50 protein-coding genes and 1 pseudogene are annotated in these 40,653 nt (G+C 53.2%); 13 read left to right on the top strand and 38 right to left on the bottom strand.

Annotated features, from left to right (window positions below; genetic code table 11):
* Positions 1 to 367 (top strand): DMT family transporter (locus IQ241_RS18205; RefSeq protein ID WP_193909926.1); only part of this gene is annotated, 367 nt, incomplete at its 5' end.
* Here the strand turns inward: IQ241_RS18205 and IQ241_RS18200 are convergent.
* The 4 genes from IQ241_RS18200 to IQ241_RS18185 all read right to left on the bottom strand — a co-directional run bounded on the left by IQ241_RS18200 (position 348) and on the right by IQ241_RS18185 (position 3,322).
* A complete protein-coding gene (locus IQ241_RS18200; protein ID WP_193909925.1) occupies positions 348 to 1,031 on the bottom strand; it encodes a TIGR04282 family arsenosugar biosynthesis glycosyltransferase in 684 nt (227 codons plus the stop codon). The two genes, IQ241_RS18205 and IQ241_RS18200, sit on opposite strands and share 20 nt — an antisense overlap.
* Before the next feature lie 98 nt (positions 1,032 to 1,129).
* Positions 1,130 to 1,873, bottom strand: a complete 744-nt coding sequence (locus tag IQ241_RS18195) for a hypothetical protein (protein WP_193909923.1) — start codon at positions 1,871 to 1,873, stop codon at positions 1,130 to 1,132.
* A 28-nt stretch (positions 1,874 to 1,901) separates the two neighbouring features.
* Positions 1,902 to 3,023: a tRNA (guanine-N1)-methyltransferase gene (locus tag IQ241_RS18190; RefSeq protein WP_193909921.1), complete on the bottom strand. Its 1,122-nt coding sequence runs from the start codon at positions 3,021 to 3,023 to the stop codon at positions 1,902 to 1,904.
* The gene (locus IQ241_RS18185) at positions 3,020 to 3,322 is read right to left on the bottom strand and encodes a DUF2103 domain-containing protein (protein ID WP_193909919.1); all 303 of its coding nucleotides are present in this window, start codon (positions 3,320 to 3,322) and stop codon (positions 3,020 to 3,022) included. Before IQ241_RS18185 ends, IQ241_RS18190 begins: the two co-directional genes overlap by 4 nt.
* 216 nt (positions 3,323 to 3,538) lie before the next feature.
* On the opposite strand from IQ241_RS18185, the gene IQ241_RS18180 reads away from it, so the two are divergent.
* From IQ241_RS18180 to IQ241_RS18170, 3 genes are all read left to right on the top strand, one after another.
* Positions 3,539 to 3,796 (top strand): hypothetical protein, encoded by a 258-nt coding sequence (locus IQ241_RS18180; RefSeq protein ID WP_193909917.1) that lies wholly within the window; start codon positions 3,539 to 3,541, stop codon positions 3,794 to 3,796.
* Positions 3,797 to 4,092: 296 nt separating this feature from the next.
* Entirely contained in the window at positions 4,093 to 4,725 is a 633-nt protein-coding gene (locus tag IQ241_RS18175) for a Uma2 family endonuclease (RefSeq protein WP_193909915.1), read from the top strand.
* Positions 4,726 to 5,058: 333 nt separating this feature from the next.
* A complete protein-coding gene (locus tag IQ241_RS18170; protein WP_193909913.1) occupies positions 5,059 to 5,595 on the top strand; it encodes a Uma2 family endonuclease in 537 nt (178 codons plus the stop codon).
* A gap of 55 nt (positions 5,596 to 5,650) precedes the next feature.
* Here IQ241_RS18170 and IQ241_RS18165 read toward each other — a convergent pair whose 3' ends face one another.
* From IQ241_RS18165 to IQ241_RS25665, 5 genes are all read right to left on the bottom strand, one after another.
* Positions 5,651 to 5,935 carry a type I phosphoribosyltransferase gene (locus tag IQ241_RS18165; RefSeq protein WP_193909911.1) on the bottom strand — a complete coding sequence of 95 codons (285 nt, stop codon included), beginning with the start codon at positions 5,933 to 5,935 and terminating at the stop codon, positions 5,651 to 5,653.
* A 448-nt stretch (positions 5,936 to 6,383) separates the two neighbouring features.
* On the bottom strand, positions 6,384 to 7,424 hold the full coding sequence (locus tag IQ241_RS18160; RefSeq protein WP_193909909.1) for a DEAD/DEAH box helicase: 1,041 nt from the start codon (positions 7,422 to 7,424) through the stop codon (positions 6,384 to 6,386).
* A gap of 165 nt (positions 7,425 to 7,589) precedes the next feature.
* Positions 7,590 to 8,786 (bottom strand): AAA domain-containing protein, encoded by a 1,197-nt coding sequence (locus IQ241_RS18155; RefSeq protein ID WP_193909907.1) that lies wholly within the window; start codon positions 8,784 to 8,786, stop codon positions 7,590 to 7,592.
* Positions 8,787 to 8,793: 7 nt separating this feature from the next.
* Positions 8,794 to 9,219, bottom strand: a complete 426-nt coding sequence (locus tag IQ241_RS18150; RefSeq protein WP_193909905.1) for a hypothetical protein — start codon at positions 9,217 to 9,219, stop codon at positions 8,794 to 8,796.
* A 24-nt stretch (positions 9,220 to 9,243) separates the two neighbouring features.
* The gene (locus IQ241_RS25665; protein WP_228021824.1) at positions 9,244 to 9,585 is read right to left on the bottom strand and encodes a hypothetical protein; all 342 of its coding nucleotides are present in this window, start codon (positions 9,583 to 9,585) and stop codon (positions 9,244 to 9,246) included.
* A 114-nt stretch (positions 9,586 to 9,699) separates the two neighbouring features.
* Between IQ241_RS25665 and IQ241_RS18140 the strand changes: the two genes are divergently transcribed.
* Positions 9,700 to 10,218, top strand: coding sequence for a DUF2203 family protein (locus IQ241_RS18140; RefSeq protein ID WP_193909903.1), 519 nt, complete (start codon positions 9,700 to 9,702; stop codon positions 10,216 to 10,218).
* On the opposite strand, the gene codB is transcribed toward IQ241_RS18140, so the two are convergent.
* Positions 10,189 to 11,478 (bottom strand): cytosine permease, encoded by a 1,290-nt coding sequence (gene codB, locus IQ241_RS18135; RefSeq protein WP_193909901.1) that lies wholly within the window; start codon positions 11,476 to 11,478, stop codon positions 10,189 to 10,191. The genes IQ241_RS18140 and codB overlap by 30 nt on opposite strands.
* Positions 11,479 to 11,731: 253 nt before the next feature.
* Here codB and IQ241_RS18130 point away from each other — a divergent pair, with 253 nt between their 5' ends.
* Positions 11,732 to 12,379, top strand: a complete 648-nt coding sequence (locus IQ241_RS18130) for a flavin reductase family protein (RefSeq protein ID WP_193909899.1) — start codon at positions 11,732 to 11,734, stop codon at positions 12,377 to 12,379.
* 293 nt (positions 12,380 to 12,672) lie between these two features.
* Here IQ241_RS18130 and IQ241_RS18125 read toward each other — a convergent pair whose 3' ends face one another.
* The 17 genes from IQ241_RS18125 to IQ241_RS18045 form a co-directional block, all read right to left on the bottom strand.
* Positions 12,673 to 14,022 carry an amidohydrolase family protein gene (locus tag IQ241_RS18125; protein WP_193909896.1) on the bottom strand — a complete coding sequence of 450 codons (1,350 nt, stop codon included), beginning with the start codon at positions 14,020 to 14,022 and terminating at the stop codon, positions 12,673 to 12,675.
* A gap of 280 nt (positions 14,023 to 14,302) precedes the next feature.
* Positions 14,303 to 15,106, bottom strand: a complete 804-nt coding sequence (locus IQ241_RS18120) for an amino acid ABC transporter ATP-binding protein (protein ID WP_193909894.1) — start codon at positions 15,104 to 15,106, stop codon at positions 14,303 to 14,305.
* 1 nt (position 15,107) lies between these two features.
* On the bottom strand, positions 15,108 to 15,767 hold the full coding sequence (locus IQ241_RS18115; protein WP_228021823.1) for an amino acid ABC transporter permease: 660 nt from the start codon (positions 15,765 to 15,767) through the stop codon (positions 15,108 to 15,110).
* Positions 15,760 to 16,698, bottom strand: a complete 939-nt coding sequence (locus IQ241_RS18110) for a transporter substrate-binding domain-containing protein (protein WP_193909892.1) — start codon at positions 16,696 to 16,698, stop codon at positions 15,760 to 15,762. Before IQ241_RS18110 ends, IQ241_RS18115 begins: the two co-directional genes overlap by 8 nt.
* A 54-nt stretch (positions 16,699 to 16,752) precedes the next feature.
* Entirely contained in the window at positions 16,753 to 17,238 is a 486-nt protein-coding gene (locus tag IQ241_RS18105) for a TIGR03943 family putative permease subunit (RefSeq protein WP_193909890.1), read from the bottom strand.
* A 5-nt stretch (positions 17,239 to 17,243) separates the two neighbouring features.
* Entirely contained in the window at positions 17,244 to 18,047 is an 804-nt protein-coding gene (locus IQ241_RS18100; RefSeq protein WP_193909888.1) for an ABC transporter ATP-binding protein, read from the bottom strand.
* 2 nt (positions 18,048 to 18,049) lie between these two features.
* Complete coding sequence (locus tag IQ241_RS18095; protein ID WP_193909886.1) at positions 18,050 to 18,949, bottom strand: ABC transporter permease; 900 nt, start codon at positions 18,947 to 18,949, stop codon at positions 18,050 to 18,052.
* 49 nt (positions 18,950 to 18,998) lie between these two features.
* A complete protein-coding gene (locus tag IQ241_RS18090) occupies positions 18,999 to 20,039 on the bottom strand; it encodes an ABC transporter substrate-binding protein (RefSeq protein ID WP_193909884.1) in 1,041 nt (346 codons plus the stop codon).
* Positions 20,040 to 20,116: 77 nt separating this feature from the next.
* On the bottom strand, positions 20,117 to 21,661 hold the full coding sequence (locus tag IQ241_RS18085; protein WP_193909882.1) for an amidohydrolase family protein: 1,545 nt from the start codon (positions 21,659 to 21,661) through the stop codon (positions 20,117 to 20,119).
* Between the two features lie 332 nt (positions 21,662 to 21,993).
* Positions 21,994 to 22,851 (bottom strand): ABC transporter permease, encoded by an 858-nt coding sequence (locus tag IQ241_RS18080; RefSeq protein WP_193909880.1) that lies wholly within the window; start codon positions 22,849 to 22,851, stop codon positions 21,994 to 21,996.
* 9 nt (positions 22,852 to 22,860) lie between these two features.
* On the bottom strand, positions 22,861 to 23,730 hold the full coding sequence (locus tag IQ241_RS18075; RefSeq protein WP_193909878.1) for an ABC transporter permease: 870 nt from the start codon (positions 23,728 to 23,730) through the stop codon (positions 22,861 to 22,863).
* Between the two features lie 18 nt (positions 23,731 to 23,748).
* A complete protein-coding gene (locus IQ241_RS18070; protein WP_193909875.1) occupies positions 23,749 to 24,837 on the bottom strand; it encodes an extracellular solute-binding protein in 1,089 nt (362 codons plus the stop codon).
* Between the two features lie 12 nt (positions 24,838 to 24,849).
* Positions 24,850 to 25,956, bottom strand: coding sequence for an ABC transporter substrate-binding protein (locus IQ241_RS18065; RefSeq protein ID WP_193909873.1), 1,107 nt, complete (start codon positions 25,954 to 25,956; stop codon positions 24,850 to 24,852).
* 32 nt (positions 25,957 to 25,988) lie between these two features.
* On the bottom strand, positions 25,989 to 27,083 hold the full coding sequence (locus IQ241_RS18060; protein ID WP_193909871.1) for an extracellular solute-binding protein: 1,095 nt from the start codon (positions 27,081 to 27,083) through the stop codon (positions 25,989 to 25,991).
* A 30-nt stretch (positions 27,084 to 27,113) separates the two neighbouring features.
* Positions 27,114 to 28,253, bottom strand: coding sequence for an ABC transporter ATP-binding protein (locus IQ241_RS18055; RefSeq protein ID WP_193909868.1), 1,140 nt, complete (start codon positions 28,251 to 28,253; stop codon positions 27,114 to 27,116).
* 275 nt (positions 28,254 to 28,528) lie between these two features.
* Positions 28,529 to 29,365: a GntR family transcriptional regulator gene (locus IQ241_RS18050; RefSeq protein ID WP_193909866.1), complete on the bottom strand. Its 837-nt coding sequence runs from the start codon at positions 29,363 to 29,365 to the stop codon at positions 28,529 to 28,531.
* A 219-nt stretch (positions 29,366 to 29,584) separates the two neighbouring features.
* On the bottom strand, positions 29,585 to 31,681 hold the full coding sequence (locus tag IQ241_RS18045; protein WP_193909864.1) for a DNA phosphorothioation-associated putative methyltransferase: 2,097 nt from the start codon (positions 31,679 to 31,681) through the stop codon (positions 29,585 to 29,587).
* A gap of 200 nt (positions 31,682 to 31,881) precedes the next feature.
* Here IQ241_RS18045 and IQ241_RS25655 point away from each other — a divergent pair, with 200 nt between their 5' ends.
* From IQ241_RS25655 to IQ241_RS18025, 5 genes are all read left to right on the top strand, one after another.
* Positions 31,882 to 32,610: a phosphoadenosine phosphosulfate reductase domain-containing protein gene (locus tag IQ241_RS25655; protein WP_228021822.1), complete on the top strand. Its 729-nt coding sequence runs from the start codon at positions 31,882 to 31,884 to the stop codon at positions 32,608 to 32,610.
* Complete coding sequence (locus IQ241_RS25650; protein ID WP_228021821.1) at positions 32,561 to 33,115, top strand: hypothetical protein; 555 nt, start codon at positions 32,561 to 32,563, stop codon at positions 33,113 to 33,115. The genes IQ241_RS25655 and IQ241_RS25650 overlap by 50 nt, the downstream gene beginning before the upstream one ends.
* 174 nt (positions 33,116 to 33,289) lie before the next feature.
* Positions 33,290 to 33,580, top strand: coding sequence for a hypothetical protein (locus IQ241_RS25645; RefSeq protein ID WP_228021820.1), 291 nt, complete (start codon positions 33,290 to 33,292; stop codon positions 33,578 to 33,580).
* A 2-nt stretch (positions 33,581 to 33,582) separates the two neighbouring features.
* Complete coding sequence (locus IQ241_RS18030) at positions 33,583 to 33,792, top strand: hypothetical protein (RefSeq protein ID WP_193909860.1); 210 nt, start codon at positions 33,583 to 33,585, stop codon at positions 33,790 to 33,792.
* A gap of 16 nt (positions 33,793 to 33,808) precedes the next feature.
* The gene (locus IQ241_RS18025) at positions 33,809 to 34,057 is read left to right on the top strand and encodes a winged helix-turn-helix domain-containing protein (RefSeq protein ID WP_193909858.1); all 249 of its coding nucleotides are present in this window, start codon (positions 33,809 to 33,811) and stop codon (positions 34,055 to 34,057) included.
* Here the strand turns inward: IQ241_RS18025 and IQ241_RS18020 are convergent.
* The 4 genes from IQ241_RS18020 to dndE form a co-directional block, all read right to left on the bottom strand.
* The gene (locus IQ241_RS18020; RefSeq protein ID WP_193909856.1) at positions 34,049 to 34,594 is read right to left on the bottom strand and encodes a Uma2 family endonuclease; all 546 of its coding nucleotides are present in this window, start codon (positions 34,592 to 34,594) and stop codon (positions 34,049 to 34,051) included. The genes IQ241_RS18025 and IQ241_RS18020 overlap by 9 nt on opposite strands.
* Positions 34,595 to 34,700: 106 nt before the next feature.
* Positions 34,701 to 35,216, bottom strand: coding sequence for a hypothetical protein (locus tag IQ241_RS18015; protein WP_193909854.1), 516 nt, complete (start codon positions 35,214 to 35,216; stop codon positions 34,701 to 34,703).
* 123 nt (positions 35,217 to 35,339) lie between these two features.
* Positions 35,340 to 35,567, bottom strand: coding sequence for a KTSC domain-containing protein (locus IQ241_RS18010; RefSeq protein WP_193909852.1), 228 nt, complete (start codon positions 35,565 to 35,567; stop codon positions 35,340 to 35,342).
* A 300-nt stretch (positions 35,568 to 35,867) separates the two neighbouring features.
* Positions 35,868 to 36,272 (bottom strand): DNA sulfur modification protein DndE, encoded by a 405-nt coding sequence (dndE, locus tag IQ241_RS18005; protein WP_193909849.1) that lies wholly within the window; start codon positions 36,270 to 36,272, stop codon positions 35,868 to 35,870.
* 108 nt (positions 36,273 to 36,380) lie between these two features.
* Here dndE and IQ241_RS18000 point away from each other — a divergent pair, with 108 nt between their 5' ends.
* The gene (locus tag IQ241_RS18000; protein ID WP_193909847.1) at positions 36,381 to 36,623 is read left to right on the top strand and encodes a type II toxin-antitoxin system Phd/YefM family antitoxin; all 243 of its coding nucleotides are present in this window, start codon (positions 36,381 to 36,383) and stop codon (positions 36,621 to 36,623) included.
* 16 nt (positions 36,624 to 36,639) lie between these two features.
* On the opposite strand, the pseudogene IQ241_RS17995 reads toward IQ241_RS18000, so the two are convergent.
* The 5 genes and pseudogenes from IQ241_RS17995 to IQ241_RS17975 all read right to left on the bottom strand — a co-directional run.
* Positions 36,640 to 36,852: pseudogene (locus tag IQ241_RS17995) on the bottom strand (AAA family ATPase); the annotation flags it as partial.
* Between the two features lie 200 nt (positions 36,853 to 37,052).
* Positions 37,053 to 37,466, bottom strand: a complete 414-nt coding sequence (locus tag IQ241_RS17990) for a nucleotidyltransferase domain-containing protein (RefSeq protein ID WP_193909843.1) — start codon at positions 37,464 to 37,466, stop codon at positions 37,053 to 37,055.
* A gap of 12 nt (positions 37,467 to 37,478) precedes the next feature.
* Positions 37,479 to 37,844: a nucleotidyltransferase family protein gene (locus IQ241_RS17985; protein ID WP_228021819.1), complete on the bottom strand. Its 366-nt coding sequence runs from the start codon at positions 37,842 to 37,844 to the stop codon at positions 37,479 to 37,481.
* Positions 37,841 to 38,161, bottom strand: a complete 321-nt coding sequence (locus IQ241_RS17980) for a nucleotidyltransferase domain-containing protein (protein WP_193909841.1) — start codon at positions 38,159 to 38,161, stop codon at positions 37,841 to 37,843. The genes IQ241_RS17985 and IQ241_RS17980 overlap by 4 nt, the downstream gene beginning before the upstream one ends.
* Positions 38,151 to 38,372 carry a hypothetical protein gene (locus IQ241_RS17975; RefSeq protein WP_193909839.1) on the bottom strand — a complete coding sequence of 74 codons (222 nt, stop codon included), beginning with the start codon at positions 38,370 to 38,372 and terminating at the stop codon, positions 38,151 to 38,153. Before IQ241_RS17975 ends, IQ241_RS17980 begins: the two co-directional genes overlap by 11 nt.
* Before the next feature lie 36 nt (positions 38,373 to 38,408).
* On the opposite strand from IQ241_RS17975, the gene IQ241_RS17970 reads away from it, so the two are divergent.
* Positions 38,409 to 38,666 carry a hypothetical protein gene (locus tag IQ241_RS17970; RefSeq protein WP_193909837.1) on the top strand — a complete coding sequence of 86 codons (258 nt, stop codon included), beginning with the start codon at positions 38,409 to 38,411 and terminating at the stop codon, positions 38,664 to 38,666.
* On the opposite strand, the gene IQ241_RS17965 is transcribed toward IQ241_RS17970, so the two are convergent.
* Positions 38,657 to 39,244 (bottom strand): hypothetical protein, encoded by a 588-nt coding sequence (locus IQ241_RS17965; protein WP_193909835.1) that lies wholly within the window; start codon positions 39,242 to 39,244, stop codon positions 38,657 to 38,659. The genes IQ241_RS17970 and IQ241_RS17965 overlap by 10 nt on opposite strands.
* Positions 39,245 to 39,346: 102 nt before the next feature.
* Positions 39,347 to 40,306, bottom strand: coding sequence for an HNH endonuclease (locus tag IQ241_RS17960; RefSeq protein WP_193909833.1), 960 nt, complete (start codon positions 40,304 to 40,306; stop codon positions 39,347 to 39,349).
* Positions 40,307 to 40,653 lie beyond the last annotated feature (347 nt).

Genomic DNA, 40,653 nt, shown 5'->3' with positions numbered 1-40,653 from the left:
GCGCTATCCCGCCCGCCCCGCCCTGCATCCCATCCCATTTTCACTGATTACCTTTATCACCGTAGTCTGCTTCTCAACCGCGCTGCTGCTGTTTACTGGCCCAGTGGACATTTCCGCAGCGGCCTGGCCGATGGTGATTCTGATCAGCGTCCTCTCGGTCTTTCTAACCTTGGGTGCCTATTTGTTGAACAACTACGGTCTGAGGCTAATCGGCGCTACCCTCACGGCGTTGGTCAGTTCGGGAACGCCAATTCTCACGGCGCTGTTTGCCTGGCTCGCTTTGCAGGAGATGCTACAGCTTCCCCAAATGGCTGGCGTCGTCCTCACTGCCTTGGGTATCGCTGCTCTCAGCCTGAAGTCCCGCTAGTCGCTTGGGACTTGCTTTCAGACGATATTTTGATCCTGTTTTGCCAAATTGCCAGGTCTTCGGGGCGGTCAATGTCACTGAGGGGCGCGAGGGTAGCCAGGGTTAGGGCTTGGCGATGCGCGATCGCGACCGTTTGATCGAATACCTGCGCAGTCCCCCAGTCGATTCCTTGAAATAGCGCTGCGTGAGCTGCGTCGCAGGTCTTGCTTAGGCCAATCAGATAGTAGCCGCCATCTAGGGCGGGGCCGAGCACCAGATCGTGATTGCGCAGCCTTTGAAACGCCTGGGTTAGAAGGTGGACAGTGATCTGAGGACAGTCGGCGCCAATCGCAACAACCCGGTCCATGCCGTCGCGGAACCCCTGGCAGAACGCCTGCGAAAGCCGCGTGCCTAAGCCTCCCGACGGCTGGGGTCGATACCTCAGGTGATTGCCCAGCCAGGTGGCCATCTGAGCCCGGCTGCTGCCGGCAAAGTGAACTTCTAGTGAGGCCGCGTAGCAGCTTTGGAACTGCTGGATCTCAGCCACAATATGCTCGGTCATCTGCTGCTGTAGGCGAGCGGCTGGCTCTGCTCCCAGATGGGGAATTAGCCGAGTCTTGGTCTTTCCGGCCTCAGGATAGCGCGTCAGCAAAATTAGCCGACTGCGGGCATAAAAATCCTGCAAAACAAGGCGCTCCGATCGCTACTTTCTCTCAGGGTCACTGTCGATTCAGCGACCAATCATAGTCAAGATAGCTCACCTGACGACCTATCGACGGCGGCTTACTGGGCTGGAACTGTGCCGCTAATCACCAGCTGGCCATCGACAATCTGTACTCGCTCGGGGGTTAGCCCCTGCTGAGTGAGCAGCGCCGACAGCTGACGCTCTAGCTCGGCCTGAGAAATCCCCAGCTGATAGGCTATGTCATCCACCGCTAGGGACATCCGGCCAATCCGAATGACGGCATCATCGCCCAGCGACAGCCGGTCTCCCTTGAGCTGCGGGCTACCCTCAATGCCCACGTAGATATCTCGGTTAGACAGTCGAGGAAAGCGCTCGGTCAGCTGCGTCAGCGCCTGCTGACCCTCGCGCGGCAGAGCGCTGGCAGGAATTTCCGATAGGTTCATCACCGCGCCGCTCTGGATACGATCGCCCTCAATCGTCGTCTGCACGCCTTTAGCCGATGCCAGTAGGCGGCCCGCCTGGGGCTCCTGCGCGATCGCGGTGGCCATCACCTGATTTAGATCGGCTTCACTCAGGGTGACTTCTAAGGGAACTCTGCCTTCGGCAACCGGGTCCGCCGTCAGATTTTGGTTCAGAATGCTTTCTACCGTCACCGTTTCATCAATCTGCTCAGTCTGACTGGTCTCAGTCGGCACCTGAGCCAGGGGAGCCAGGGCAAAGCGGGTCTCACCCGGCGCTTCCGTATACCAGTCCGGCAGGGCCGTAGCCCGATTCCAGTAGTAGGCGACGCTGCCGCCGATCGCAGCAGAAACGATTGCTAAGCCAACCAATATGCGCTTCACGGCGATCTCCAAACTCAGACTGGCGCTTTTATTTTGCCTCAAAGTTGGCCTTTCTAGCCACTTCCAGGCAGATCGCCATCGGCGCGTCGGTCTTAATCGCCTGGGCGTCGAGGTGGGTGCGGCAGGCCCGGAAGTCGCGAACGCGCAGCCCCGCCAGCAGCCGGTCGCGTTGGGGAATATCCATCTGTCCCCGCCGCCCGATTTCGCCTAGCGGATAGCAGTAGGGCGGCATCTCGGCTTCATGGCCCATTAGGGTGAGCAGGCTAGCGCACTGGGGCCAGTCCCACTCCAGCGCCAGCTGCCGCATTGTCCGCAGCATCTCGATATTGTGCAGCGGCCCCAGCCACAGCGGTCCGCTCAGCACCGGTGTCTGACCGCAGCGACAATCGACCCGGCCTAGCTGCCGCCAGCTCGCCGTCTGGTACTGGCCGCAGTCATGGCAGTAGGCCAAAAAGCCGTACTGGTCAGAATCCCAGTCTAGCTGGCTGACCAGCCGCACCATCACCCGATGAATTTCGCCATTAAACAAAGAGAATATAGGCTGAATCTGCAAGCCCCGCGCCGCCGCCTGCTGCACAATCACGCCAATCAGCAGCCGCAGCCCCTGCTCATGTACGGCGGGGTGAGCCCGGGCATAGGCTCCGTAAACCTGGAGGCTTTTGTCCGGTGCGTGGCCGCCGGTGGTGCGGCCGTCGGTGCTGGTGAAGTAGAGCAGGCCGCCCAGCTTAGCCGCCCACAGGGCCGTGTTGACAAACGGCATGGGGCTGCCAAAGCTATCGACGTCGATTAAATCGTAGAAATCGCGCTGCTGGTAGCAGCTAAAGAATAGCGGGTTAGCGTCCTGGTGGGTAATGCGGTAGGTGCGCGATCGCATCCCCGCCGCCAGGTTAGCCGTAATCACCGGGTTCAGTTCGGCATTGGCCTCATTCACCCAGACCCACTCGGCCCCGGCCTCCAGCTGGTAGCGCAGCGCCCGCACGCCGCAGCCGGTCATTGCATCCAGCACCCGCAGCTGGCCTCGCTGCTGCCGGTAGACCGCCGCCGCCAGCACCGCCAGGTCGCGCCCGACTTTGCTCTTGGGGCGGTAGAAGGCTGAGCCGGGGTCAAAGGTCGCCTTGCCTTCCCACAGCCAGTCTGCTGGCGGGCTCATCGTCGGCTCGATTTCAACAATGTCGCAATCTCAGCCTTGAGCTGGTCCTGACTCAGCCCGGTAATCGCAAAAACTTCCTGTGCCGTCTTGCCTTTGCGGGCAATCAGCTTGAAGCCGCCCTGAATGGGGACGGAAACCCGCAGCTGGAGTTTGGGAGAATGCGATCGCACCGGCCCGATTACCGCTGGCGTCAGCGTCTTCACCTGGGGATGCAGCGCCAGCTTTTCTAAAATCGGAATCAGCCCCGGAATATGGGTCGAATGGGTCAGTACGACCCGCCCCGCCTGTGAATCATCCATCGTTTTCCCTTCGCGATCACCCTTCTAGACTGCCCAGCTTAAGGATGCCATGTATCGCGAACTCCATGCAGCATTCATAGTAGGGGATTGATTGCGAGTAGGGGGCTGATTGCGATGTTATCCTAGCCCTGAAGACTGTATTTGCCCAGATACCTCGCGTCTGCACTCAGCCAATCGCTGAAGGCTAAAATAGGCGTAACTCTACTCTGCTATCTAATGCTGCAAACACATCGGGCCATTCTCAGAGGTACTCAAGTTATCTGGCTAGACAGCCCTCCTCAGCTATCCGAAGATGCAGAAGTTCATATCACGGTACTCAAACCCGTCTCGGTCTCTGCGCTATCTCATCAGGGAAGCGAGATGGCCACTAGCTTGCGCAAACTCGCTCAGCTAAGCCCCTTTCATGGCCTCGATCCGGTCGAATGGCAGAAAAAAAATCGTCAAGATCGCTCATTACCGGGTCGAGAAGCCTAGTGCTTCTGGACAGCAACATAATTATCTATGCGGCTCAACCCGAACACGAGCCTTTCTGGAACGGCCCTAATCAGGGAGCTATCCCTTGTCACCCATAATACTGCCGACTTCGAATGGATTGCCAACATAGAATTGGTTGATCCCCTGACTGGTTAGTTTGTAAGTTTTCCAGCCTTTAAGCCAAAAGGACGTTTAGCAAGTCCAGGGATTTAAGCGGCAAACTCGACCCACTGAGTTAATCTGCCTCAGTGCAATAGTCTGCCAGAATAAGAAAGAAGCTATTCTGGTTGCCGTCGATGTACGCCGTAATTTCCCGTGAGAAAATTCAGCTTCCTGCCGGAACGGTCGTGCGGATGCCCGGCACTTGGGAAGATTACTGCGCCCTGCGCGATAGTCGAGGTGATGGCTCTATTCCCCGCATTAAGTTTCGCGATGGTGAAATTCTACTCATGAGTCCTATGCCCCGCCACGGTCGGGAAGCTCATGTACTGGCTAGAGTTGTAGAAATTCTGCTGGATAGCGATGACCGCAACTATGAAGCCTTTACGCCTATTACCATGGACATTCCTGAAGCGAGAGGGATTGAGCCAGACTACTGCTTCTATATCAATAACTGGCAGTCAGCGGTCGGCAAAGACCGGATTGACTGGCAAACCGATCCGCCACCCGATTTGGTAATCGAAATCGACGTCACGACCTATACGGCGGCTGAGGACTACGCGCCTTATCGGGTGCCGGAAGTTTGGCTATTCAAGAAAAGCGGGCTGAAGATTTACAGTTTGCAAGGAGAAGCCTACCAGCCGCAGCCGTCCAGCCGCTTTTTCCCCGAGACGGATCTGCCCGCTTTAGTTGCCCAGATCTTCCAAAGCGCGCCGGAACAGGGAAGCGGGGCGGCCCTGCGATCGCTCCGTCAGCAGCTAACGAAATGATTGATAGCGAAACCAAAAATTAACCCCGACATTTCTGCCGGGGCGGTTAAGTATAGGTCTTTCGGTATAGGGGTGTTGCGGAAACACAATGAAACGATAGTTCAACCTTCATCGAAAAATCTATAAAGCTTAGATAAATCAAGGCAAAGAAATGATTAAACTTACGGACAGGGAGCTGGCATCAACACGACCGGCGCGATTCGAACGTGCGCGTCAGTTTTGGAAACCCGTTTTGCAGCTGGAATCATCATCCGCGTCTTTAACTGCGATCCCTGGAATAGGTTTTATGATAGGGACATCAGTATGTTCTGCCTTTGGTGCTCGTAGGCCACTATGCCATCTCCTATGACTACTAGCCCCTTAGACGCTTTTCTCCAGCGACCCAACATTGAAGCTTCGCCGGCCTGGGAGTTGATCAACGGTCGGGCTCAGCAAAAGCCAATGCCAACGCTGTTTCATTCGCGCCTCCAGCGCAATCTGGTCAATACTATTGACCGTCAAAGCGAGGCATACGAAGCTATTCAAGAACTGCGGTGCATTGTGCCCCCGTTTTCGCCGGTGTCGGACATTGCCGTGGTCAAAACAGATCGACTCCCAGACGCTGATGAGCCATTGCAGGGACCTCCCGACTGGTTGGTTGAAATTCGTTCACCAGATCAAAATATCCTGGATTTACAGCATAAAATTCTGCACTGCCTTGACCAAGGTACTCAGCTGGCCTGGCTGATTGATATCCAGCGGCAGCAAGTCTGGGTTTGGCAAGACCGCGAACTGCCTATTGTCTATTCTGGAGCCGATGTACTGCCAACGCTTGGCAATATCCTAGAGCTGACTGTAGAAGCCGCGATCGCCATGACCCAGCGGCGCTGAACGCGGACCTTATCAGCGGGTACTGCTGCCGCCCGCAGTATGGGACATAGTGCTCTTAGACGATCCCAAACACGACGGGTTGCAGATCGCCGGGGCTGGTGACGGACTCCACCGGCACTGAGAGCGAGTCGTCGTACCAAAACTTGCGAGAGTTTCCCAAAGCGACGTAGTGCGGAAAATTTAGCGATCGCGCCACCTGCCGAGCATAGTCTAATCCCAGGGTGGGAACGCCAACAATCGCTTCTGGTGCAGCCTCGCGGGCCAGCTCAGTCAGTAAGGGAGTTAAACCCTGTTCGACTTCAAAGGGGGTTTGATTCGACATTAGTAGCGCGATCGCCATTTTCCCAACTGGAAAAGGCTGGAACGGCAATTTTCAGCGGCTGCCATCCCGCAGCAGAACTGGGTAGGTATCGGTATAGGGAGGCGCTGTGTCGGGGCAAACGCCTTTGGGAATAAACCTCGCTCGATAGGGTTTTCCACTGTCTACCATCACGCTCTCAATGCCTCCTGCCAGAAGATAAGCCCAACGGTCATCAGCAAACACATTGCCATAAAGCTGTAGTCTCCCATTTGGAAGTTCCAAGCTGCGCAAAACCCATTCAGGTTAAAAGTCCCAAGGCTGTATCGAAGTAGTTATAATCTGCCCATAGCTCTCTATCACCTAGCACGTATAGACGATATCGAGCGCGAGTAGCAGCTACGTTGAGAAGATTTGCTTTTTGCGATGCCCACTGCGCCGCACCATGTCTTGTTTTATCTAATCCGAGCATGAGAATCACAATATCTGCCTACCTACCTTGGAATGTATGTATAGTTCCTACCGATTTATCCAACCAGGTTTGTTTTTGCCTAACATTTAGCCGTGGAGGTGCCCACTCACTAGTCCTTTGACTGAGTACCCTTTTGAGGGCGTTACTAACTTCTCGAAAAGGACTAATGATGAACACTTCAGATAGCTCAGCGCTCTGCGAAGTGATCTGTGCGAGCAAATGTAGCACCTGCTCACCCTGGTTAGGAACCCAGTGTTTTCCCTCGCATTCTCCGCTCGTATGGATCCAACGGCTTACACCTGCTGGGAAGAGAATTCCTTCGGGCGGTTTTGTCGCGAGTACCATTTTACCGCCGTAAGCGATCTCGTTCGACAGCGAAAACATAGGCTCAATACAGCGACGGTGTACCCGAAGCGGGCAGCCAACCCAGAGCGGCTTGTCTCGCTGCCTTAGCTCCGTACCAAAAGGATTGATCCGGTCGGCTAGCCCTTGAGCAGAGTAGGAATGAGGATTCCAGCAATCTTCTAGCTGGAAATGGTGACGCAGCCCTTCTACTAGATTAGGGTGAGGCGTAAAGATAGGCTCAAGCTGCAAGGGATCTCCGACGACAACCGCACGTTTGGCTCGCCACAGAGCTCCAATTGCTGCTTGAGGAACGGCCTGTCCTGCCTCGTCCACCAACAGCCATCCTAGTGTTTCTCGATCCAATTGCTTGAACAACCTGGCAATGGAGGCAAACGTGGTTGAGATGACCGGAATTACTAGAAATGCTGTCTGCCATAGGATGAGCGTACGCTTTTGGGTCTGACCGAGAAATTTGCCAGTTTGAATTAGGTCTAGCCACAGCTCAATATTTCTGCGAAGTTTGTCAGCAGACTGCTCGATAAAAGCCTGATGAACTCGTAGTGCAGCGATAAAAAGCTGAGAGCGGGCATCATCTAATTCTCTATCAACCCAAGGTGTGCTCATTTCTATGACTGCATCGGGACGTTCCCACCAGATCTCGTCAGCAAAAGCCTTGCCGAGTCGCTGATGACCTCTCGCCAGTTCTCCAGCCATGGCTTCGTACTGGTTTTGATTTTGCAGCAGTACTTTTTCAAACTTTTCTACGCTGATTTGGCCTTGCCTGATTTTCCCATCAAGCCTGCTAAGCTTGGATCTATCCTCTCGCTGCTGAATCTGAAGTTGTACTAGCTCTGACTGAGCCCGGTTTACACGCTGTCGTTAGTTCTTGATACTGGAATGTTTCCAGATGAATGACAGGATGCGCAATATCAGATGAGGTTTATTGCTCATGATGGCTTCAGCCGTCAACTTCTGCCTGGCTAGCCGGCTTTCACTATCTCTCAAGTGCTCTTGAAACTGCCACCGCTGCTGTTGAAAGCGCGTCAGCAGATTTTCAGCTTCAGCAAGCTGTGTTTTTATCTTAGGCAGATTTTGACGTATTTGTTTGTAGCTACTGACTAGAGCTTCATAGTCCTTTCGCTCTTCGATCAGAGCTTCGACGGTTCTGACAAGACTGCTGAAGGATTGTCTTGCTTCTGTCCAGCTGACTCTAGAGGGGCTATCTAAAGCAGCGCTGAACTTATCTCGAAATGACTCTGCAAATTTTCTACAGTTTTTTTTGCTCCCTAGCGCTGCTGCTAAAATCCCCCAGGCATCGGATTGGTTTGCTACTGCGCAAGCAACATCTTGAAAGTAAGCGGCTACAGATTTGTACTCGTCTGCGATCGCGCTACCGCTAGGAATTTCCTTTGAGATATTTTCTACCGCTCCATTGTTACTAGAAGCCACAACTATTTCATAGCCAGTTAGTTTTTTGTCGAGGCAGTAGGGAGAGACCTTCGATGTTGCGCTCCTGCCAGCCTCAGCGTGCGTAAATGCTCGGCTAGGATTGTCGTAGGTCGCCATTTGGGCAGCGCGCTCTACGACAATGTGAGCTACGATGTCCCGAAGCATAGTTGTTTTTCCGGTTCCCGGCGGCCCATTAACAGAGAATAGACCTGATTCAGAAAGCTGAAGGGCAGCTAAGTTGACTGCGCATTGCTGCTGGAGCGAGAGCTGGTAGTCTGGATTTGTTGGCCAGCGTCCAAGTGGCAGAAATCGAGGTGAAAGAACCTGCTGTTGAACCGATCGCTGGTCTAGGTCGATTCGCTCAGGGATCAATTCGCTCAGGTAGTTTTTGAGCGCCGCGCCGACATCACAGCTTCGATTGAGCTGCTTTGCGACCCGTTCCAGATCGCTCATATAGAAGCTATTAAAAATGGGGTCAGGCCGCATTCCGGTCGTTAACTTGACCCAATAGCCTAGTTCTCGGAATTCGTTAGGCAGCCAGATACCGCACTCATGAATAACATAGTCAATAATTGTAGTCAAAACTTTTTTCGAAACAACAGATCGAGTTTCAAAAAGCACTTGCACCTGTGATTCAAAAAAAACGATTGGCTGAGCTCCAATACTTCTGAAAACATGAATTAAGGTTCCATGACAGTGCTATCCCCTTCACGGACTGAGCAGCAACTTGGCCTAAAAATAGAGGTGCTCCAGACAACTGCAGGCTATCTTTGACGAGCTGCCCGCTGGCACTTACACAGAAGGAGCCATAACAAGTAAGCTGATCTTCCTCCATGAGCAGTTCAGGAAAGAGCTCCGCTGCTGAGCTGATTTTTCCAGAAGGCAAATATTTCTGAGGTTTGGAAAAGGCCAAAATAGATCTGATATTTGCCGCTACCGGTATGGGACATTCTCTGCCCTGGCTGGGATTTATGGCTTTCGGAGACAGGGTTCCAGGGGAGATCTGGTCGCGGTGAGTCTCTGAGAATGCGCCCAGATAGCCCTTTTTCGAGCGCTTCATCAAGATTGAATGTCAGGTGAGCTTCTAGTAGGTAGCAGAACTGAAGAATGCGATAGTTGGCCATGGATCAGCAAATTCGTAGATACCCTCAGCACTATCATATTTCAATCGTCGCCTTTGCTCACGATCTGGGAGAGCGCGTAGCAGCAGCCCCCAGACGACAGAGCCCAGGTACCCAGAAATAAAGCCCGAGATCGGACCAAACAAAATCCCGATCACCGGCGGCAGAAAGGCAAAGCTCCGCCACTGGATGACGCCAGGCACCAGCTGAATCGGGTTTGCATAGGCCCACAGGACGCCCGTAATCACGCCCCAGGTCACCGCAAAGACAATACTGAATACCTGATTCCCTTTCTTACGTGCCATCGGGTTTTGCTTTAGCCTTTTCAGAATACGTACCATGTCCTACCGTACTGAAACGGTTCAGTAACGAATGTACTCCGTGATACGAATCGAGCAACAGGGAATAGGTCAAGCCGAGTGGCCAATTTTGCACAGCCAGCCCTTCATAAGTATAATAAATTTGTACTGAGGTTTGTCATGACGGACGAAGAGCTGAGAAGCTTAATAGCCAGCAACGCTAGCTCTATTGCTGAGATGCGAGCAGATGCTGCTGACTTCAAGCGCAGTATTGATGAGGGCTGGCAGCAAACTCAAGCTGGATTGGAAGAACTGCGAAAGCGTTGTGATAGCAATGCTCGCTCTGTTGAGGCCAATTCCGAAGCAATTGCCCAGCTCGGTACCAAGATCGGTCAGGTTGATGATGCTGTTGTCGATTTTTTTGAGCGGTTAGACGGACAGCTAGCCGATATGACCGAGCGAATGAGCCAGCTGATCGATTTGGCCTTACAAAATGCCAAAGAGCACTCTGATTTTATGGCTCGGATACGGGTTAATGATGAACGCTTTAGCACTTTGCTCGAAGAAGCTAGAGCTGATCGGGACGAATTCAGGCGTAGATTTGAAAGACTATCGGGAGGCATGGGAGAGGGGCTGTAGTAAGCGAACTAAGAGGGCGTAGGCGATCGCAGCAACGATAATGCCGTTTAAAGGGGCAATGCCAAAGTCGTTTTGCGATGAGATATAGGCCACTAGAGAGGCAAAAATGTAGGCGATCACACCCGCCCAGTTAAAGGCGGGTAGAGGCGTATTCAGGGCCGGAAATCGGCCATTGTGTCGGAGCCAAAAGTCAGCCATGATGATGCCTCCCACCGGCGGAATCACCGCCCCCAGCAAAATCAGATAGGGAATCAGATTTTCGTAAATGCCCCCCAGCGCTAAAGCCAGAGCGAAGGTCGCACCGCCTAACACAAGGGCATGGCGCTTGTTCGTGCGGAAGAAATTGCTGCCAGCTAGTGAGAACGCATAAATCGTATTGTCTTGCGTCGTCCAAACATTCAAGATCAACAGCACAACGCCACCAACCAGGATGCCCTGCTGGGCCATGGCCTGAATCAGATCCTCGGTGCCATACACCAGCGTACAAAAAGCGCCGGTAAAAATGAGCAGCCCGTTAACGCCCAAAAAAGCCAGCAGCGTACTGCCCACCGCGCTGCCGGTCGAATCGGCAAAGCGGCTCCAGTTGGTGGCTTGAGTGCCGCCTGAGATGAAGGTGCCCACCGCGACGGCAATACCGGCGGTCAGTGACATGGGTTCGGTAGGCGCGATCGCAAACAAATCACCGGCATCTCGAAAGCCTAAGGTAAGACTCAGCCCAATCAAAATCAGCATCGCCGGAACGGCCAAGCGGCTCAGCCAGTCCATCGCCCGATAGCCCATATAAGCAGTCACGCAAAAGGCATAGGTGAAGAAAACAATCGCTAGCCACTTGAGCCCAGCCGGTAGCCCCAACAGGTTAAATAACGCATCTGCAATAAAAGCATTGGTCACCGCGTACCAGCCGACTTGCGTAAACCCCAGGATAAAATCGACCCAGCGAGATCCCAAGTTGCCGAAGCTGAAGCGGGCCATCAAGACGGTGCTCAGGCCGCTTTTCGCAGCAATGTAGCTCAAGATGGTGCAGTAGATGCCCAGAATGGCGTTGCCAATCAGGACAACCCAGAGCAAATCCGTAAATCCAAAGGCCGGGCCGATCATTCCCCCCGCGATTAACGTCGTCGAGACCAGCGTGAATCCCATCAGTAGGGGAGCCAGCGACCAAATGGGCTTGCGGGCTTCTATGGGCACAGCAGCGAGAGGAAAGTCCTGGGCTGCTTGGGCCTGGCTAACAGTTTTTAGTTTGGGTGGAGCTGTACTCATGGTGGATAATGGTTGTGTCTGACGCAGATATCAGCGTCGGAAGTTTGGCAATATTATTTAGCGTTCTAAAGCAATCTTTCGTATTTAAAGCTACCGAAAGAGGCTTTTGAGAAAAAAGCTTAAAAGGCTGATAGATTGGCTCTATTCACATTAAGAAATGTCACAAACAGGCTAATAAAGATATCTTGAAACATTTTGAGGTCCTCCGAATAAGCTGATAGGATTTTTCAATCCAAGAATATGGAGTTTATTGATGGAGCTTGACCCTAAAAGCCTTGAGCCTGCCACTCGCTACAAGTTACTCATCGGCAGCGTTGTTCCTCGTCCGATTGCTTTTGTGTCTAGTCTGTCACCTCAAGGCATCGTTAACTTAGCTCCCTTTTCCTACTTCAACGCGGTGGGGCATTCGCCTTTAGCCCTGATGTTTAGCATTAGCAAAAAGCCAGACAAAACTGACAAAGATACGCTGAGAAACGTTCGACCTGCTACCGAAGGTGGACTGGGAGAATATGTCATCAATTTGACCGTAGAGTCCTACATTCAACAGGTTGCAGAAGCCTCGGAACCGCTGCCCTTCGACGAATCTGAATTAGACTACCTAGACCTGACCCCTGCGCCCAGTCAAGTGGTTCGTCCCCCTCGTATCGCTGAGTCGCCCGTTGCGTTTGAATGTCGCACCTTACAAATTGTGCCTGTCGGAGAGTTCAATATCGTGATTGGGCAGGTGGTTCATTTGTTTATTCAGGATGAGCTGGTAGACGATCGCGATCGCGTCAACACCGACAAGCTAGCAGCGGTAGGCCGGATGGCGGGCCATGACTACTGCTATACTCGCGATTGCTTCACCATTCCTAACGGATTCCCGCCGGATAAAAAGCAGCCATCGAAGCAGAGAAAATGACAAGTTTTACACTAAGTACGTGGACCTAATTAAGCGCCTGATGACCAGCGTTGGCCACTCTTCGAGAAGAGCAAAGCTCTACATCCCCCAGCCCCTTCTCCCCGGGGGAGAAGGGGGGCCGGACTCAAAGCCCCTCGCCCCGCGCGAGAGGGGTTTGGGGTGAGGGCGAGGCCAAAGTATATCAGGTCTTACAAATAATCGGGCTAACCTACTTAGCTCAAGGTCGCGATTAAACCATCTCAACCATTCAAGATGGACTTGACTATGCAGAGACGACTTTGAGCAATTTTCTGCTATTTAGAGCAGCGCTGCCAGAGCTGCTGGGCGGCCTGGGCGGCCTCAGCTCGAATTTCGGCTTCATTTACCTGGGTCGCCTGGCCAGATTCAACTACGATCTCGCCGTTGACGATCACCCACTGCACATCTCGACCTTGGGCCGTGTGGACAAGATTGCCAATGGGATTAATGCAGGGCGTCAGGTGAGGACGCTGAAAGTCAAAGATAGCCAAGTCGGCCTTTTTGCCAGGTTCCAGGCTGCCAATGCTGTCTGCTAGGCCCATCGCCTGGGCTCCCTGTCGGGTAGCCATGGCCAAAACGTGATGGGGCTGCCAATCATCGGAGACTTTGCCCTCTTGAAGCCGCGCGATCGCGATGGCCCAGCGCATCACTTCCACCATATCGGCGTGCATGTTGTCGGTGCCCAGGGCCAGACGAGCCCCCGCCGCGCGTAGCTTTGGCGTCGGGGCCATGGTGCCGCCCGTGGCGTTGCCTTTGGGAATATGGGCTACCGCCATCCGGGCGCGGCCCACCCGCTGGATATCGGCGTTGTTCAAAAAGAGACAGTGGGCTGCCGTCAGTCGCTCATTCAGCAGTCCCGTCTCCGCCAGCAGTTCCGCTGGGGTCATGCCATCCCGCGCCTGCACCCGCTCGACCTCTAGACGGCTCTGGGCAAGATGCGTATTGACCCGTAAATTATGAGCTTGGCTGGCCTCAGCCACCCGCCGCAGGAGAGACGCAGTACAGGTATCAGGCGCATGGGCCGCCAGCTGAACACCGATTCGACCGTTAGCGGCCCCGTGCCACTGCTGCGCCAGGTCTAAGGCGGCATTTAAGGTGCGATCGCCAATTGCCGGGTCGTAGGTTAGCTCGCCCCTAGAAACTTGGGTAAAATCCACGTCGTGAATCCGACCACAGGAATAGACCCGCAGCCCGACTTCAGCCATCGGTCCGAGGGTGACATCGGCATGGACATAGGTGTCGTTGATTAGGGTGGAGCCAAACAGCATCGCTTCTAAGGCCCCTAAGCGTGATAGCGCATAGGCTTCCGCTGGCGTCACGTCAGACCCTTGGGGAATCCCCGGCGTGTAGGCTGGGGCAAAGCCCAAATCTTCCGCAACGCCGCGTACCATGCTGAGAATGGCGTGGGTGTGGACATTGACAAATCCCGGAGTGGCGACATGGCCGGGTAAATCGAGAATCCGTTTAGCGGTCCAGGCGGGGGCATCCGCCGTAGACGATATCAAGGCAATGCGATCGCCTTGAATCCCAATCACCGCCTCCTCAATCACAGGCCGGTTGGAATCAACGGTCAGAGCAGTAACGCCCTGAATCGCCAGGTCAAGTTCTAACAGTGGTGGAGTCATCGGGAATTGTAAACTAACAATCTTGCGGTTTGGGCTCTAACCTCCCCCTTTTCAAGCTACCTGTGTGTACACAAGTCGGAGAATTAAGCGTCATCCCGGCAGCCCTCATCCCCCAACCCCTTCTCCCCGGGGAGAAGGGGAGCCAGAGATCAAAGTCCTTCTCCCCTCGGGAGAAGGATTTAGGATGAGGGCGAACCCAAGGGATATCGATACTTTCGGCCATTATCTTACAGTTGTGTATACACAGTAACCCGTTTCAAGGGGTATCTTATTTGAGTTGCTATACCAGAACCTTGGAGAGAAACTGCTGGGTGCGCGGTTCCTGGGGCCGATCGAAAATGGCATCCGGCTCCCCTTGCTCGACAATCGAACCCTCGTCCATAAAAATGACCTGCTGGGCCACCTGGCGCGCGAAGCCCATTTCGTGACTGACCACGACCATCGTCATGCCGTCGCGGGCGAGCTCACGCATGACTTCCAGAACTTCTGTCACCAGCTCAGGGTCGAGGGCAGAGGTGGGTTCATCAAACAGCATCAGGTCAGGAGACATGGCCAGGCAGCGCGCGATCGCGACCCGCTGCTGCTGTCCCCCGGAAAGCTGGTGCGGTCGCTTGTGTGAATGCTCTTTCAAAAAGACGCGCTCAAGCTGCCGAGCTGCCAGGTCTTGGGCCGCCGATCGCGATAGTCCCAGGACACGATGGGGGCCAACTGCTACATTGTCCAGCGCGCTGAGGTGGGCAAACAAATTGAAGCGCTGAAAGACAAAGCCAATCCGCTGCCGCTGCCGAGCCAGCGCTCGTTCGGAAATTGGCTTCCAGGCCTGGCCCTGCTTATGAATTTGGCGCTGACCGATCACCTCACCCTTGAGAATGACCTGACCCGCATCGGGAATTTCCAAATAGTTAATGCAGCGTAGGAGGGTTGTTTTACCGCTGCCCGACGGGCCGACAATGACAACGGTTTTCCCTTCATCTACGCCAAATGAGCAGTGAGAAACCGCCGTCGATGGGCCATATCGTTTGGTCAGCCCCTTCACTTGCAGGAGAGGCTTCAGCGCTGTTTCAGTGGGGCTGAGGACTGCCATGCTAGTAGGCCAAAACTTTTCTTTCCAGCCAGCGAGACAATCGGGTCAGCAGGGAGATCAGCACATAATAATACAGCGCTAGGAGCGTATAGATCTCAAGGGGTACAAAATACTGAGAGATGACCGCCTGGCCCGCCCGGGTTAGCTCGTAGACGGAAATCACAGAGAGCAGGGCTGACCCCTTGACCAGGGTAATCAGCTCATTGGTCAAGGGAGGCAGAATCGGACGATAGATTTGAGGCAGCAAAATATGCACTAAAATCTGTCGGTAGGTCATGCCAATCGACTTGGCTGCTTCCGTTTGACCAACATCAATGGAGCCAATTCCAGCTCGCACGACTTCTGCGATGAAGCCAGCCGCATTAAAGCTCAGAGCCAAAACGCCCGCCCAGTATTCTCCGACTTCAATGCCGATGACCGGCAAAGCAAAATAGACTAAGAAGATTTGAATGAGCAACGGCGTGCCCCGAACAAAGTCTACATAGGCCGCAATCACCCACTCTAAAATTTTGACCCGACTGACGGACATCAGGCCCAGCAGGAACCCCGCTAGGGTTCCAATCACAATCGCCAGAACCGTAATCCGCACGGTGTTCCACAGCCCTTCGGTTAGCAGCGGCAGGGCCAGTTGAACAACTTCCCAATCAATATTGTCAAGCATCGACAAACGCTAGCTCGCCATCTTCAACAACCGGCTTTTGATTGGGCAAATTCATTGTGAAGCCAAACCATTTTTCCTGAAGTTCGTCCAGGGTACCGTTGGCTTTGAGGCGTTTCAGTTCTTCATCCACGAAGCTAACCAGCGCCGTATCTGCCTCGCGGGCGGCAATGCCTGCCCAGTTATCTTGGCCAAACCCACGAACGACAGTAAACTCCTCCGGCTGATCCCGCAGCACGATTCCTAAAGTCGAAATGGTATTCAAGACGGCATCGACCTTACCCTGACCCAAGGCCAAATAAGCGGCGGGGTGGTCGTCGTAGATTTTAATTTCGGCAAAGCCTTCCCCTTTTTCCGCCTTCAGCTTTTCCTCCAGCTCCTTAGACAGAACCTCGCCTGGAGAACCCAGCTTAATCCCCAACACTTTTCCAGACAGGTCATCGACAGACTGAATGCTGCCTTCGTCTTCGACGCGAATCAGCGCTGCCTGGGAGGCTTCTGTATAGGGAATGCTGAACGCGACCTTTTCTACCCGTTCCGGCGTATAGCTCATGCTGCCAAAAATTAGGTCAAACTTTTCCCCATACAGCGAGGGAATGACGCCCGCCCAGGGCGTATCCACCGGCTCGAACTCTACGCCTAGCGTTTCGGCCATCGCCTGCCCTAGATCGATGTCATAGCCAATAATCTCGCTGCCGTCTCGCATCGCAAAGGGCGGATAGGCGGCCTCTAAGCCGACTCGCAGCTTACCCATCGCCTTGACATCTTCGACGGACATCCCCGCGCTAGCGGCCTCGTCACTGCTGTCGGCAGCACTCGTCTCTGTCGAGGTTGAATCGGCAGACGGACTTGTGCAGGCTTTGAGCAGCATACTGGCGCTCAGGCCAGCGGTGCCATACCAGAGAAATTTGCGTCGGTTGAAGTAGAGGCTCATGGTTGGTTCGGTTTCCTTAAGAAAGATAACAGGGTTGGATAGACTGCTAATGGGCTAGAACACGCCGTTGATATAGGCTTTTTTCGGTTCAGGAATGGGATGAATAGTGGTGGGCGCGATCGCAAGTTTGGCCTTTCCCTGAATCGACGCGGCTACAAATTCTCCCTCTATATGTAGCCAGGTCTCCGGTGCAAATTGCTCAGCCCGATCGGTATGAATGACTAACCCCAGCGGCACCGTATCGGCTAAACAGCAGCGGATTACCCGTCGCGCCAGCGTAAACTCCTGCGCGCTTTCACCGGGTGCACGATGAACAAATCCAACCAGACTGACGGACTGTCCTGGAAAGGTAGCCAGCGGATCGCGCACCGCAGAAATCAGGCGACGCCACTGCAAGACATTTCGCTTCAGCGGATCGGGCTCCTCTCCAGCGGGCTCGGCATAGCTCCAGATATCAATTGCGGGTTCGGCTGATGCTTTAGCCGTCGGCCTGCCGGTAATGGCGTTGGCCAGGTCCTGTAAAAAGGCTAATCCTTTCATGGCGATTACACCCGAGTATCCATCATCTCTACCAGCTCCTGCTCCTCAAAGGCGCGGACGACTTCAGAGCGCATATGCTCTACGAACAGGTTACGGTGACGCTCAAACTCCGAACTCATCACGTCGCGAGGTCGGGCCATATCAATGGTGACGCTTTCTAACAGCCGCCCCGGACGCGCCGTGAGGATGATCACGCGATCGGCGAGAAAGATCGCCTCATCGATGTGATGCGTCACGAAAACAACGGTCTTGCCCGCCGCCTGCCAGATATCGAGTAAAAACTTCTGCATCTGATAGCGGGTCTGCACGTCCAGCGCCGCAAAGGGCTCATCCATCAGCAATACGTCGGTGCCTAAGCAGAGCGCCCGCGCAATACAGGCCCGCTGCTGCATCCCCCCTGAAAGCTGATGGGGATAGCGATGGGCAAAACTGCGAAGTCCCACCTCTTTCAAAAAATGCTCGGCTCGCTGATGCCGCGCTTTGCGATTAACTCCCTTGAGCTCCAGGCCGAAAGCTACATTGTCAATGACCGACATCCAGGGCAGCAGCGACGACTGCTGAAAAATCATCGATCGCTGAGGCGACGGACCGGCAATCGGTTCCCCGTCGTGCAAAATCTTTCCCGCAGTTGGCGGCTCCAGCCCGGCAATCATCGATAGCAGGGTGCTCTTACCGCAGCCGCTGGGGCCAATAATCACCAGAAATTCGCCAGGCTCTACCGAAAAGCTAACCCGATCGATTGCCAGCACTTCCTCTGGCGTATCTAGGCCCCAGACCTTACTGACGTTTTGACAAATAATGGTATGCATAATCAAATTTGTGCCGTGGTCTTCCACCACAGCACCCGCTTTTGGATTTGTGCGAACCCAGCGTCTAGTAAGTACCCCACCACGCCAATCATGGCCATACCGAGGAACATCAGCTTAGCGTTAAACATCTGCCGGCCGACCATGATAATCGCGCCGAGTCCGGTATTCACGCCCACCATTTCGGCTGCTAATACGGCCATCCAGGCGGCAAACAGGTTCATTCGTAAGATCACAAATAGGTCAGGAATGATAGCAGGCAAAATAATCTTGAACATCACCTGTCGCCGACTCGCACCCAGGACTCTGGCCGTGTTGATGTAAAGCTGATCGACATTGCGAATGGTGTTGACGGTAGCCAGGGTGAGGATGAAGAAAATGCCAACAAATACCACAAAAATAGCGGCTCCATCTCCGATGCCAAAGGCCAGTATCGCAAAGGGAATCCAGGCAATCGGCGCGATCGGGGCCAGCAGCGTAATCACGGGCAGCGTGAGGTTACCAAAAATTTTGAAATAGGCCGCCAGGCATCCTACTAAGAGAGCAGCGATGAAGCCTAAAACCAACCCGCTCAGGACCCGCGTTAGGGTGGCCACAATTGCCGTCAGGGCAGCGAAGTTAGCGCCGGTTCGCTCGACGCCGACCTTAAGGGACATGAACTGCTCCTGGTTAGCAATTTCAGCAATAAACTGATGCGGCGCGGGTAAAATCAGCGTATTCAGCAATCCTAAAGCGCTAAGCAGTTCCCAAAGGCCAATAAATAAGCTGAGGGAGAGCACCCACCAGAGCACTTGCTGAACTAGGCTTTTCAGGCTTTTAATTCTGGCCTTGCGCTTGCGTTCACTCAGGCTGCTGCTTTGCAGCGGAGCAGTGGATTGGGATTCCTGGACGGGGGTTTGTTGCATAATGATGCGCAGATACAGGGCTTTGATAGAGAATTTTTAACTTGTCTGCTTAGACATTAGCCTTGACATCGACCCGTTCCCAAAGCTCAGGACTCTCTTCAATGACCTCATTGAGTAAGTCAAAATTGACAAAGTTTTCGTCGGGACTGCTGTTAATATAGTTCAGCTCTTTCATACTCTCGGCCCGGCTATACATAAACTCGCGTTTGTCGCGGATATCGACGCCAGGCGGCTGGGCCTGAGCTGCGGCTAGAACACTCTCTAAGTCAGTCTTATAGTATTTACCCACCGTCGTTTCCGCTGCTTCTTCAAAATTATTTTCAATCTCATATTCCGCTTCAAAGAAGGTACGAATCACGTCCTTGACCACATCCGGCTCTTGCTCAATTAGCTCATTCCGAGCCGCTAGAACACAGTCAGGATAGCCCTGCCCATAGATATCCGTGCCGTCACCCAGAACATTGCCATCGGTCTCCGTCTGCGCTTTGGTCGCGTAGGGTTCAATATGACTGACCGCATCGACCTGCCCCGAAAGATAGGCATTCAGCAGCTCTGTCGAATCCCCAAAGTAAACCATCTCGACATCGTCGTAGGTCATACCTGCGTTCTTGAGATAATCGTAGACTACGACATCCAGAGTATCGGCTTGGAAGGTGGCAATCTTCTTGCCCCGCAGCTGCTCAAAGCTGGTAATCTCGGGTTTGGCAACCAAAATTAAGCCTTCAATGCCGCTACCGGCGACAATCTGGAAGGAGGCTCCTTGGGTATAGGCCGCGATCGCGTTTGTAAACGGAATCACCGACATCTCCACCTGACCCGTCGCCAGCTGGGCCGCGATATCAGAAGCGAGCGGCGTCAGAGCGGCTGATCCTTTAAAGCCATACTTTTCAAACAGCTGCTTTTCTGCCGAGTAGAACAGCGGCATATTACATAAGCCAGTGCCATGGGAGAATTTAATTTCTCGCGCGGCTGCACCGCCGGTGGCCTGTCCGCCGGTTTTCTGGCAGGCATTCAGGATAGACATCAATACGGGCGTTACGGCAGCCCCCAGGCCAAGCCCTAAAAAACGACGACGATTGGGTTGAAACATAGCAGGTTTCCTCTAAAAAGCTTCAGCTGAGCGTAAATTTCAGGCATCTCACCAGGACTATCAGCCCCTTCAGCTGATCAATGCCGACAGTTTTGGTGATAGAACGAATCGAGACCGTCTGACTTGAACCAGCCGTTGTAGACTTTTTTGACATAGGGAAAGACCGTCTTAGCCAGCTCTCGTCGCCGCAGCTCATCTGGGGTGAACGGGACTTGCAGAGACTCCGCTAGCTCGGCCAGCATGGCATCTTTGTCAATCCGGGTGAATTTTCCTTCTTCATAGACCACTTCACCCGCAACCATCACCGTCTTAATCCCGTGGGTGCGGCTGCGATGCAGCACAGCTTCTAATACCGGGATCTCCTCGTCCAGGTAAGGATAGGCGATATGCTGCCAGTCCATCAGCACCAGATCGGCAGCCTTGCCCGGTTCCAGCGTGCCGACATCTGCGGCAAAGCGAGTGGTATGAGCGCCGTGCTCCGTCGCCATTTGGAAGACTTGCGCCGCTGTGGGCACAAAAGAATCAATACCAGGCACTCGGTGCAGCTTCAGCACGAGCCGCATCTCCTGGAGCATGTCTCGATCATCGTTGATTCCGGCCTCATCCAGACCCATGCCGACTTTGACGCCTTTCTGGGCGTAGTAATTCAAGGGAGCAATTCCGCTCTGTAAGCGCAGGTTTGAGCTGGCGTTGTGACACACCATCGTGCCGGTTTCAGACAGCAAATCCATGTCGTCTTCGGTGACCCAAACGCCATGGCCGAGCGTCAAACGAGGGCCGAGCAGTCCCAAATCATGCAGATGCTGTACCGCCGTCTTGCCCGTGCGGCGCTGGGCATACGCCTTCTGATAGGGCGTTTCCAGTAGGTGCATATGCATCCCAACATCGTATTTGGCAGCGTATTCATTCTGGAGCGTCAAAGCGTCATCGGAGCACCAGTGCAGGTTAGCGGGTGCGAGCTGAATCCGGGTGCGGTCGGTGCGATCCTGGTCCCAATGGGTCCACAGATGTTCAAAATAATCGAGGTAGTCCTGCGTTGGGATCTCCTGAGCCTTTAGCCACGCCTCCATATCTGAGGCAATACTGGCAGGTAGGCGAGCCGCGAAGTCGCTGTTGTCCTCGTAGACAAAGTGATTTTGGGTGCGCACGGCAAAGCAGTAAGAGACTCGCATGCCGATGTCTTCGTAGGCTTTGAGAATTTTTTCTGCGATCGCGGGCCACTTCAGAGCCGGTCCCGGTAGCCAGCCGTGGATATGTTGAACCGTGGTAATCCCCGACTCGATCATCTCAAAGGCGGAGTACAGGGTATCGAGGTAAAAATCTACCTTCCGAGCAGACAAACGGCTGGCAAACCAAAGCTCCAAAGGATAGTCCAGAGACCCTAGCTGGAAGGGTGTTAAGCCGACATGGTGATGGCTATTCACGAAACCCGGCATCACCACATGATGGGCTGAGCCCAAAACAGTATCGGGCTGATATTTACTGGACAGCTCCTGATAAGCGCCAATGTCTACAATCTTACCGTCCCGCTGGAAGACAGCACCGTCCTCAATAATCTGCGCCTCGCTGCGGTTGAGGACTTTACAAATAACTTGCTTACCGCGTATGAGCGTTGAAGGCATAGCATGACCCACCGAAAAGAGGTTTTCGAAGATAGAGTCGCTGAAATCCCTTTTAAGCGGCCAATTATGCTGTTGATCTATCAGAATGCCTGAGACAACAGACTGAAAGGCCCTTTGAAAAAAGGGTTCAGGAATGTTGCGCTAGTGCCCGAAACACCTTTAACTATAGCTAAAACCACGCCAAGCTTAGCCAATCTAATCTCAATTATAGGGTGGCTCCTCATAGGTAAATGTATCATTCAATACGGCTAATCAGGGGAATAGCCCGCTTTTAGAAGTCGAGACTCTGAGATTTTTGAGCCGACAGCGTGGCACATTGCTATAGATGCAGACTAAGCGCGATCGCTCATTAGCGACTTAGATAGCCCCGAGGCCCGCTCCATCACAATCATAAAAATTGCCGTAATCACAATCAGAATGCCTGAAATAGCCGCCGCCCGCACGTCCAGATCATTCTCAATCATCGACCACATGCGGATTGGCAGCACCTCGGTGCGAGCATCCGAGAGAAAAAGTGACACCGTAATGTTGTCAAACGAGGTTAGAAACGTCATAAAGGCCCCGATGATCACCCCCTGCTGAATCAGGGGCAGCGTCACATGGAAAAACGTATACTGCGGGCTAGCGCCGAGGACCGTAGACGCTTCATTCATGGCCGAGCCGAGCTGGCTTAGGCTAGCAAGGGTCGTACGCACGACGTAGGGAATGCAGATCACGACATGCCCGATCATTAGCGTCCAAATCGAAAGGCGGACGCCCATTAGGCTGAGATAGGTCAAAATTCCCAAACCTACGGCGACACCCGGTAAAGCCAGAGGGGACATGACTAGCGCATCCATTGCCGAGACCCAATTCGCCCGGCTGCCCGCCATTGCCAAACAGGCACAAACGCCGAGCACCACACAGATCACAGTCGTCCCGACAGCAGCCTGAAGGCTGGTAACCGCCGCTGACCACAGCTCTGGATAATTAAACAGGGAAATATACCACTGGAATGAAAAGCCGGGCGGCGGAAATTGTAAAGTCTGAGCGGAGCTCAGCGAGGCGATTAGAACAATCAGCGTGGGTAGCGTTAGGACAAATAGGCTAAAGAGCGCGATACTCGTAATTACCCAGCTGAATGAAATCCGGTCGAGCTGAGTCAGGTCGCCCGTTGAGGCGTGAGCAGCTCTTGGTGAATCGACGGTCATGACACCCTCCTATTGAACATATTTGCGAGTTCTCTGGCCTAGCGTGCTGAGCAAAAAGACAACGATCAGCACCATGATCAGCAGGACTGCTGAAACCGCGGCGGCAAAGGGCTTGTTGAGCAGCACGACGCCCTGCTGGTAGATCAGCGTTGGCATATACATTAGCTGCCCGCCGCCGATGATTGACGGCGTGACGAAGGAGCTGACCGTCAGGGCAAACACTAGCAGACAGCCCGAGATAATCCCAGGCAAAGAAAGCGGCAGGGTAATTTGCCAGAACGTCCGCCATTTGCCGCCGCCGAGGCTTTCAGAAGCTGCCGCCAGTCGCGGATCGATTTGCGAAAGTGAGGCGATGATGGAGAGCACCATCAGCGGCAGCCAGATCTGAGTCATCGCCATAGCGACACCGAGATGAGTAAACAGCAGCTTGATCGGCTCGTCAATCATCCCTAGCCCAACCAGGAGTGAATTAATCAACCCCTGTCTGCCTAGAATGACGACCCAGCCAAAGGTCCGCACGACCGCGCTGGTCAGCAGCGGCAGTAGGATTAAAAAAGTCAGAATGGTTTTCCATCTAGCAGTCGCTTGATGATAGAAATAGGCTACTGGGTAGCCAAAGATTAGACAGGCTATCGTCACCTGTAAACCCAGCCAAAAGGTCAGCGTCAGGACTCTGATATTGGCTGAGTCAGTAAAAAACTCCGCATACTGCGCCAGGGTGAAGCCGCCGCCCCGAGCGGGTTGAAAGCTGGCTGCCAGCAAGACAACCATCGGAATCACGTAGAACAGGGTTAGAAAGGCCGCTAGCGGCAGGGCCAGCTGTCCCTGAGTCAGCGGCAGCTTTTTCCGTTTTGGGGTCGGTAGATTGGCAACGCTCATTTGAGTCTATTCTCCGGGTTAAGCCTGAACTTCTCGGTCAAATCGCTCGATCCACTCGGCGCGGTTTTGGTTAATGATCTGCCAGTTGGGGATGAACAGCCGATCCTTTAGATCGGCGCTGCTACCCAGCTTGGCCGCGAGCTCTTCGGGGAGAGGGGCTTCCGCATGGGTGGGAAGAAAGTTGTAGGGCGGCTTAGACATTGCCGTCTGCACCTCCAGCGACAGCGCCCGGTCAACGTAGGACACTGCGGTCTCCAGGTCTGCCTGAGCGTTCTTAACAATCTGCAGCGATGAGCTGGATGAAGCAACCTTATCCGTAGGCGCGACCCAGTCCACCGTCGCGCCTTTAGCCTTGATGCCGCTGATATAGTCAAACCAGTGGGGGGCCATGTCAATTTCTCCCTGCTGGAGCAGCGTCGCTAGGGAGCTGGGGTTAGGCGCGATCGCACCGATATTCGGCAGCAGCTGCTTAATTCTCTGAAAAGCGGCTTCCACATCGTTTTCGTCTCCTCCTTCCAGGCGGGCTAGCTCGACAAAGAAGGTTGTGCCCAGGCCGCTTTCTAGCGCTGGGATACCAACTCGTCCCTCATATTCAGGATTCCAGAAGTCGCTCAGGGAGGTCGGCGGTGTGCTTATCCGCTCTGGATTGTAGGCAATGCCTAGAACCTGCGAGGCGACCATAGGCGCTAGCCCTTCGTTATAGTACTGGGGCTGAATCTCCCCGTAGTTCTCGCTCATATCCTGGGGAAATGCCGCCAGCACGCCTTCTTCCTCGGCCATAAACATGGGACCTTCAGGAATTAGAATCACGTCATAGGGCGGATTGGGCTGAGCCGCAATCACTTTGGACACCGCTTCTAAGCCAGGTTCTGAGACAATCGTGACTTCTATGCCAGCCGCTTGACCGAATTCCTCAGCCAGATAGGTACGGTGCCCTTCTTCCCAGGCTCCGCCGAAAGTCGTGGCGAGAATTTCTCCACCGCCCGAAGAGCCCGCAGTCGAAGATGAGGTCGTGCCGCAGGCTTTAATCAACAAACTGGTACCCACAAATAGGCCAGCTCCCAAAGCAGAGCGGCGGGTGATGCGGGTAGCAAAACGTCGAGTCATGACCACTCTCCTCTAAGCCTGAACTTCTTTATCAAAGCGCTCAATCCACTCGGTGCGGCGAGGGTTGATTTCTGACCAGTCGAGTAAGACGAGCTTGCTTAAAGCTTCCTCGGTATTGCTGCCTAACTTTTCGGCCAAAATACCCGAGAGTTCTACATTCTGATTGGCAGGTAAGAAATAGTAGGGAGCATCCGCCATCGCGGACTGGACCTCTAGACTCAGAGCGGCATCAATAAAGGCCGCTGCCAGTTCTATACTGGTTTCAGTATTGGCAACAATTTGCTGAGCAGGCCGAAGCGCAATCCCCCCTTCCTGAGGCGCAACCCAGTCTACGCTGAGCCCTTTTTCTTGAAGGGAGATGACATTGTTCAAATCATGTGGGGCCAGGTCAATTTCGCCTTGCTGGAATAGGGTGGCCAGCGCTCCCGAATTAGCTGCAATGCCGGTCAGGTTGGGCTTGAGCTGTTCTTGCAACAGGGCAAAAGCAGGCTCAATATCCGCTTCGCTGCCGCCGTTCATTTTGGCAAACTGCACCATCACCGAAGTGCCCTGAGTGGTTTGCATCCCCTGCATAGAAACCCGGCCCTTATATTGGGGGTCAAGCAAATCATTCCAAGAGGTCGGCGGCGAAGCCACCGTTTCGGGATTGTAGGCAATGCCAATCACCTGCACACCGGTCGTGGGTCCCCAGCCCTCATCGCTTTTGAGCGCTGGCAGTACGGCGTCATAGTTTGAGAGCTGGTCTACGGGCACCTTTTGAAAAAGCTCTTTGGGCGCAGCATTGAACGGTCCCTCATCGAGCAAAACCACGTCAAAGGGCGGGCTTTGCGGCGAGGCTTGGAGCTTGGCGATTTGCTCTAGCGAGACCATGGGGACCAAACTGGCACTGCCGCCGCTAGCTTCGGTAAAAGCCGGTACCAGCACATCACGGTAAAGCTGTTCCCAGCTACCAGCAAAGGTTGTAGCTATGAGCTCACCGCCACCAGCCGCGCTCTCCGAAGGGGATGAGCCTGTGCAGGCTTTGATCAGGAGGCTACTACCGGCAAAGAGACCTGCGCCTAGAATGGAGCGGCGAGAAATGTGTTGGAGGTGTCGAGAAGAAAGATTGGGATAAGACATAATGTAATTTTTAAAGTAAACTCCGAACTTTGCTAGGCCGATACCGCTTTGCTGAAGCGCTCGATCCACTCGGGTCGGTATTTGCTGATGGTGGCCCAGTCCTGGTAGATGAACTTCTCGTATTCGTCGTAGCTGGCGGCAATCTTTTCGGCCAAAACGCCTTCCAGCGGTACGCTTTGGTTGACGGGCGCAATGTAGTAGGGGGCAGCGGCCATGGCGGCCTGCACTTCCTGGCTGAGGGCCGTGTCGATATAGGCGGCGGCTAGCTCGGTCCCAGACACCGGATTTTGAACAATGTGCATCGAGGTACCAAAGGCGTAGCTGCCCTCTTTGGGAATCACCCATTCCACGTCTATGCCCTTGTCTTGCAGGACGGCAATGCTGCCGATGTTGTGAGGCGCGATCGCGACTTCTCCCTGCTGGATCATGGTAGAAAGCGCCCCCGGATTCGAGGCTACCCCTGCCAGGTTAGGCAACAGCTCTTGCAGCGCCTCAAACGCCGGATCAAGATTGGACTCGCTGCCGCCGTTCATCTTGGATATTTCAACCATCCAGCCGGTGCCTAGCGTACTGTCCATATTGGCAATCCCGACCTGACCTTTGTAGGCCGGGTTCCAGAGGTCGGCCCAGGAGGTGGGCGACGTGGTAATAATTTTGGGATTGTAGGCAATGCCCGCAAACTGAAGGCCGATAATCGGTCCCCAGTTTTCTGAAGCCTCAGGGCCACCAGCATTTTGATAGCGGGGCAGCACTTCTGAAAAGTTTTTAGCCATATCAGCCGGGAAAGGCTGAAAGATATCTTCTTTCGGTGCCGTGATATAAGGCCCCGGATCGAGAATGGCGGTATCAAAGGGTGGGTTGTTTGCTGACGCTTCTAGTCGAGCCACCTGGTCTAAGGCTAGTAGCGGGGTCAGCGTTGCCTCAGCGCCGGTCGCTTTTTGAAATGCCGGGACCAATATTTTGCGATGGGCCTCTTCCCAGTTGCCAGGATAGGTCGCCGCGACCAGGCTATCTGCCTGAGCTGAGCCGCTCTGCGAGTTGCTGGAGCAGCTTCCCAATCCAGTCAAGGCCATCCCCGCAACAAAGCTAGAGCCTAAAAACGTGCGACGCTTCATGCGATAGTTCATAGATCAAAAGCTCTCTCAATCAGTTTGCGCTTACGAGGAGGTCGGAAACAATGTGCAGGCAGAAGGAGACACTGGCTCCAGATAGACCTGCTCTCCCTTTTGAAGCGATCGCGCTCCGGCAATACGCTGCTGAGTCACTTTAATCGCTTTATCGGGTGCAATGCTCACCTCGTAGGTGATTGTTGCCCCCAGGGGAATGCAGATTTCTACGATACCGGGAATGCGATAGGGGCCGGGATGGGTTTCTACCCGCAAATTTTCAGGTCGAATGGCAAACAGAACTTCAGCATTTGGAGCTAAAGACGACTCATGGGCCACTTTAACCTGGCCGCCGCCGTGAACTTTCACCACGTAGGCTCCTGACTCTCTACCGACTATCTGGCTGGAGAGGTGATTGCAAGTTCCGACGAACGAGCTGACGAATAGGGTAGCGGGATGGTCGTAAACCTGGCTGGGGGAAGCGAACTGGTGAATTTCACCGTCTAGCAGCAAGGCAATGCGATCGCTCATACTCATCGCCTCTTCCTGATCGTGAGTAACAAGGATGGCAGTCACCCCCTGTTCGTCCAGCAGCCGCCGAATCTCGATCTGCATATCCAGCCGCAGGTTTTTATCTAAAGCGCTAAACGGCTCATCCAGCAGCATTAACTTGGGCTCAACGGCAAGGGCTCGGGAAATCGCAACCCGCTGCTGCTGGCCACCAGATAGCTCACTGGGATAACGTTTAGCCAAATGACCTAGCTGCACCAGCTCCAGCATTTCACCCACTTTGTTAGAAACTCGGCCCCGAGATAAGCCTTTTGCCCGCAGACCGTAGGCCACATTATCCCAGACGGTCATGTGGGGGAACAGAGCATAGTTCTGAAAGACAATCCCAACCCCGCGCTGACTCGCGGTGAGCCCCGCTACGGATTGATTGTCAATTAGCACCTTACCCGCAGTCTGCTCGATAAAGCCCGAAATAATGCGGAGTACCGTTGTCTTACCACAGCCGCTCGGCCCTAACAGCGAGACAAATTCTCCCGGCTGAATATCGAGATTAATGTCTCGCAGCGCCACCATTTCGCCAAAGCGATGCATGATTTGATCAAGCTTGAGACTGTGACCTGCATGATCAGCAGCCTGAGCCTGAAGTCGATCGACTGTGCTGAGCGGCTTTACCGAATTCATGAGCAATTCTCCCCGATGTGAGATGCAAACGGCCTTCCCTACTGAAGACCAAGACCAATGTTTGACAGCAAACTCTCGCAAGTTTCCTCAGCAAAAGTTCACAGCCGATACAAAAGCACTAATCCGACAGGTTTCAAAGTAGAACATGAATCCTGTATACAGGGACATCCTGATTAGTTATGTATTCGAACGCACTTTTTCAATCAATTCTGAGAACTTTGTAGCAGAGATGGCCAACGACAGCTGAAGCGTCGCCGTGTTCCAGAAAACAAGCTTTAGCCTGGCAGCCTTTCCAAAAATTGCCGTCTGCACTGTTTGCAGATATAGTTCTGGCGGCCCGAGCGGCGTCCGTTTTTGCTGATTTCTGGTGAGCCGCATTCTGGACAGCGCTGGCTGGTCTGCATTTGGCCAGCTGATTGGCTTGCATCTGCACGGCCTGCCTGGAACTGTTTGGCGATACGCTTTTGGCTAGATTGTAAATGGTGAGTCAGCTGCTGCACCGCCATATCCGCGTCGTGATTTGCGATCGCGGTATAAATTTGCCGATGCTCATGGTGTACGTTAAAAACATCGGGCGTGGCCTGGAGCGTTTGCACCCGAGAGAGCGTCGCCTGATTAGAAAGCTGCTCCAGCAGGGGCACCAGCCAGGGATTGTCTGAGCTCTGGGCAATCAGCCGGTGAAACCGGATATTCAGGTCGAGCAGTTGAATGCTGTGAGAATGGGCATCGCCGCGCTGGGCGATTAGCTCCGACTCAATCAGGGTTTGCTCAATGGCTTTGAGCTGAGCCTTTGTTGCATGCTCGCAGCTACCGGCAACGGCAAGCTGCTCTAGGACAATCCGGCAGTCGTAGATTTTGATTGCATCGTGCAGTGATAGCTTTCTGACATAGATACCGCCGTCGGCATGCGCCGTTAGCAAGCCCGTCTGCTGAAGCTGACAAACTGCCGCTCTAATCGGGGTCCGACTGACCTGAAATTGCTGAGCCAGCTGAGTCTCAACCAACCGCTCGCCAACCCGAATCCGGCCAAAGAGAATTGCCGACCGTAATGCCAAATAGGTCTGATCGTGCAGCGTTTTGGCCCGCTGTGGGGCGAATGATGTATCAGACAAAGCCGCTCCTTAGGCCCGCTTTTGGGCTTGGAGATAGTGCCAGCCTCAATATTGTAACGGGCAGCTCACATAGACCGCCAAAGTACGCCTTAAACACATATCACTGCCGGTACAGCCCAGCCTAATACTCCTCGCTCTACAGATGGCTGCGTCCGCAGTGTAGCCAACATCCTATGCATGACGGTACTATCCGCTTGGGGTCAAATGCCGAACTAGGAATTATCCTGTTTCTGAGGCAATTGACCTCTGGCGACGGGCGGTTTGAAGCAATTTGATCTGGTAGGGATTGGTATCTTTGCGCCAGACAATTCGATGACCCTTAAGTTCCGCGCAATGAGCTTCTAAGCACTCTTCCCAGCCCTGACGGTCATAGATCGCACTCAGGTCATCGAGTAGTCCCCAGTTTCGCTCCTGCTGGCTGAGCTTAGCAAACTTGCCGTACCCTGCATAGTCTGGCGTTATCATCTGCTCTTTCTGATGCAGCAGCGGCGGATTGTCGGCAGGGTCGTAGTCGCGATAACGAACACGCAAATCGCGTAGGCCAATCTGCATACTGGTATGCAAGGCTGGATGCGGCTCGGTGTCAAAGGTCGGAAAGAATAAATAGGTGATCTTGGGCGTACTGGTGTGAAACTTGACTACGGCGGCCTCCTCGGGGCGGCCAATGGTGCGGGAGGCGCAGCCTTCATAGAGACGCAGCAGCGGGTCGAGCTGGTCTAGCGCAGAGACATGCACCCAGAGAGAATTAGGGCGCTGCTGGCCAAGGCTGCTCTGACGACAGCGTTCCTCAATAATCTCCATCCGCCCTAAGCTCATCAGCATCAGATCAGCGGCGGTACAAGCCTGCTGATAGCTGCCGAACAGAGCCTTAACATCCTGCTGCACTGGAGGAGACAGATCCCTGAATTTAGGCCGCCTACCGAAATGGCTCAGAGCTAGGTAGACCATTAAATCCTGACGGCGTCTGTCTGCGATCGCATCCCACTCTCCTCCATCGGTCGCTTTTAGAATCACACCAAAAGCTCGACGAATGGTGCCGAATTCGACCTGAAGCGGCCTTAGTGTTTCCGGGCTAAGCTCATCTACCTTGGGCAGTCGTCCCCGGTCGGTATAGAAATCCATCAGCGGCTGTAGGCGTTCCCGGCAGTCTTCAAATCGCCGAATGCTGAGGCGCACCCTGGGCATCGCGGCCCGAGAGCGAAAGCGGGAGGCGCGGAAATTCTCGGCCTGGGCCTCATCCCGAAAAATGAAGTAGATTCCCAGAGCCACCGGGATTGAATCGACGCCCAGCACCTGATCGATATAGGCTTTGAGTTCTTCCTGCTCGTAGTATTTTTGAAAGGTATTACGTCTGGTGATGATGCCGTCACCATAGGCGTGGGTGTTTTGGGCGCGATCGCAGATCAGTACCTGGGCTGAGACAATCAGCGCCTGCTGGGATAATTCCCAAGCGCGGACCAAAGCCTCACGACGCTCGGCGGCGTCTTCGATCACATTCAGCACATAGCCCAGATTGACGATATCGGCCTGGGTCAGCGGTATTTGCGGCTGATAGTAGGGGTCCCACCCGGCGCTGGCATATCCCTGCCGATGCAGGCGGCTGACGTCGCCGCCATGGCCGCAGCCGTAGTCAAAAAACGTGGCCTCAGGCGAGAACAGGCCCGCCTCCAGCGCTAGCCGCACGGGCTTGGACAGCGAATTTCTGACGATGGCGGCCCTGTGCCGTTCAATATTGGGAACAGCCTGCGGGGGCGAGCTAGGCTGCTCTAGCGGACAGGCCAACCGATGATCGACAATCATCAAATTATGAGCCTGTAACCGATTTTGCCATCCCAGGCGCGTTCCAATAGTTCGAGAATTCTCTAGGAGACCCAAGGCGACCTGCTGGTGCGTCAGCCTAGCAAATATCTCGTAGCCCGGATAGTCTGGGGCAACGAAGGTCTCTTTACGGTGCAGCACCGGTGGATTGGCTCGATTGCAATAGCTGCGATAGTCGGTTCTACCGTTGGGTAAAACAATCTGAACGCTGGCTGCTAAAGCTGGGTGCGCCATTGAGTCAAAGTCGGGATAGAACAAATAGGACAGCGCCGGTTTCTCAAAGTGAAATTTGACCAGCGTGATGGAGACGTCGTTGCTTAGCCAGGAACGGGCCAGCGCTTCATACGCTTGTAGCTGAGGGTCGAGCTGACTCAGCGCGGTGTGATGAATATAGAACGCACCCGGCAGACATTTGCCGATGGGGCTCTGCCGACAGAGCGTCGCTAGCTGATGCAGGGACAGCATCGTGAGTGGAGCCGCAGAGCAGGAAGGGTTCATGGCCGCAAATTAATACATTTGTTCTAAAATAGAATGAGCCAACTGGAATTCGCGCTTTTGAGTCACGCGATCGCAAAACTTTTGCAGTCGCCGGCTATCTAGGCCAGAATCCGGTAAACTCTATAGATAGCGTTTGCTTATTTAGGAGACGTCTCAATTACCCCATTGCTAGCGCCTGCCCAAAAGATAGATAAGGACGGATGAGAAACCTCAGCCTATTTGAAGATGAGCGGCTGTCGCTTTCGCGCAGCATTGATCTGTCGATTGAGTCGTTGACCCACTATGGTGCGTTATACCAGCACTGGGCGATCGCGTTTAGCGGCGGTAAAGATTCTTCAGCTACGGTGACGCTGGTTGCCCATCTGGTCGAGACGGGCCAGATTCCCCACCCCAAAAGTTTAACCATCCTCTATGCCGACACCCGGCAAGAGCTGCCGCCGCTGCACCAGGCCGCGCTCAGGCTGCTCGACCGGCTGAAGGCTCAGGGCTTCGATACGCGAGTGGTGCTGCCCGCCTTGGACCATCGCTATTTTGTCTATATGCTGGGCCGAGGGGTGCCGCCGCCAAGCAACACCTTTCGCTGGTGTACGCCCAAGCTCAAGGTGATGAGCATGGAGCGCGAGCTAGAAGCGGTAAGAAAAACCTGTGGCGAAAAGCTGCTGATGCTGACGGGCGTGCGGATGGGCGAAAGCGCCGCCCGGGATCAGCGGATTGCCCTGAGCTGTAGCAAAGATGGCGGCGAATGCGGGCAGGGCTGGTTTCAGCAGTCTTCGTCAGGCGCGGTAAGCGTAGCTATGCCGAAGGCTTTTCGCGGATACCCTAGCGCCGCTGCTGCACTGGCGCGTTTGCCATGTCTGGGATTGGCTAGTGCAGGCGGATGTGGAGCTAGGCTACCCAACCTACGAGGTGGCCGAAGTCTATGGCCATAATCCCCAGGACGAGTTGGGCGAAACCGAGCCGATGAATGCCCGTACCGGCTGTATCGGCTGCCCGCTGGTCCAGCAGGACACAGCGCTAGAGCGGATTTTGCAAAACCCTAAATGGGCCTATCTAGCTCCGCTGCAGGAGCTGCGGGGACTTTACTGGCAGATTAAGTCGCCCCAGTACCGACTGCGCAAGCACGGCGAAACTCGTAAGGACGGCAGTCTAGCGGCTAAGCAAGGCAGGCTGGGTCCGCTGACGATGGAAGCCCGCTGCTGGATGCTGGGCGAAGTACAGCGGATTGAAGCAGCGGTGAATGCCGGGGCTAGGGAGCATCGACAGCCAGAAATCAGCTTAATCAATGACGAAGAGCTAGCTCGAATTGAAGCGCTAATTTCAGCGGATACTTGGCCTGAGAAATGGGATGGTACCGAGTATCGAGGTGATACCTGGCTACCTGAGATTCTTTCCGATGGCAGCATTCAGCCGCTGCTATTCAGTGATATTTGTTAGACTATGCCATTAATTTATCTGGACGTTTGCTGTCTTTGCAGGCCTTTTGACAGTCAAACTCAGGAGCGGGTTCGGCTTGAGAGCGAGGCAGTACTATCAATCATAGAGCAATGCCAGTCTCGAAGACAGTGGCAATTACTGAGTAGTCAGATCATTAAGTTTGAAGTTTTTAAGATGCCAGATCATGATCATAGAAATAGAGTTCGGTTAGCCTTGGAAAAGGCTTGTCTAAATGTTCAGCTAACTACCGAGGTCGAGGCCAGAGCTGTTGAGCTGCAAGAAATGGGCTTCAAAGCTTACGATAGTTTGCATGTAGCATGTGCAGAGATAGGTTTTGCAGACGTAATGCTCACAACGGATGATAGATTGCTCAAACGAGCAAAGCGTTTTAGGTCAGAGTTAAGCGTGCGAATTGAAAATCCGGTAATTTGGCTGATGGAAATCTTAGGCAATGAGGAAACTTGAAAATGACACCTGTAGAGATTAGAAGTCGTGGTATTGAGGCCTTGACTCAAGCACTGGGATTTGTAGGTATGGTTCGCTTCTTACACCAGTTTGACAGCGGTAGCGGCAACTATACCAAAGAAAGAGAGCAATGGTTAGGCAATCCTAAAGTTCAGGAAGTTGTCGCTGAAATGAAAAAGCTTTCTCAAACAGCTGATTCAGATCAGATTTAGTAAGGAGAGTTCGCGCATGGCAAAACAAACGGTTGCTCAGGCTGCAGCCCAGGTGCTCAAGTCAGCCCAGACTCCGATGACGGCTGCCGATGTGACCCAGGCAATTATCGATCAAAGCCTCTACACGTTTAATGCCAAGAATCCCCGCCAGATTGTCCGCTCTGCCATCGAGCGACGCTGCGAGGGCAGCAGCCGCAAAACCGGATCGCCCGCTTTCTTCAAAAAGCTCGGGGATGGGCGCTACGCGCTGAAGGAACTAGGCTAGGAGCTGATCAACTGAAAGAGTCAGGTCTGGGAAGGCTAAGGGAGAAAGAGCCCCTTCCTGTCGCCTGACTTCGGACTGATAGTCACCGTTGTGGGGGTTGCGCAGAACAATTAGCTGAGGCTGTCTGAGATTAAAAATCCAGTAATCTTCGATACCCGCTGCCGCATAGATACTTCGCTTCACTTCGAGGTCTTTGGTCAGGCTGGTTTCTGAGATTTCAACCAGGAGTAATATTTCCTCGCCCATAGGATGGCGAAAGCGATAGTCTTCCCAACTGCCGCGAACGATAGCGATATCCGGTTCAGGTTCAGAATCCGCTAGGGTAACGGGCCGCGCTTCTCGAACCAGGGCTTGGCCTGCTAAATGTTCGCGAAACCGATCGGCTAGGCTGCCGCCATAGTAGGTATGGGGTGGCCCTTCGGGTGCCATTTGATGAATTTCTCCAGAGAGCAGCTCGACATTGCGATCGCGCAAAATCCCGGCCTCAATCATCCGATGGTAGTCTTCAACCGTCCACCTGACTCGCGTTTGCGTCATCGGTTTACCTGGGTCAGTTTTTGGTCTTTATCAAAGTCTGCTTGTCAAGCTTAGCCATGGTTGACCCTCTGCTATTTCCCTGCATTGTAACGTTAGCTTTTCTACATCAGTCCCACCAGTAGGTAATCACTACGGCGCTGCGGTCACGACGACGCATATCGTTGCTCCAGAGCGCTTGTCTCAGCCGCAGCTGGATATAGTCCCGAAATTCCCATTCTTCATCTTCAGGGCCACCGTCACAGACGCTGACCTCATCGGCTCGCCACTTTTTGCCAAAGTCCAGCAGGCGAGAGACGGTGATGTCTTGATTTTCGGCTAGCAAGTAGAGCGTATCAGCCGGATAGCGAAAGAACTGAATCATGCTGGTTTCTGGCATAGGGCGGTAGTTGGCCATCGCCAGCAGCGTTTCTAAAACGCCGTTGAAGCTCAGCCCGTTGGGGTCGGGGGCATAGACGGGTTTTGTAAAAAGAAAGCTTTCCCACAGCTCGGGAGAGCTGGCCAAATCCGTAATGACCTCTGCTCCATCAAATTCATTGAACCGCCGCTGCCAAACCAAGGCTGCCATCATTTCTTGAGCATGGTAGGTCTGCGCAAGGGTCTGAATTCGGCTGAGGTCAAGCATGGGATATTCTGAGGCTCGTATCCCTTAGCTTATCGCAGCATTAGGGGCCGCGATCGCGCGCTACTCAAGAGTGATTCATTTTTCGCTCAGGATGACAAAAGCGGGAGATTCTCAAAGCCAAACCTATCGTCTTTTCCGCTTTTTTATCAGCTGGTAAGGGTAGCAGTCGATGACGGAGCTGAGCATATAGCTGCCTTTTGAATCCGCAGCTAATAGCCCCTCGTAGGTCTCTTTAGGCACCTCAAAGTAATGGTAAGTCTTACCTGAGTTGAAGATAACCAGCAGCGTTTGGCTGTCTTCCTCGTATCCAACCGCTTGGATCATGCTGGAATCGACTGAATGGAGTTCCATCGCTAGGACACCTTTTAATCGCTGTTCTCATACTTTAAAGGGTTTTTGGGAAGGCGCGATCGCTCTTTTTCCAAACCTACTCCTACACCCAGCGGCAGCGCTGAACAACCCAGAGTTTAGTTGTAGCCTTGCCGCAAACGCTAGCTTGTATGATGGCGAACCCAAATCGATAGCTGCCGGTGTATGGCATGGTCTCAAATAAACCTCTTAATTGCAGATGCTTCTAAGCGAGATGCCTCGATAAACTCGGCATGACCTCAGCCTCTTAGTTATAAAAAATTTATAACTAATTTTGTCTGACTACTGATTTGTCCTCAAAGCTGGCTCAGATGCGAGTGAGATCAAGTCTTCCAAGGATTTAATCTTGGGATCGCCGGCCAGATAGCCGATGCCGCGATGCAGGTGCAGGCGCAGCTGCTCGGCCAGGATTTCGGGTTCGGTGCCAAGATTCTCATCGTGGCAGCGCTGCTTTAGGGCGATCAGCAGCAGGTCGGCAATCGGGCCACCGAAGACCTGCCAGGTCATTTCAACATTGCTGTCGCTGGGGATGGGCACCGGTGAGGGCGATGATTTTTCTTCCAGGGAGCGACACAGCGCCCAGCGGCAGAGCACGTTCCAGTTTTGAATTTTGCTAATGCGCTTAAGCTTAATCAGCTGATCTTTCGCCGGTTGGGAGAGTTTGATTCGGTCAATGGGCGGTTCCATGGGCAATAATCATCTTTGGGGTGCTAGAAGGGATTTTACAGAGACGAGGCTGAACGCGCGTTTGTATAATTGCAGAGAATGCATTACTCCCTAGCTTAGAGAGCCAAGATGTCTACTTTGCCCGTTGACGATGCTCAGCTCAATCTGCAAAAGGTAATTGACGAAGTGACGGAGTCCCATCAGCCCATGCTAATCCAGGGTGCTCGCAGCAACGCGGTTTTGCTGTCTGAAGAGGACTGGTCTAGCATTCAGGAAACGCTCTATCTGCTGTCAGTGCCCGGAATGCGCGAGTCGATTAGGGCCGGGCTAGCCACGCCGGTTGAGGACTGCGCTGGAGAACTAGATTGGTGAGCTGGCGACTGGTTTACACAAGGTCGGCATAGGCCAGGCTGCCCCGGGTGGAGCACTGGGCGCGCTGACCGTAGAGCACCAGGCGAATGGCATCCATCAGGGTGGTTTTGCCACCGCCGTTGAGGCCGCCAAAAAGGATGATGGGTCGGTCGGGCTCGGGCAAGAGGTTGATGTGATGGCGGCCTCGATAGGGGCCAAAGTTTTGCAGGGTCAGGTCTTGAAAGATCACGTTTTATTAGCTCATCAAAGCGCTAGGTTAGCCTGAATCTCTTCAGAGGATGTTTGAGAAGTACCAAATATCCTACATGCGCCCCCTAAATCCCCTCAATGCTGGGAGACTTTGATCCGAGACCCCCCAAACTTGAAGCGATAAAGGGAAACAATTCAAGTGGTTAATTAGCACCTTTAAAGCAATTTCTTCAGGATGACTCACAGCAGAATCCCTTCTTGTTGAATATTGCGATAAAGCTGAATCTTGCCTGCTTCAAAATCAGATGTCTCAGCAGGTTTTGCAGAGATCCAGTGGCTGGCTTCTAGCTGGAGGGGATAGAGCAAATCTACAATGGTTGTTAGTTCCTGGCAGTAGTCGAAGGGTGAGGAAAGAACTACTAATAAATCAATATCACTGTTAGGGGTCAACTCTTGTCTGGCAGCTGAGCCAAACAGAATAAGCGCTTGGAGTCGGCTTTTGTAATACTTAGCAAGTATTTGCTTACATCTTGTCAGAATATTGTTGTTCCGGTTCGCATTAATATTCTCTCTCGTTGAATTGTTTGCAATAGAGGACATACTGTGGAGTTCTTTCTCAAATTGATCAGGAACGCTAGAATCTCGCTGCTTCATGATTGGTTACTTCTATTCTGAGGGATGAGGCACTCGACCAAAGATATTGACTCGGCTTGACGCGATCGCGTCTAGGAAATAGGGGTTTTTGACGGCCTTGAGTTCGACCAGGTCTATGGCGGCTTCTAACAGTTCTGACAGCCCCTGCCTGAGGTTAAAAAAACGATCGGCGGCTCCTGCGGGATTCTGGATGGCAAATTCCACCAGGAAATCAAAATCGCTGGTGGCTGGGTCAAAGTGATACGCCGTAGCTGACCCAAATAGTTCCAGACGGGAGACCGCGTTTTGCTGGCAGAGTCGGGCAATGGATGACTGCTGAGCTAAAACTTCCGCTAGTCCAGGCGGTAAGGTTTGATGGGCTTGCTGATTCACGTTCATGCTGGCACGCCTTCTCGTAGGATGTTCCGCACTAAAGGGCTGGTCGAGCAGGGGCTATCTTCGAATTTTTGGCGGGAAAATTTGACAGTTGTGATCAGCAGATCGTTATCAAAGCCGGTTTCCCAGGCGATATAGCTAATTTTCTCGCGAATGTTTTGATCTAGCTTTTCGACGACGACGCAAATATCTAAATCTGAATCGGGCTGGGCGTCGCCGCGAGCACGTGAGCCGAAGGCCCAGATCTGAGCATCGGAAAACTGCTGGCGCACTTTGGCGGCAAACTGATTGAGGATGGCGCGATCGCGCTCAGTCATCATACGTATCCTCCCGCCTGAGGGAAACTTCACTCAGCAGTTCACCATAATCATCGACCGGAAAGTCACGCAGGTCGGTTCGCGGCGGAGCGACCCGCTGGGCATCGTCAATCACCAAAACGATGCTATATTCCCCAGCGGGCAAAGCTTCAGGAAGCTGTATTCGCAGGGTATTGCTGGGGCCAACTGTGGCTTTGGTCTGGATAGTTAGCATACGAATCGAATACGGATTACCCCAAATATAGCTCCAATGCACCCAAGCCTTTCTAGCTACCCCACCTTCCACCCACTACCCCACCTCCAGTCCCTCAATGAAAATAACGGCAACGCCCATGAAGTCGGCAATGCGATTAATGTACTTGGGCCGGTAAGAGGTTTGGCCAAAGCCGCAGATGTATTCTACGTCGTTGGCGTAGTACCAGTTTTCCAGGGCGACTTCTGTAGCCGCGATCGCGGATGTAGCCTGTCCATTTTGACAAAATTAGGCTACGGGTTGGTTCAACGATAATTACTTCCCGGTTGCAACCCTTTAGCTATAAGCAAAGGTACACCCAAGCCAATTGTGCAGTTAAACAGCAGCCACAAATAGGAAGAGGGTGCATTAAACCCATGCACAAAAAAAACACGTTTAGTAGAAGAAAGCAGCGCGTCCCAGAGTAAATGCGCGCAGATTCCGACAGAAAGCCCCATAGCGCAGTCGCGCAGTAGGTTGTTCAAAGCTCTCTGTAGTTGAGTCAAGGCTGTAATTTGAGCGATCCAGAGCCACAGGGCAAATCCGCCCATCGGAATCAACGCCGAATGAAACAACCAGCTACGGTGCCTGAGAAGTCGCCAGCCAAGCCATTGATACAAAGGAATATCCCAGTCTGGAAACGCCATGTAAAAGTAGGTATAGCTAAGCAAGGGAACACCTAATTTTCGAAAGAAGAACAAACCGCTGGCTCCCCAAATCAGCATAATCAGAAAAGCGATAGGATTAATCAGCCTGGAGCCAAGACGAGCATATCGTTCGAGCACCCACCAAAAAACTATACCGGTGCCCAGACCGGTGATGAAATGCATGAGTTTATCCCAGCCAATATTCATGGAGACCTAAGAAATAAGGCGTACATGCTTGAGATTGCCCAAAATTGACTTAGAGCAGCGCATCCTTGACCCAGCATGAAACCCATAAGCTAAAAAGTAGTACTAGCTGGCGATTTCCCAAAAATTTCGATGCCAGCTCAGTGCTTCCAACCTTGGCTTACATTTGTCATCTACTGGCAATAAAATCTCCTCTCCATTAAACTCGTCTAAGCCCTGCAATGCGTTAGGGGCCTCTTCATAAAATCGGTCTGGTGGTATTACGATTTGATAGCGATCGCTAATTCCAAACCAGCCATGATCGAACGCCCAATGATGGTTCTTGCAAAGTGCCAAACCATTGTCAAACCGATCGTCTCGAAACTCTGAAAACGGCATGATGTGGGCACCGTCTACAATTGTCTGATTTCCTACAATGATCTTCAGACGACAGAGGGCGCAGCGTTGCTCATAAAGTGAAACAACAATTTTTCGAAAAGCAGCGCTTCTAACAAACGTTCTTTGGTCATCCTTGAGTTCTTCGGTACTATAAACAACACCACCGCTATCGAATAGCTTGAGCTGAATGTCTTCAAACTCGTCATATTGCAATAGTTGGGAAATTTGTTGTTCCTTGTCTTTGAACCATGCATCAGAGAGTATGCCGATCAGTTCCTGTCTTGTCTTACTTTCTTCGAGCAAATGGAATAGCGCATCGTCAAAATAGGCATACTTAATTGCGTCTTTAAGAGAATTCAGGCCGCTCAGCTTTGATTGAGAGGAAACGGTAGCCTCAAATCCAGGATTTGGCATCAGATGCCAGAATTTATCACCTTGGAGATGAAAGAAGGGTAGTGCAATATTCGACCTATGCTTTTCCGAACCGAAATGTGTCCAGTATTTGAGAAAAGTTGCAATCAGTTCCGGCGATAGATAGATCCGGTTGCGCTGAATTTTGCCCTGCTCAATCAACTCTATAACGGATAGCAGTAATATAGGCTTGTGTGGTGCGGGGCCGCGATCGCGGTGGCGATTCACATGTAGCTTGGCAAACTTCTTGGCATAGTAGGCTAACTCTGACTGCATTGGTCACCTCTAACTGTCAATGATGGGCCGAGCTTCGCTACGGGCATAGAAGTTTGCATACATTTTGACCAGTGCGGCATCCGTATCATCAAGTTCATCAATGGCTGAGATAGCACTGACCTGCTCTCGCTGGCCTGGGAACCATCTCGCAACTAGGACTGTAACCAAGCTTTCCCTCAGAGGCGGTTTTAGTAAAAGGTCGAATAGATCTTCGTCCAGATATACTCTAGACGCCTGATATTTGGACTTTCTTAAAGGACTGAAAATTCATGGTCAACAAAGTTTCTAGCGATGCTTTGTGGGTCGTATTGGCCTGCTCAATACAAGTGTTAATCGCGTCCTTGAAC

It is taken from the genome of Vasconcelosia minhoensis LEGE 07310, assembly GCF_015207255.1.
Taxonomy (GTDB): domain Bacteria; phylum Cyanobacteriota; class Cyanobacteriia; order Phormidesmidales; family Phormidesmidaceae; genus Vasconcelosia; species Vasconcelosia minhoensis.
Note: the sequence above shows the minus strand (reverse complement) of the source record. Positions and strands in the feature narration are given on the sequence as shown.

Bases quoted from the DNA above. Each gene is read 5' to 3' on its own strand.
- IQ241_RS18190 (WP_193909921.1), bottom strand. From the start codon at position 3,023: ATGAGCCCGCCAGCAGACTGGCTGTGGGAAGGCAAGGCGACCTTTGAC.
- IQ241_RS18185 (WP_193909919.1), bottom strand. From the start codon at position 3,322: ATGGATGATTCACAGGCGGGGCGGGTCGTACTGACCCATTCGACCCAT.
- IQ241_RS18180 (WP_193909917.1), top strand. From the start codon at position 3,539: ATGCTGCAAACACATCGGGCCATTCTCAGAGGTACTCAAGTTATCTGG.
- IQ241_RS18175 (WP_193909915.1), top strand. From the start codon at position 4,093: ATGTACGCCGTAATTTCCCGTGAGAAAATTCAGCTTCCTGCCGGAACG.
- IQ241_RS18170 (WP_193909913.1), top strand. From the start codon at position 5,059: ATGCCATCTCCTATGACTACTAGCCCCTTAGACGCTTTTCTCCAGCGA.
- IQ241_RS18165 (WP_193909911.1), bottom strand. From the start codon at position 5,935: ATGGCGATCGCGCTACTAATGTCGAATCAAACCCCCTTTGAAGTCGAA.
- IQ241_RS18160 (WP_193909909.1), bottom strand. From the start codon at position 7,424: ATGGCTGGAGAACTGGCGAGAGGTCATCAGCGACTCGGCAAGGCTTTT.
- IQ241_RS18150 (WP_193909905.1), bottom strand. From the start codon at position 9,219: ATGAAGCGCTCGAAAAAGGGCTATCTGGGCGCATTCTCAGAGACTCAC.
- IQ241_RS25665 (WP_228021824.1), bottom strand. From the start codon at position 9,585: ATGGCACGTAAGAAAGGGAATCAGGTATTCAGTATTGTCTTTGCGGTG.
- codB (WP_193909901.1), bottom strand. From the start codon at position 11,478: ATGAGTACAGCTCCACCCAAACTAAAAACTGTTAGCCAGGCCCAAGCA.
- IQ241_RS18130 (WP_193909899.1), top strand. From the start codon at position 11,732: ATGGAGCTTGACCCTAAAAGCCTTGAGCCTGCCACTCGCTACAAGTTA.
- IQ241_RS18125 (WP_193909896.1), bottom strand. From the start codon at position 14,022: ATGACTCCACCACTGTTAGAACTTGACCTGGCGATTCAGGGCGTTACT.
- IQ241_RS18120 (WP_193909894.1), bottom strand. From the start codon at position 15,106: ATGGCAGTCCTCAGCCCCACTGAAACAGCGCTGAAGCCTCTCCTGCAA.
- IQ241_RS18115 (WP_228021823.1), bottom strand. From the start codon at position 15,767: ATGCTTGACAATATTGATTGGGAAGTTGTTCAACTGGCCCTGCCGCTG.
- IQ241_RS18110 (WP_193909892.1), bottom strand. From the start codon at position 16,698: ATGAGCCTCTACTTCAACCGACGCAAATTTCTCTGGTATGGCACCGCT.
- IQ241_RS18105 (WP_193909890.1), bottom strand. From the start codon at position 17,238: ATGAAAGGATTAGCCTTTTTACAGGACCTGGCCAACGCCATTACCGGC.
- IQ241_RS18100 (WP_193909888.1), bottom strand. From the start codon at position 18,047: ATGCATACCATTATTTGTCAAAACGTCAGTAAGGTCTGGGGCCTAGAT.
- IQ241_RS18095 (WP_193909886.1), bottom strand. From the start codon at position 18,949: ATGCAACAAACCCCCGTCCAGGAATCCCAATCCACTGCTCCGCTGCAA.
- IQ241_RS18090 (WP_193909884.1), bottom strand. From the start codon at position 20,039: ATGTTTCAACCCAATCGTCGTCGTTTTTTAGGGCTTGGCCTGGGGGCT.
- IQ241_RS18085 (WP_193909882.1), bottom strand. From the start codon at position 21,661: ATGCCTTCAACGCTCATACGCGGTAAGCAAGTTATTTGTAAAGTCCTC.
- IQ241_RS18080 (WP_193909880.1), bottom strand. From the start codon at position 22,851: ATGACCGTCGATTCACCAAGAGCTGCTCACGCCTCAACGGGCGACCTG.
- IQ241_RS18075 (WP_193909878.1), bottom strand. From the start codon at position 23,730: ATGAGCGTTGCCAATCTACCGACCCCAAAACGGAAAAAGCTGCCGCTG.
- IQ241_RS18070 (WP_193909875.1), bottom strand. From the start codon at position 24,837: ATGACTCGACGTTTTGCTACCCGCATCACCCGCCGCTCTGCTTTGGGA.
- IQ241_RS18065 (WP_193909873.1), bottom strand. From the start codon at position 25,956: ATGTCTTATCCCAATCTTTCTTCTCGACACCTCCAACACATTTCTCGC.
- IQ241_RS18060 (WP_193909871.1), bottom strand. From the start codon at position 27,083: ATGAACTATCGCATGAAGCGTCGCACGTTTTTAGGCTCTAGCTTTGTT.
- IQ241_RS18055 (WP_193909868.1), bottom strand. From the start codon at position 28,253: ATGAATTCGGTAAAGCCGCTCAGCACAGTCGATCGACTTCAGGCTCAG.
- IQ241_RS18045 (WP_193909864.1), bottom strand. From the start codon at position 31,681: ATGAACCCTTCCTGCTCTGCGGCTCCACTCACGATGCTGTCCCTGCAT.
- IQ241_RS25655 (WP_228021822.1), top strand. From the start codon at position 31,882: ATGAGAAACCTCAGCCTATTTGAAGATGAGCGGCTGTCGCTTTCGCGC.
- IQ241_RS25645 (WP_228021820.1), top strand. From the start codon at position 33,290: ATGCCAGATCATGATCATAGAAATAGAGTTCGGTTAGCCTTGGAAAAG.
- IQ241_RS18030 (WP_193909860.1), top strand. From the start codon at position 33,583: ATGACACCTGTAGAGATTAGAAGTCGTGGTATTGAGGCCTTGACTCAA.
- IQ241_RS18025 (WP_193909858.1), top strand. From the start codon at position 33,809: ATGGCAAAACAAACGGTTGCTCAGGCTGCAGCCCAGGTGCTCAAGTCA.
- IQ241_RS18020 (WP_193909856.1), bottom strand. From the start codon at position 34,594: ATGACGCAAACGCGAGTCAGGTGGACGGTTGAAGACTACCATCGGATG.
- IQ241_RS18015 (WP_193909854.1), bottom strand. From the start codon at position 35,216: ATGCTTGACCTCAGCCGAATTCAGACCCTTGCGCAGACCTACCATGCT.
- IQ241_RS18010 (WP_193909852.1), bottom strand. From the start codon at position 35,567: ATGGAACTCCATTCAGTCGATTCCAGCATGATCCAAGCGGTTGGATAC.
- dndE (WP_193909849.1), bottom strand. From the start codon at position 36,272: ATGGAACCGCCCATTGACCGAATCAAACTCTCCCAACCGGCGAAAGAT.
- IQ241_RS18000 (WP_193909847.1), top strand. From the start codon at position 36,381: ATGTCTACTTTGCCCGTTGACGATGCTCAGCTCAATCTGCAAAAGGTA.
- IQ241_RS17990 (WP_193909843.1), bottom strand. From the start codon at position 37,466: ATGAAGCAGCGAGATTCTAGCGTTCCTGATCAATTTGAGAAAGAACTC.
- IQ241_RS17985 (WP_228021819.1), bottom strand. From the start codon at position 37,844: ATGAACGTGAATCAGCAAGCCCATCAAACCTTACCGCCTGGACTAGCG.
- IQ241_RS17980 (WP_193909841.1), bottom strand. From the start codon at position 38,161: ATGATGACTGAGCGCGATCGCGCCATCCTCAATCAGTTTGCCGCCAAA.
- IQ241_RS17975 (WP_193909839.1), bottom strand. From the start codon at position 38,372: ATGCTAACTATCCAGACCAAAGCCACAGTTGGCCCCAGCAATACCCTG.
- IQ241_RS17970 (WP_193909837.1), top strand. From the start codon at position 38,409: ATGCACCCAAGCCTTTCTAGCTACCCCACCTTCCACCCACTACCCCAC.
- IQ241_RS17965 (WP_193909835.1), bottom strand. From the start codon at position 39,244: ATGAATATTGGCTGGGATAAACTCATGCATTTCATCACCGGTCTGGGC.
- IQ241_RS17960 (WP_193909833.1), bottom strand. From the start codon at position 40,306: ATGCAGTCAGAGTTAGCCTACTATGCCAAGAAGTTTGCCAAGCTACAT.